Here is a 55,630-nt window from a genome sequence, read left to right as displayed (position 1 = left end):
AGCCCGCGCATTGCCAAGATTGCATTTACCGGTTCCACTTCCGTTGGTCGCCTGATCATGCAATATGCCAGCCAGAACCTGATTCCGGTGACGCTGGAGCTGGGTGGCAAGTCGCCCAATATCTTCTTCGAGGATGTGATAGACAAGGATGATGCTTATTTCGACAAGGCGCTGGAAGGCTTTGCGCTGTTTGCCTTGAACCAGGGGGAAGTCTGTACCTGCCCGAGCCGTGCCTTGATCCAGGAATCCATTTACGAACGCTTCATCGAGCGTGCTATCAAGCGTGTGAAGGCGATCAAGCAGGGCAGCCCGCTGGACAAGTCGACCATGATCGGTGCGCAGGCTTCCAGCGAGCAGGTCGAGATCATCATGTCCTACATCAAGCTCGGCCAGGAAGAAGGCGCGGAACTGCTCACAGGCGGCAAGGCGACTAAGCTGGGTGGCGACTTGAGCGATGGCTATTACATCGAGCCTACGGTGTTCAAGGGCCACAACAAGATGCGTATCTTCCAGGAGGAAATCTTCGGGCCGGTCTTGTCCGTGACGACGTTCAAGGACGAGAAGGAGGCGCTGGAAATCGCCAATGACACTATGTACGGCCTGGGCGCAGGCCTCTGGACCCGTGACGGCAGCCGTGCCTACCGTGTCGGCCGCGGTATCCAGGCGGGGCGTGTCTGGACCAATTGCTACCACCTCTATCCAGCGCATGCCGCATTCGGCGGCTACAAGCAGTCCGGTATCGGCCGTGAGAACCATCGCATGATGCTGGATCATTACCAGCAGACCAAGAACCTGCTGGTGAGCTACAGCCCTGATGCGCTAGGCTTCTTCTAAACTTTAATGTCGAATGACTAGTCCAACGCCCAGGTATGCGAGTTCAAGCCTGGGCGTTATTATTTGTGGCAAAGCAAATGCCAAGAAAAGCAAATGCCAAGTTATGAGGAGGACTTATGAGTGCCAGCCGGATTACTGCCACGCCATCGGCCGCAGCTTTGATTGATGAGCTGCGCGCCAGGCATGGTAATCTCATGTTTCACCAGTCAGGCGGGTGTTGTGAGGGCAGTGCGCCCATGTGCCTGCAGGAGGGCGAGTTTCTGCTCGGCACCTCGGATGTCAAAGTGGGCGAGGTGCACGGCGTGCCGTTCTACATGAACAAGACCCAGTTCGAATATTGGGAGCATACCCACCTGACGCTGGATGCGATTCGCGGGCATGGCGGCATGTTCTCGCTGGAGCAGGCGACCGGCAAGCATTTCCTCATCCGTTCGCGTTTGTTCACGGACGAGGAGCTGGCGGATCTGGAACCTGTGGAGCAGTGCGGGTGATCGAAGTGTGGCCATGAGCGTTGGCAACCTTCAATGCCAGCAGCAAGCCAAGAAAAACGCCGCTAAGAGTAATCTCGTAGCGGCGTTTTCACCCTAGCTCAAATAAATGACGCTCCCATGCGATGACTTCAAAAGTTGGGTGGCTTTTCTTTGATTTAAGGAATCGGTCAGAAGTCGATTTGCGCCGACACGCGGAATACGCGCGGCGCGCCCGGGATCAGGTAGCCCCCGAAAGCGCTGGATGCATCGCCCCAATAGAACTTGTTGAACACGTTGTCCACGCCAGCGCGGAAGGTGGTTGCGGTATTGCCGAGCTTGGCCGTGTAGCGTGCGCCCAGGTTCAGCACGTGGTAGCCCTCCACTTTCCTGTTCAATGCCGCTATCTCGTTGTTCGGCGCGAAGTTTTTGCTGGATGAGTAGAGCCATGTCGCGTTCAGTTTAAGGGCTGGCAAACCTGGCCAAGTATATTCGCTATACACCGCTGACTTGAACCTTGGCACGTTCCCGACCTGCTTGCCCTCGATGCGCGCATCGTCCGTGCCTTCGGCCTTGGCCTGCAGCGCGGTAAAGCTGGCGCCCAGCATCCAGTCGCGCGTGACACGCCCCTGTGCGGCGAATTCCAAGCCACGGTTGACCTGCGTGCCGTTGATGACATAGGTCGGCGTGGCATCGACGTATTCGTGGTTGCGCTTGATCTGGAATACGGCGGCAGACAGGCTGACATTGCTTGTCACGTCAGCTTTCACGCCGAGTTCAAGCTGCCTGGACCTGCTGGGGTCCATGATGATTTCGGCGTTGGTGGTGCCGGTCGGCGCCGTGCCGCCCGGTTCCAGGCCTTGCGAATACGAGCCGTAAACCGCCAGTGACGGCTGAAGGTTGTAGAGCAGGGCGAAGCTCGGCAAGACAAAATCGTCATCCGTACGCCGCGTCGTCTCGCCCGAGGCATTGAACTGGTCGCGCTTGAGCTGCACGTAGCGCACGCCAGCGTGCAACCTGAGTTGGTCAGTGAGCGCCATGACATCCTGCACGAATATTGCACGCTCCTCATCCTTGCGGCGCAAATGCACCGGATTGACGTCGGCGAGCGCGAAATTATCGTAGTAGACCGGATTATAGATATTGCTTTCGCCGACATAGTTGAATACGTAATCGGCAAAGTGGTCGCGACGGTTCAGCGTGGATACGCCTGTGGTCAGCTCGTGGCGCACGCCGCCTGTCGTGAAGCTCCCCTGCAGCAGGGCCTGGGTCGTCGTGATCGAGCGCTTGTCGTTCTTGCGGCGCAAGTCGTACATCGAATAGCCGCCGTCGCTGCAATAGCCGACGATCAGCCCTTGCGCCTGGCAGCCGGAAGGCAAGGTCACCGCATCATCACGATGCAAGGTCGATTGGTTGGCTTGCAGGATGGTGCGCCAATCGTCATTCAACGCATAGTCGAATTTCACGCCGAGGTTGTAGCTGTCATCGACGACGGGACGGCTCCAGGACTGGTCATTGAGCATCTGCTTGGCGCGGATGCCGGTCGGAATGCGTTGCTCCGGCCCGAGCAACTGGAACCCGGGCACGGTCAGTTGCGACTTGTGCTGGTAGTCGAGATCAAGCTGCAACAGCGCGCGTTCGCTCAGCCGGAAGTCAAACGCGCCCGAAATGAAGTTGCGGTTGCCTGTCGAGCCGTCGACATACGACTTGATGTCTTCCGCCGCGGCATTGATGCGGTAACCGAAGACGCCGTCCTCGGAGCGCCCGCCCAGGTCTACCGCGCCGTACACCGTGCCGCGTTCACGCACCTCGAACGTTGCCGAACGCAGCGGAGCGTCGGTAGGGCGCTTGGTCACGTAGTTGAGCATGCCGCCCGACGCGGCGATCCCTGCCTGCAGGCCGGCGAGGCCTTTCAGTATCTCGATGCGCTCCTTGTTTTCCATCGGCACCCTGGCCTGCGCAAGAATCACCATGCCGTCCTTGCGATAGTTGGCGCCCTGGTCGAGCACGAAGCCGCGGATCGCGAACCAGTCGGCCAGGCCGACCGCGTTGTAGGAGTTTTGCACGCTGGCATCCCACTTCACCGCGTCGGTCGCGGAGCGTACGCTGCGGTCCTGCATCTGCTCCTGCGTGATCACGTTGACCGATGCTGGCGTTTGCAGCAACGATGTTTCAGGGAAGCTGCCGATGCTGGCGCGGCGCGCCACGCCATCAGTCGATGCGGAGGTGACGACGACCTCCGGCAGTGCGTTATCGCTGTTATCGGCGGTCTGTGCCAGCGCGGCAGGCGCATAAGCGCAGGCAACGGCCAGCATGCTGAGTTTTTGACGGAAAGTAAAAGCAGGCATTGTGTGTTCACTCGCGTTGAGGAAAAGCACGCGCAGGAACGGACAAAGGGCCTACCTCGGGGGAAATGAATCGACTTTGAGTGGCTTTGCGCTTTCCTACGCTGGCATTATCCAGGTCAGGTTCAAGGGTATGTCTCACCCGAAGATCGGCTCTTCAGGACCCCTAGCGTGGGTCGTATACTAACAAAGAATGCGCGGAAAATGCCAATTTTCGTTGCAAACAGGGTTGCATGCTACGCATGTAGCCAATTAACGCGTGCTCAATCGGGTCGTACGGAAAAGTGTGCAACGCCATTCAATGGAGAGAGGCGGGGGAAGGAGCTTCCGGCCACAGCAAGTGCAGGTGCGGCAGCACATTATGCTCGCCGATCTGGCTGGTGAGCCCCGCGCGGCGCAGCTTTTCCAGGATGTTGGGCCTGGCCTCGGCGATCACCAGCCGGATCTGGTGCTGTCTGCAAGTGTCCAGCAGGTTCCACAATGCCTGCATGCCGGTGGCGTCCATGATCGGCACGCGCGACATTCTCAGCACAATGGTGTCGGTATCCTCGCGCAGGGTTTGCAGGCGGTGCTGCAAGTGCTCGGCAGCACCGAAGAAGAACGGCCCTTCCAGGCGATAGACCAGCGTGCTCGATGGCAGGCGCCATTCGCGCTGGCCGTATTCCTGCTGCAAGTCATCGTCACTCAGTTGCGTCACGTTCACCGTGTCCGCCATGCGCTTCATGAACAACAATGCGGCAAGCACGACGCCGATATTGACGGCAATCACCAGGTCGCTGAACACGGTGAGCAGGAAGGTGATCAGCAGCACCGCCACATCCGCGCGCGGCGCTGTCCTCGCCATGTGCAGGAAGCGATGCGCCTCGCTCATGTTGTAGGCCACCACGAACAGGATGGCCGCGAGCGCCGCCAGCGGGATATTCACGGCCAATGGCGCCAGCAAGACCACGATCAAGACCAAGGTGACCGCATGCACGATGCCGGATAACGGGCTGTTGGCCCCGTTGCGGATATTGGTCGCGGTGCGGGCCAGCGCGCCGGTGGCGGCGAACCCGCCGAACAATGGCGAGGCGATGTTGGCAATGCCCTGCCCGATCAGTTCCTGGTTGGATTGGTGGCGCGTGCCTGCCATATTGTCGGCAACGACGGCCGAGAGCAACGACTCGATGGCGCCAAGCAGCGCAATGGTGAAGGCTGGGCCGATCAGCTCTATCATGACGGCAGGGCTGATGCCCTCGGGCAGGGCAAAATGCGGCAAAGCCTGCGGGATGCCGCCGAACGCGCTGCCTATGGTGGCAACCTGTTCAGGTTGAAAGACAGACTGCACGATAGTGGCCGCCACGATCGCGACCAAGGGGCCGGGAATTTTTTTCAGATAGCGGTTGGACAGGAGCAGCACTGCCAGCGTGAACACGCCAAGCAATGCGGTCTGCCATTGCAGCTGCGGCAGGGCTTCCAACAGGTGCCAGAGTTTCTCGTGGAAGTGATGCGAGGCTTGGGGCGTGAGGCCGAAAAAATCCTGCCATTGCCCGACGAAGATGATGACGGCGATCCCGCTGGTGAAACCGATGATCACCGGTTCCGGGATATAGCGGATCACGCTGCCCATGCGCGTCAGCCCCATGACGAGCAGCATGATGCCCGCCATCAGAGTGGCGATCTGCAGGCCTGCAATGCCGTATTTTGCCGTAATGCCGGACAGGATGACGATGAACGCCCCTGTCGGCCCGGTAATCTGCAGGCGGCTGCCGCCGAACAGGGAGGCCAGCGTGCCGGCGACAATCGCCGTGTACAAGCCTTGCTCGGGCTTGGCGCCGGAGGCGATCGCGAACGCCATGGCGAGAGGAAGGGCGACGACCCCGACGATCAGCCCCGACATGATGTTGCGGGACCAATACCGGCGCGAGAGCAGGCCGGCACGCTTGGCTTCAAGAATGGCGATCATGGTGTAAAGGCATGGCAAGGGATGTAATCGACAGGCATATCATAGCCTTTTCGCCGCAAGATTACCGAGGCTTAGAGCCGCTAACAAAACCCTTCTGGCGTTGTTGCTCTGCCTTGCCGTACTAGTTGTACTGTCTGCAGCAGAGCGTCTAGCCAGAATCGCTTCGCTGGGTTTTGTTCGCGGCTCTTAAAGTGATTCGACAAAATCCAGCAGCAATTGCCGGTCCAGCGGAGACATCTGCTGCACCATGTTGCGGGACTCCTGCGCCTCGCCGCCGTGCCACAGGATGGCTTCCAGGATAGTCCTGGCGCGGCCATCGTGCAGGAAGCCTGCGTTCGGCTCCACCTGCTTCGCGAGGCCGATCCCCCAGAGCGGCGGGGTGCGCCACTCGCTGCCAGTGGCGGAAAAGTCCGGGCGGTGGTCCGCCAGTTCCGGCCCCATGTCGTGCAACAGCAGGTCCGTGTAGGGGGCGATGCTTTGGTTGCCCAGTGCGGCCAGCCTGGGGAATTCGTTTGTCCTGACTTCAGGCAGGTGGCAGGCCGCGCATTGCGCCTGGCGGAACAGTGCGGCGCCCCGTTGCACCCGCGAATCTTCCTGATGGCGCGGCGAGGGCACGGCAAGCGCCAACTGGTAGAGCTCCATTTGCGCGAGCTGGGTCGCCGTGATTTCTGGCGTGCCCGATACGGGGGCGTGCTGGCAGGCTGTTTGACCTTCGGCGCAATTGCCATGGGGAAACAAGTAGGAGGACAAGCCCATATCGCCGGCCAGAGCGCTTGCCGTCTGCTCGCGCAGCGTCGCCACATTGGCCTTCCAGCCAAAGCGCCCGATCACGTGTCGTTGCTGCTCCATGCTCCAGACGCGGTTGAGCCTTCCATTGATCTTGCCGGGCTTGGGCTGCGATTCCAGTGCCATCAGGGTGCTGTCCGCAATGGCTTCGAGCAGGCCCATGCCATAGATGGCGGGCGCGATGCGGGCCGAGGTTTGCAGGTCGTCCGGTAGCGGGCCATAGGCCAGGTTGCTGAATGTGATGGTCGGTTTGCGCAGGCGCACGCGCTCTCCGCCGTTCAATGATATTTCGCTTTCCTCGTAACGCACATGGGCGCGGCCTTCGGCCTCGACGCCAGGCGCGCCGAATTCCTGTAACTGGTCGCCATATAATGGATGGGGCTGCGGGCCGCCTTTAGGTGCCTTGCCAGGGACGCTCAGGCGGACCAGCATGGCGCGCATGGATTCTTCCGGGCCGTCAGGCGCGAAGCCGCGCCCGTTCTTGGCATGACAGGCAATGCAGGAGTTACGGTTATACAAAGGCCCCAGCCCGGCAATATCGCGGTCTTGCGCCGGGGAAATGATCCAGCTTTGCCGGACCAGCCCGCGGCCTAGCTGGAACTGCAGGTTTTCTTGCGAGGAAAGCGGATGTATGGGCTGGTTATAGGCTTCGCGGCTCGAGAGGCGGGTCAGTACCTGCACCGGTTCATCGCCGTGGGTAGCGGCTGGAGCCAGGGTGAGAATGCAAACAGCGAGGGACAGGATGCTGCGCATAGCCCCAGGATTACGGCTGTGACGCGATGCGGGCGGCTTCCTGGTAGCGCTTGTGCATGACTTGCTGCCACCGGCTGATGTCCGCTTGCTGGGGAGGCTGCAGGGATTCTGCCGCGGTTTCGTCGATCGGTAACTTTTGCAGCAGCTCCCTGGCCTTGGTCACTTGCGGCGCATCGGCGCCCAGCTTGGCGCTTGCATTCTCGATGGCGCTGATTGCCTGTTGCAGGGGCGCCAAGTTGAGGGTGATGATGGCATCGAACAGCGCATTGGTGGCCTCTTGGCGCGCTAGCCCGCGACGGTTGTCGTACACAAAGGCCGGATTGTTCTCGAATGGATTGAAGTAACCGGCAGGTTTGTCTGCGTACACCGAAGGCCTGACCGGCAACTTGCGGATATCGGGGTGGAACAATAGCCGCTGGCCTTGTTCGGAGAGCACGAATGCGCTGAACGCCTTCGCGCCTTCGGGGTTGACCGCATGCTTCATGATGGCGACGTGAGCAGGGGAATAGCCAGTCAATTTAGGGTAGGCAAACTGCAATGGCGCACCGTTGGCAATGGCGGATGCCGTGAAGAAATCGATGGTCAGCCCTGCGAACAGGCGGCCGCTGGCAACATCGTCAGTGACGAAAGTCGCGCCCGCAGTCACCAGCTCCGCATTGGCGGAGATGGCCTGCAACAGGTTCCAGCCCGCCTGCCAGCCGTAACCTTGCAACAGGATATCAATGAGCGGCGGCGCATAGCCGACCTTGGAAGGGATGGGCAGCGCTACCTTGCCTTTGAACCCCGGCTGGCTGAGGTCTGTCCAGTCATGGGGAACAGGCAGTCCGGCGGCGGCCAGGGCCTGCGGGTTGCTCACGATGCCGTATCCGGCAATCTCCGTGGCAATATGGTGGCCTTCGCGCAAGGGAAAGCCGTTGACGGTTTCAGGCAGTCCATCCAGGTTGATATCCAACGGCTGGAACGCCTGCATTTTCTCCAGCTGGGCGAAATTGCGCTGGGCAGGCGTCCAATAAACATCGACAGCTTGACCGGATTCCTTGAAATAAGCCATCGCATCGCGCGATTGGCGCCAGAGTACTTCTAATTTGTATTGTGGATACTGCTTTTCAAAAGCCGCTTCGACCTGCGAAACGACTTCTTGCGGATAGCTGGTCATGACGACCACTTTGGCCGTCTCGGCCAATGATATCTGGCTAATAAGCAGCAGCCAGACAACGAGAATTCGGGTCGGCCAGCGCAATGCTGCCTTGATAGTGAGAGCGCTGACCATTGGGTTTCCTATCTATTAGTTAACTATTTAAAACTTGCGTGTTACGTTGACAAACATATTGCGGCCTTCCATGTAGAAGCCTTCAGTATATGCATAGTTTTTGTCTAGTATGTTGTTGATACCAGCCTCGGCAAACCAATCGGCATTGACTGCATACATGGCCTTAATGTTACCAGTCGCATAGCCTTTGGCTGACAGCCAATCAGTGACTGTGGAGTCCTGGCGGGAGTAACGCGATGATGCCGCTTCGACACTTGCCAGCACTTGCAAGGCGCTATTCACTTTCCATTTACCGTATGCAAACAGCTTCTGACGAGGCACATTGGTCAAGCGTTGGTCATTGCTGAGGTTGTCACGGTTGATAAAGGTGTAGTTACCGCCCAATTCAACATCATCACTCGCAAACCAGGTTGCGCTCAACTCGATCCCCTGGCTTTCTACTTTGCCGATATTGCGGAACTGGAAGCATTGGCCTCCGCCTGCGGAACAAGCGGAATTTGGCAAGCTGACAGACTGGATCATGTCTTTGGTATCAATAAAAAATACCGCTCCTTGCAGTTTTAATTCTGGCAGTACAAAAGCACCAGCACCCAGTTCATAATGGGTTGCTCTTTCTGTATCTAGGCCAGGATTGGGCACCGCACGACCGAAACGGCCAGAGAAACGATCTTTCATGGTTGCAAAGCGGCTTTTCCTGGCCACTGTGAAGTGAATGTCGCTATCCTCTGTTGGTTTATAGAACAAACCAGCCTGGGGATTCCACGCATGAGCATCGCCATTCGGGAAATCGTAAATCTGATTTGAATTGTTTAAACCTTCAGCCTTAATAGTGTCACGCTTGTCATAGCTGACACCCGTCACCAAGCTTAGTTTTTCGGTGAAGTGATGGGTATCTTCAATACCCAATGAAATAGTGCGGTCTTCAAAAGTTTGAACCGGGTTACCCTTGTTGTGTTCTTCGTGCTTGTCATGCTTGTAGTGGGCAGCGAGCTTCAGAGTATTGGTCTTGGCAATATCGAAACCTAGTTCGGCGCTGGCACCATAGGTGTCATCATTATAGATACTCGTGAATGAACTGTTTCTGGTCATCGTGGCATACCGGGCATCGTCATAGCTTTCCAATACATTCTTGAACTTGTCATAGAAAGCCCGGACTTTCAGGTAGGCGCTATCACCAAAAGTAGTGCGTGAAATGAAATACAGGCTCTCCTTATCCCATTTGGGCCAGTCCCAGTAATTTGCAGTGCGGCCACTGTCGCTGCCAGCGTATACAGGACTGCCTTTCGTGCCTTGCTGGTTGATGTAGTTCAAACTGTATTCATTGCCTTCGCTCGGGGTCAGGCCGATTTTCAGGTTGATTTTTCCGTCCCTGTTATAAGCGCGCTCCCTGTCTCCGCCGTTCTCATACGCATTGGGCTTGTAATCGCTGGACATACGGGAGCGCTCATTGTCTACGTATGAGGTATTGGCTTGCCAGTACCATGTTTCGTAATTACCACCCATGTTGACATCGGTAGCATATCCATTGAATTTAAGGTTGCGGTCAGTCTTGATACCTGCAGTGATGCTGCCTTCAAACTCTTTTGTTGGCTTGCGGCTGACTAGGTTGATCGCACCGCCTAATGTGTTGGGGCCGTACAGAACGGAACTGAACCCCTTGGACAATTGGATCTTGGATAGATCGAAAGTATTGAAACGGCCCAGATCGACGTAGCCATCGTAGGTGACGTAAACCGGAATGCCGTCTACGAACACAGGCACCTGGCGTAAATCAAACCCACGCAATTGCACCAGTTGTTCATTGCGTTGGCCGCCTTGGGTCATGCTGACGCCAGGCAAAGTGTTGAGCGCCGTGCCCACTGTTTCGCGGTTGAACAGGCGCATATCCTCTTGCGTAATGGTGTCGTCAGAGAGCCTGATATCTTCTGGCTGCTTGGTAGTGGTGACATTGATTTCACCCAAGGTAAAAGGCGCAACTTCCGCCAAAGCGACTTGAGTATTGGCTGCCAGCGCGGCAATCACTGCCAGCTTGAGCGGTTTTAGGTAATTGGACATTGATCTCCCCGATGCTAAGTAGTTGAAACAAAGGCGGGATTAAATATTAATTCAATATATTTGTAAATATATAACGAATATTATTTTGATGAATCTGGAAGATGCATATGCATAGATGACAGGGTTCGGGGAGAAGCCCTGGCGGGAAACCTTGCGCAGCTTGAATTAATCAATTGTTCTGGTAGGCTTGCCTGAAACTTTTAATAGGTATTGCCGTGTCACCGCTATCAGAAATCCGCAAGTATCTTGAGTCCGCTGCGCAGAGTTCCCTGGACGATATCTATGCGATCGATGCGCATAGCCTGCAGTTGGTGGGGGTGCTGGTGGATGGCGCGGAAGCGCAGATTGCCGATCACCCCTTGGACGATTTGCTGCAGGCATTGGGTGAGGCGGAGGTCAGGGAGCTTCTGGATGCGGTGCCGATGGAGCTGGCGATGGTGGATATCAGCCATGAGTTGCATACCATCAACCGATATTTTGGCGAGTTCCGCTTGCTCATGGTGGGACGTGGCAGCGGGCGGGTGCTGTTGGTGATGCGCGACAGCCAGGCTTTCAGCCGGCATATCCTGCACGTGCTGAACGAGGGCGCCAATTTGAGTTCCCTGATTTCGAACGCTCCCGGGGTGGTATACCAGGCGCATATGAGCAAGGATGGCGTCACAGGGTTTCTTTATCTCAGTGATGCTTGCAAGCCATTGCTGGGTGAAGATGCCGAGGTGTTGATTGCCGATCCCGGTATTTTTCTCTCGCTGATCGACGAGGAAGACCGGGGGGTATATGAGAAGAATGTCAGCCAATCCGCCCATAATCTGAGCGTGTTGAACTGGACCGGACGCTTCTGGATGAAGGCATGGCAAGATACCAAGTGGATCAATTTGCGGGCCAGCCCGCGCAAGATGCCTGACGGTACCGTCATGTGGGAGGGCATCATGACGAATATCACGCAGAGCCGGCGCGAGCAGCAGGCGATACGGCAATCGCATGAAAAACTTGCCAGGCTTTCGGCGCAGCTGGCCCAGATCAAGGAGAAGGAGCGTTTGAGAATCGCCCAGGAGGTGCATGACGACCTGGGCGGCAATTTGACGGCCATCCGGCTTGGCCTCTCTTCCATTATCAAGCGGCTGGGGCCCGAGCAGGAAGCCTTGCTTGCCAAGGCCAAGCAACTTGAGGCTATCGTCGACGATACATTTGAAGCCGCGCACCGGATTGCGAGCGACTTGCGGCCTAATGTCCTTGAATTGGGCATCGTGGCTGCCCTGGAGTGGCAGGCTGCCCAGTTCGTGGACAAAATCGGCATACCATGCGAGTTTGTTTGCAATCATGCGGAAGTCGATGTTTCCACCGACCATGCGATCACCTTGTTCCGGATTTGCCAGGAGGCCATGTCCAACATCGCCAAATATGCGAAAGCCAATCATGTCGAGGTGACGCTGGAAGCTTCTCCTGAGGAAATCGTGATGCAGGTCATCGATGACGGCGTGGGCATTGCCCCGGTGGACAGGCTGAAAGCCAATGCATTCGGCATTAGCGGCATGGCGGAACGGGCCGTGGCTCTAGCTGGACAATGCAAGGTGCAAGCCGGCAAGCAAGGGGGTACAATAGTCACTGTTACTTTGCCGTTGCAACCCGTGAATATCGAGGCTGCCGGTTGAATAATAAAAATTAATTTTAATCATTGCGTCGCCGATGCCATCCACTTCTACCATCAAAGTCATTATTGCTGATGATCACGCGATCCTGCGTGAGGGCTTGAAGCAGATTCTTGCTGAAACCGAGGATATAGAAGTGGTCGCCGATGCGAAGAACGCGGCTGAAGCCATCAAGCTTGCAGGTACCAAGGGCGTGGACGTGCTGGTGCTGGATATCTCGCTGCCCGATCGAAGCGGTATCGAGGCATGCAACATCATCAAGAAGGAATATTCCCGCGTGGCCGTCCTGATGCTGTCCATGCACCGGGAGGATGCCTATGCGATCCGGGCCCTGCGCGCAGGCGCTGCCGGGTACTTGAGCAAGCAAAGCGCATCCGACCAGCTGGTGACGGCAATACGCACCGTTGCCAAGGGCAAGAAATACATCAGCGCGGAAGTGGCATTGGCCTTGGCCGACCAAGTGGATGGCGGCCTGGATAAACCTATCCACGATACGCTCTCCAACCGTGAGTTCCAGACGCTGACCATGATCGCGTCGGGTTTGTCCGTGAGCGAAATTGCCGACAATCTTTCGCTTTCCGTCAAAACCGTCAGCATGTACCGGGCACGGCTGCTGGAAAAGCTGAACCTGCGCCATAACGCAGAGCTCACGCACTACGCGATCAAAAATAACCTGATCGATTGATTGAGTAGCTGAAAAACTTTCCCGGCGTCGTTGTCCTGTCTTGTCGTACTTACTGTACTGTCTGCGGCAGAGCGCCTAGCCAGGATCGCTTCGCTGAGTTTTGCTGGCTGCTCCTAGTTTCAAGCGCAGATCTGGCGCTTTTTACCCCGCCTGTTATCCCAATTGCCTTGTCTTGCCGCCCGGTAAGATGTCGTCATGGCTCAAGTATCAGTTTTTTTATTCAGGCAAGTGTTCGTTATTAAGTGCCTGAAAACTTTAGGGTTGAAAATAAAATTTTTTTATATTTTTATTTAACTAGCTGAATTTAATATATTTTTTATTTGATGGACATTGCAGGAAAGAGAGGGCTCTAAAGATTTTTTTAATCAATCCGACATCAGGGGCATGGCATTGCAATCAGATGCTGCTCGAGAGAAAAACAAGTGCAGTAAAGCTCCTAAATTTTCTCCTGAAGCGACCGATAACAGTCTTAACAGTGATGTGATTCAAGGCTGTAAAGCGATACCAAACGCAACAAAGTGTTTGATGGAAATTAACTAAATCGAAGGAGAACCAACATGGCTGCAGTTATCAACACCAACCTGGCTTCGCTGAATGCGCAACGTAACTTGACGACTTCGCAATCCAGTCTGAATTCATCCCTGCAACGCTTGTCTTCCGGCCTGCGCGTCAACAGCGCCAAGGACGACGCTGCCGGCCTTTCCATTGCAACTCGTATGGATGCGCAAGTACGCGGCCAGACAGTGGCAATTCGTAACGCCAACGATGCGATTTCGCTGGCGCAAACTGCTGAAGGCGCACTCGGCAAGATTACCGATGCCTTGCAGCGTATGCGTGAACTGGCTGTGCAGTCCGCCAATGCGACCAACGAGTCCGGCGACCGCGACAACCTGCAAGCTGAATTTAAGCAATTGCAAGATGAAATCACCCGCCTGACTGACGGTACCAAGTTCAATAACAAGGCGTTATTTGCTGGTACTGCTGGTTCATTGACATTCCAGGTAGGTGCCGGTACAGATAGTCAAGATACCATCACTGTAGACGAGATTAATTTGACTTCCGGTAGTTCTAATGCTGCTGGTGTGGCTACTGCGGCTGCAACCGGTATTGCAATCAGTGGTTCGGCCGCTGACAACGCTACTGCGGCAATTACTGCAATTGATACGGCTCTGGATCAGGTCAATACCAGCCGCGCCACCTTGGGTGCCGTGCAAAACCGCTTCGAGTCCGTGATCAGCAGCTTGCAAGTGTCGGTCGAGAACCAATCTGCTGCCAAGTCCCGTATCCTCGATGCTGACTTCGCTGCGGAAACGGCCAACCTGACCCGGGCGCAAATTCTGCAACAGGCGGGTACTGCGATGCTGGCACAAGCCAACTCTGTCCCTAACAATGTGCTGACCCTGTTACGTGGCTAAGCAGGTGGCAGGTTAGTATGAAAGTCCCGCAGTCTTCTTGAATAAGGAAGCTGCGGGTTTTGCTTGAGGAACTCAACATGGCGATCACGAATATAGAAGCATACAGTCAGGCAGGTAGCCTGGCTTCTACAGTACGCAATGCGGGGCCTGCCGTATCCTTGCCGGGTGCTGGATCAAAAGAAGCGGAGCAACAGGCGTCTGTGGCAAGTGATGCCGATGTCCAGTCCGCGGTGGAACAGATCAACGAGTTTATCTCGCCTATCATGCAGTCGATCCAGTTTTCCACAGATGCCGATTCTGGCCGGGTAGTGGTCAAGGTGGTGGATTCCGAGACGCAAAAAGTATTGCGGCAAATCCCGAATGAAGAAGTATTGGCGATTTCAAAAACTCTGGACAAGCTCCAAGGGTTGATCATCAGGCAGACGGCCTGACTTTTAATTTCAAGTATTCAGGGAAGCGAGGTATTGTCATGGCAAGCACTAGCGGGATTTCTGCCAGTACCAATTTTGATATCGATTCGATCGTCAGCAGCTTGATGGCGGTCGAGCAAAAGCCTTTGACATTGCTGAGCCAGCAGAAGACTTCCTACCAATCAAAGATATCTGCCTATGCGACCTTGCAAAGCTCGCTTTCCAGTTTCCAGACGGCGTTAGCCAACCTTTCCACCAGCAGCAAGTTCAATGTGCAGTCTGCCACTTCGGGCGACAGCGCGGTGTTTACCGCAACCTCCAGCGGCAGTGCAACCGTCAGCAATTATGCGATCAAGGTCGGCCAGCTAGCGCAATCCCATAAAGTTGCCACTTCGAATTTTTCCAACACCAGTGCCGCCGTCGGCACGGGCACGATCACGATCGCCCTGGGCACATACGACGAGGCAACCAACACCTTTACCGCCAATCCGGACAAGGCGGCAAAGAGTGTGACCATCTCCGCTTCCAACAACAGCCTGGCGGGCATCCGGGATGCCATCAATGCGGGCGACATGGGAGTGACGGCGACCATTGTCAACGACGGCCAGAGCGGCGGTGGCCGCCTGGTATTGACTTCAAAGGAGTCCGGCGAGGTCAACAGCATCAAGGTGAGTATTGCCGATGCCGATGGCGACAATACGGACGGCGACGGGCTGTCCCGCCTTGCTTACGATCCCGCGGCCGCTTCCGGTACCGGCAAGAACCTGGTTGAATTGCAGGAGGCACGCAACGCCAAGCTCAATATCGACGGCATCGATGTCGAAAGCGCCAGCAATGTCGTGACCGGCGTCTTGAGCGGCATTACGCTGAATTTATTCAAGGCCAGCCCCGATACGGCCGTTTCCTTGAGCGTGACCAAGAACGTGACCGCGATCAAGGACTCGGTCACCGCCTTTGTCAATGCGTTCAATGCAGTGAATACCACGCTGCGCAATCTGACCAAGTTCGACGACAGCACGACGACGGCCGCCGATAGAAAAAACGGCGCATTGCTCGGGGACGCGACAGCGCGCTCGATTTCCTCCCAGATCAAGATGGCGCTCACCAAGTCCGTGGGCGGTACGGATAACTTCAGTTCGCTCAGCCAGATCGGCGTCGCGATACAGCGCGATGGCTCCTTGGCCCTGGATTCCAGCAAGCTGGAAAAAGCCATCGAAACCAACCTGGACGACGTCGCCAAGCTGTTCGCCGCCGTGGGGAGCGCGTCGGATGTCGAGACACGGTTCGTGACCCAGGGAAGCAAGACCCAGCCTGGCAATTACGCTATCAACATCACCCAGGCCGCCACACGCGGCGCATTGACCGGAAGTGCCGCGCCTGACCTGAATATCGTCGCCGGCGTGAACGACACGCTGGCGGTCAAAATCAACGGTTCAAGCTACAACCTCACGCTTGCCGCCGGCAGCTATGCATCGGTGGACGAGCTTGCTCAGCAGCTGCGGACGCAGCTTGCCAATGCCAAGTCCTCTGCTGAGGTGGCTGTCGAAGGCGGGATGCTGAAAATTATTTCACCGGAATACGGCACCGGCTCAACTGTGGAAATCACCGGCGGCACGGCGGCAAGCAGCCTGTTTGGCAGCGATCCGGTCTCCGTCGAGGGGTTGGATGTCGCCGGCACCATCAATGGGGCTGAGGCAACGGGCAAGGGGCAAGTATTGACGAGCACTGCCGTCGGCAATCCGGCAGAGGGCCTGGTGGTCTCGGTACGCGGCACGGCAACAGGTGACAGGGGCAGTATTTCCTTGAGCCTGGGCTATGCCGCGCAACTGAACGAGCTGGTAAAAGGATTCGTCAGCGATACCGGCCTGCTGGCCAGCAGGACCGACGGCCTGCAGGACTCCATCAAGCGCGTGACCAAGCAGGAAGAGGCGATACAGGTCAGGCTGACGGCAGTGGAGGCGCGCTACCGCGCCCAGTTTGTCGCGCTGGACGTGCTGATGACCCAGATGCAGACCACCCAGTCCTATCTCACCCAGCAACTAGCAGCGATTAGTGCTAACAGTTAATTAAGGAGCTTTCATGTTCGGGTTCAACGCAGGTGTCAATGCCTATGCAAAAGTCGGGATAGAAACTGGCGTGGTGGCTGCCAGCCCTACCCGCTTGATCGTCATGTTGTATGAAGGCGCCATTGCCGCGTGCAACCTTGCCATCAAACATATCCGCGAGCAGGATTATGCGAGCAAGAGCGCCGACCTGACCAAGGCTATTTCGATCATAGAAAACGGCTTGCGTGCCAGCCTGGACAGCAAGGCGGGCGGAGAGATCGCCAACAGTCTGGATTCCTTGTACGCCTACATGAGCAAGCGCCTGTATCTCGCCAATAGCCAAAGCGATATTGCGGCAGTGGAAGAGGTGGTAAGATTGCTCAACGAGCTGAACGAGGCTTGGTCTGCCCTGGCGGGCCAATCGCCGGATGCGGCGCCGCGTCAGGACATTCAACAACAAAACCAGCACCAGTTGGAAAAGGCATATTCATGAGCACTCAGCAAACCTTGTCTTTATATGCGGCCGTGGCGGACATTACCGACCAAATGCTGGCGGCCGCCAAGCAGCATGACTGGGAGAAGCTGGCTGTGCTCGAGGCCGAGTGCGCCGCACGTATCAAGCGTGCCGACGAGGATACATGCGACGAGCCACTGCGCGAGCCTGAGCAGAAAATCAAGTTTTCCCATCTCAAGCGCATCCTGGATTCCGACCGTGAAATCCGCAACATCATCGACCCGTGGATGGTGCGTCTTTCCGATATCCTCACCAACAACGCCGCCAACCGGCAGATGTTCGATACCTACAAGCAGTTGATACGGCCCGGCAGATGATTATCAAGCAATCGCCCGACCCTGCCGCCGCTGTCGCCCCGCTTGCCAGGGTCGCGCCGGCGCAGGCAGTCGAGGAGATTGCCAGCAATGTCCAGGACCTTAATTTCCGCATTGCCCAGCTGACCAAGGGTCAGAATTACTTCGGCCAAGTGATGAGCCGCCTGCAACCAGGCGTCTTCCAGGTCAACGTGCAAGGCAACACCTTCAAGATGGAGCTTGGCCAGCAGGCTGCCGTGGGCCAGCAGATGCTGCTGCGCTTCGTTGGCGACAGTCCCGTTCCCACTTTCCGCTTGCTGGGCCAGCAGGCAGGGCAGCTCGAAACCGCAAAACTGTCAGGCACCTTGCTCTCCGCAATGCCGTTGGCGACGCCAGCCGCCGATCACGGCGTGTCGGCCGCGCTCAGCAATGGGGCGCGTATCCTGAGCCAGCAGTTGGCGCAGGCGGCCAGCGGCGAAACTTCCAAGACCTTGACCAGCCAGCAAGTCCTGACCCATGCGCCGCAAAACCCGCGCGTGATGGCGCAGGACATGCAAAGGGCATTGGCCACCTCCGGCCTGTTCTACGAATCACACCTTGAAAAATTCACCGCGGGCAAGCTGCCCTTGGCTCAACTGTTGCAAGAACCGCAGAACCAGCCGCATGCGGCCGCCGAATCGATGATCAACAAGCAGATCGCCGTGCTGGAGAACCAACGCATTCATTGGCAGGGAGAAGTCTGGTCCGGACAAAAAATGGATTGGCAGGTGCAGCTGCATGAAGCGACGGTCAACCCCGACGAGCATGGCGAGAACGCTGATCCCGAGGATAGGCCGGTATCAAGCAATGTACGGCTGGAGCTGCCGAGCCTGGGGGCCATCGCTGCGAACATCACCTTGCATGCAGGGCGCTTGCGCGTGCGTATCGCCGCGGCGGACCAGGCCTCCATCAAGCGCCTGCAGGCCGAGCTGCCGGCACTGGCCACAGCATTGACCAGTCGCGGGCAAGCATTGGATGCCTTGACGGTGGTGCGCGATGAATGATCCCGTATTGCAACAGCAGGCGATCGCGCTTGCTTACGAGTCCGGCGACTTCGCGCCGCGCGTGGTCGCCAAGGGCAAGGGCATCATTGCCGAGCAGATCATTGCCAAGGCCAAGGAACATGACGTATTCGTCCATGAATCCAGGGAGCTGCTGGCGTTGCTGATGCAGGTCGACCTGGATGACCATATCCCGCCAGCCTTGTATCAGGCGATTGCTGAGATACTGGCCTGGCTGTATCGCCTGGAGCATGGCGAGGATGCACCGCCGCCCAAGCCCTTGATTCCATCTGAAATCAGCTAATTGGCTGCATTAGCTGGTATGAAGTGAGGCATTGAACAGGCGCTTACACCTGCATGTTCATGATGTCCTGATAAGCGGATACCAGCCGGTTGCGTACCTGAATGGTGGCTTGCAGCGAGATATTGGCTTTTTGCCCGGCAATCATGACGTCAGACAAGCTGACCCTGTCATCGCCCATCGCAAAGCTTTTGCCTAAATCCTCCGCCTTTACTTGTGCCTGGTTGACCTGGTTGATCGAGGATTTCAGCACCTCCGCAAAGTCAACGCGGTTGGTCGCTTGCGGCTTCTGGGCAATGCCGCTACCGGTAACGCCCTGTACCGACGCCTCAGTACTCGGTTTTTGAGCAGCCGCCTTGAGCTGCGCCAGCATGGCTTCTATCCTGCCCGAGTCTATCGCTGAAGTTTTCATGGAGTTCTCCTGGTCGCTACGGTCCTTGCGGACTTATTTCAACATGGCAGCAGCTTATCACTCGCCAACATGCTTCTTTGATGGGAATAGGGTGGTAAAACCTGGCTTATTTTCCTGATTAAATTTGCAAGCCACTCGTGATAATGGCAACGCAGTGATAAGAGCCGCTCACAAACTCAGCGAAGCGATTTCTGGCTAGGCGCTCTGCCGCAGACAGTACAAACAAACTGGTACGGCAAGGCAGAGTAACAACGCCAGAAGAGGTTTGTGAGCGGCTCTAAGAACCAGTTATCTTGCCATCTCATGGGAGAAGTAATATGGCAGCAGCCAATGAAGCGGCCCTGGCCGCGGACACCACGACCGAAGCACCAGCACCTGGCTCGTTCAACTTCAAGTCGCTCTTGGAGAACAAGCTGCTGCTGGCCTTGGGCGCTGCTGCCGTGATCGCATTGATGGTGGTGTTCTGGCTCTGGAGCCAGAAGCCGGAATACCGCGTGTTGTTCTCCAGCTATTCCGACAAGGACGGCGGCGCGATTGTCGCGGCGCTGGAGCAGATGAACGTGCCGTACAAGATCGCCGAAGGCGGCAGCGCTATTCTGGTGCCTGCGAACAATGTGCATGACATCAGGCTCAAATTGGCTTCGCAAGGCCTGCCCAAGGGCGGCAATATCGGCTTTGAATTGCTGGAGAACCAGAAGTTCGGCGTTTCCCAGTTTGTCGAGCAAGTGAATTTCCAGCGCGGCCTAGAAGGCGAGCTTGAGCGCACCATCCAGTCGATCGGCGCGGTACAGGCGGCACGCATTCACCTGGCCATGCCGAAACCTACCGTATTCACGCGCGACCAGCAGAAGCCCACGGCTTCCGTCATGCTGAACCTGCATCCCGGCCGCGCCCTGGACCAGCGCCAGGTAAGCGCTATCGTGCACCTGGTGGCCAGCAGCGTTCCCGAGCTGCCGACCTCCAACGTGACCGTGGTCGACCAGAATGGCAACCTGCTCTCGGACAACGGCAAGGATGCCGGCGCAAATAACCAGCTTGACCCTACCCAGTTGAAGTACGTGGATGAGCTGCAGCAAAACATTGTGCGCCGCGTCGAGTCCATTATTGCTCCGTTGGTCGGCGCCAAGAACGTGCATGCGGAAGCCAGCGCCGAAGTGGATTTTTCCGTGGTGGAGCAGGCTGCCGAAATCTACAAGCCTAACCAGACCCCAGACAGTGCAGCCATCCGCAGCAGCCAGAGCAATGAGGCGCAAACATTACCAGGCCAAGGGGTCGGCGGCGTGCCCGGCGCGTTGACCAACCAGCCGCCCGCACCCGCCACCGCGCCGATTGTCGCTCCCGGCAACGAGCCCACCACCACGACCAATGCCAATGTGGTGACGACCACGACGACCACGCCGCCTGGTACGACGGTGACCACCCCGATCATGAACTCGGAGCGCAACACCACGACCAATTATGAAGTAGACAAGACCGTCCGCTACCAGCAGCAGCCCATGGGCGGCATCAAGCGCCTGACCGTGGCGGTGGTGGTGAACCATAAGTCGGTCGTGGATGCGCAAGGCAAAGTGACCACGCGGCCGCTGACCGACGACGAGAAGACCCAGATCAGCGACCTTGCCAAGCAGGCCATGGGCTTCAATCAAGAGCGCGGCGACTCGCTGAGCGTGGTCAACAGCTCCTTCATGCCGGATATTGCCGAGGTGTTCCCTGAAGTACCATTGTGGAAGGATCCGGAAAATATCGACATGGCCAAGGAGTGGCTGAAGAACGGCCTGGTGCTGCTGGTGCTATACATGCTGTACCGCCGCTTCCTGCGTCCTTTGCTGCGCAAGCTTTCGCCCGAAGAGGAAAAGAAGGATGAGCTTGCCAAACTGGATGAAGAGGATCAGGATGCAATCGTCAGCCTATCCGACGGCGAAGGCGGCATAACGGGCGCGGGCTTCGAAGAAGGGGAAGCTAGAAGCCCGGCGGAACGGACCTATAAGAAGAACCTGGAAACTGCGCGGAAGCTCGCAAAGGAAAACCCCAAGGTAGTAGCCAGCATTGTGACGAACTGGGTGAACGGCAATGAGTGATAATGGCGTAGTCAAGAGCGCGGTATTGATGCTCGCCCTGGGTGAGGACGAGGCCGCCGAGGTGATGAAGTACCTCGGGCCGCGCGAAGTGCAGAAGCTGGGCACCGCCATGGCGTCGATGAAGTCTATCGGGCACGACCAGGTGGAGGCGGTGTTGACCTCTTTCATGGACGAGGCGGAAAAGAATACGGCGATCGGCCTGGATTCCGACGAATACATTCGCTCGGTGCTCACCAAGGCGTTGGGGGATGACAAAGCTTCGGGCCTGTTGAACCGCATCCTGCAGACGCGCGACTCCAGCGGCATCGAAAGCCTGAAATGGATGGATGCGCAGACGGTGGCCGAGTTCATCAAGAACGAGCACCCGCAGATCATTGCCACTATCCTGGTGCATCTGGAACCGGACCAGGCTGCGGAAATCCTCGGCTATTTCACCGAGCGCCTGCGTCAGGACGCCATGCTGCGGATCGCGACCCTTGACGGCATCAAGCCGACGGCGCTGCGCGAGCTGAACGATGTGCTGACCAAGCTGCTGAGCGGCAACGAAAGCATCAAGAAGCAGCAGATCGGCGGCGTGAAGGCAGCAGCCGAAATCATGAACTACATGAATAGTGAAAATGAAACCAGCCTGATGGACGGGTTCAAGAGTTACGATGGCGAAATGGCGCAGCGCATCATGGACGAAATGTTCGTGTTCGACAACATCATCGATATTGACGACAAGGGCATCCAGATCATGCTGCGCGAGGTGCAGTCCGAAACATTGATCGTGGCGTTGAAGGGCACGACCGACGAGTTGCGGGACAAGATATTCCGCAATATGTCCAGCCGTGCCGCTGAAATGATGAAGGAAGACCTGGAAAGCAAGGGCCCGGTCAGGCTGTCCGAGGTGGAAACCCAACAGAAACAGATCCTGCAGATAGTCCGCAGGCTGGCCGACGAAGGCCAGATCGTCCTGGGCGGCAAGGGTGAGGATGCTTATGTCTAACGTGGTGATTCCCAAAGAGAAGCAGACGGCGTATCAGCGCTGGGAGATGGCTTCTTTTGCCGAAGAGCCAGCGGAGAAAACAATCGCTGCAGCGCCTGTGGCGGCACAAGTTGTCCAGGAAAACGAGGAAGAGAAGAACGCGCGCCTGGAGGCCGAGCTGGAGCAGGCAAGGCGCGAAGGCTACAAGATCGGCTTGCAGCAGGGCTTCGATACCGGTATTGCCGATGCCGCAGCGCAGGTGCAGCAGGACCGCGAGCGTCTGCTGACCGTGCTCGGCAGCATGGAGGAAGCGCTCAAGACGGCGGATGAGGCGATTTCGGAACAACTGCTTGCCTTGGCGCTGGATATCGCCAAGGCGATGGTCAAGGACAGGTTGAGGGTGGACCCTACCGTGATTTTGCCTATTGTGCAGGAATCTATCCATTACTTGCCTACAGTGCAGAAGCCGGCAAGGCTGATTGTGCACCCGGACGATGCGCTGGTCGTGAAAAAATACCTGCAAGAGGATATGGCCGACAGCAACTGGCATATCCATGAAGACAGCAGCCTGGAGCGCGGCGGCTGCATGGTGGAAACGGGCGACAACCAGATCGATGCCAGCAACGGCACGCGTTGGAAGCGCATCTGCGACGCTCTTGCGCAACATAACAACTGGGTAGAGCCGAATGAGTAGCGCGCTGGCCCATCAGCAAGGCTGGAAGGAGTATCTCAATGATTGCAGCGAGATACTGGAGATCGTCGAGTCGTTGGAAGTCTCCGGCCGCATCACCAAGTTGACGGGCCTTGTGATGGAGGCGGTCGGCATCAAGCTGCCGATCGGCAGCGCATGCTACGTGCCCCTTGCGGAAGGCCGCCGTGTCGAGGCCGAGGTTGTCGGCTTCGATGGCGGACGCATGTTGCTGATGCCGCAGAGCGGCGTCGAGGGCGTGACCCCGGGCGCCAAGGTCTTTGCACTGGAAGTGGCGGAGGCATTGCCCAAGCCCAACCAGGCCAAGCACCCGCGCCGCCGCGCGATTGACCGAGCACGGCATCTGCCGGTAGGCGAGGCCTTGCTCGGCCGCGTTGTCGACGCTGCGGGACGCCCCTTGGACGAATTGGGGCCGCTCAACAGTGAAAACAGCGTACCGCTCAACACACGCCCCCTCAATCCCTTGTCGCGTGCGCCGATCGAGGACGTGCTGGATGTCGGCGTGCGCGCGATCAACAGCATGCTGACCGTGGGCCGGGGCCAACGCATGGGTTTGTTCGCCGGTTCAGGTGTGGGCAAGAGCGTACTGCTCGGCATGATGGCGCGCTATACCACGGCGGAAGTCATTGTCGTCGGCTTGATCGGCGAACGTGGCCGCGAGGTGAAGGAGTTCATTGAGCAGATTCTTGGCGCTGAAGGGTTGGCACGTTCCGTCGTGGTGGCCGCACCCGCGGATGTACCGGCGCTCATGAGATTGCAGGGCGCGAGTTACGCCACGGCGATTGCCGAATATTTCCGCAACCAGGGCAAAGACGTATTGCTGATCATGGATTCCCTGACGCGCTATGCGATGGCGCAACGCGAGATCGCCCTGGCGATCGGCGAGCCGCCTGCAACCAAGGGTTATCCGCCTTCGGTATTTGCCAAGCTGCCTGCGTTGGTGGAGCGTGCGGGCAACGGCAGGCCGGGAGAGGGCTCGATCACGGCGTTTTATACCGTGCTGACCGAGGGCGACGACCAGCAGGACCCGATTGCCGATTCCGCGCGCGCGATCCTCGATGGACATATTGTATTGAGCCGCAGCCTGGCCGAGAGCGGACATTATCCTGCCATCGATATAGAGCAGTCGATCAGCCGCGCGATGCATAACATCACCTCGCCTGAACACCAGAAAAACGCACGCAAGCTCAAGCAGCTCAATTCCCGCTACACCCGCAACCAGGACCTGATCAATGTCGGCGCCTATGAAAGCGGGAGCGACCCGGTACTGGACGAGGCCATCATGCGGCATGAGGCGATCGAGGCGTTTCTGCAGCAGGACATCAAGGAGTCCGCAAGCTGGACCGATAGCGTCGATGCGTTGGCCGGCCTGGTCGGAACAGCGGGAGTGCATTAATGAACAAGCCAGAGGGGAAACGGCATGTCTAGCCAGAAAAAGGTGGTATTGAATACGTTGCAGGGGTTGGCGGAGAAGGATGTGGATGTTGCCACAGACCGCCTGGGCGAAGCCAACCGGCAATTGGCCGAGGCGGAAAAAAGCTTGAACCTGCTGATGCAATACCGTGCCGATTATGTCAGCCAGCGCGACCATGCCATGGCGAACGGCATGACGGCGGAAATCTACCAGAACTACCAGAGCTTTCTCGGCAAGCTGTCGCAAGCCATTGTCAGCCAGACCGAGAATGTCGAGCGCTTGCGCCAGGTGCATCACCTGCGCAAGCAGGAGTGGCAGGAGTGCCAGAAGAAGAAAATGTCCTACGACGTGCTGATCGACCGTGCCGACAAGCGTGCAAACGCGATTGAGCTCAAGCGGGACCAGAAAATGATGGATGAACACGCAACGCGTGTGAGCCGCAACCAGACAAGGCAATAAGCAGGAGCTTGACCATGCAGAATATTCCCGTGCCCAACCAGGCGGCGATTCTCAACAATAGCGCGGCCAGCGCTGCCGCCGCCAAGTCGGCAAAGCAGGCGAATGCCGCCAATGACGGCCCGGCGTTCAAGGAGGTGCTTGCCAAGCAGGTGCAAAACGAAACCAGGCAGGCAGCAAGCACGGAGCAAGCATTGCTGCGCCAGCGCCTGCAGTTGCAGCTCAGACTGGGGAACGAAGGGCAGCAAGCCGTGAACCTTGAAAATCCCGAACTGCTTGCGCCCGAACTCATTGCTGGACAAAACCTTGCACCCGAAGAGGTGGTATCCGCCGTCACTGAGGAAGAAGCATTGCAGGGTAAAGATGCGACGGTATTAGTTAACGCGGAAGAAGCGCCTATGCCCACTGACGCTCAGCCGGTGCTGGCCGCGGTCACCCCCGACGTGCAACGCCGGCCTGCCATGGAAGTTGCCGAAGAACCCAATGCACTGGATCTGAAGCGTGAACCCGTGGAGTGGCTTGGCAAGGGCAAGATGGATGATATCGAGCCCGAATGGGACAAGGCTGCCATGCAGGCAACGACAGCATCGACAGCCAAGGCGGCGGCCGGTAACGAACAATCCGCACCGTTTGCTGATGCCTTGGAACAGGTGCAGCAGGCACAGCCCGGCGTGACGGCACCCTTGCCCCAGGCGCAGCAAGCACAGCAGGCGGCTGCGACGATGGATGTGCGCAGCAACCAGGTGCCTACGCCTTTTGGACAGCCTGGCTGGAACCAGGCCATCGGGCAAAAAGTGGTATGGATGGCGGCCGGCGGCGAGCAGACAGCTTCCCTGACGTTGAATCCGCCGGATCTCGGGCCGTTGCAGGTGGTGATCCACGTGCACAACAACCAGGCAGATACCACCTTTCTCTCGGACCAGGCGGATGTGCGCCGGGCACTGGAGGACGGCATGGACAACCTGCGCCAGATGATGAGCGAATCCGGGTTGCAGCTGGGGCAGGCCAATGTGAGGTCCGGGCAACAGGAAGCCCAGCAACAGGCAGCCAGCATGGCCCGCGGCAATGCCGCTAGCCAGGGCGATGAAACCAGCCAGGTATTGACCAAGGCCGCGACGGTGATGGGCTTGGTGGATACTTTTGCATAAGAATATCTAACAAAACTCTCCTGGCGTCGTTGCGCTGCCTTGCCTGCTTGTACCGTCTGTGGCAGAGCGCCTAGCCAGGATCGCTGAGTTTTATGAGCCGCGTTCTAAGCGAGCACCGCCGACAATACGCTTCCGGCCTCGCTGTGCTGCCTATGGCAACGCCCGGAAGCGGTTTTAGCTTTACCAACTGTCCTAGAAGACAACCCCTTAGCCGTCATCCTGGCGTCTATCCATGGATTTGGCGCGATTTCCTCCTTCTATTTCCCGCATGCTATTCTGGCAATTCTTTCATAATATTTCCTAACGGATAGTAAACGGCGAAGGATTGCAGATGGCGCAACAGGCGGCAAAACAAGAGGCGGCGAAAGAGGCTCCGCCAAAAAAATCAAAAAAAGGCCTGATCCTGGCATTGGTCGGGGGCTTTCTGATCCTGGCGCTCGGCGCAGGCGGCGCCTACTGGTATTTCAGCCAGCAACAGTCCGGCAACCACCAGGATAAGCCCAAGGAGGAAAAGGTGGTGACGAAGGAGCCGGTGTTCGTAACGCTGGATACATTCACCGTCAACCTGCAGCCTGACCCCGACGACCAATACCTGCAAGTCGACTTGACGGTGCAGGTGGGCGACCAGGCGCAGGCGGACATCATCAAGATGCACATGCCCAGCGTGCGCAACCGTATCCTGATCCTGTTGAGCAGCAAGAAATCTTCTGAGCTGCTGAACATTGAGGGCAAGAAGGCCCTGACCAACGAAATCATCACCCAGCTTTCGCAGCCGTTTTCACCGGGGGGCAAGCCGCAGGTGGTGAATGATGTGTTCTTTACTTCATTCGTGATCCAGTAATCATCATCAGCACAGACGACCATGGCGGATAATTTTCTCTCCCAGGAAGAAGTCGACGCCCTGCTCAGGGGGGTAACCAACGAGCAGGAAGATGACACGCCTGCCGTTGACCCGGCCGGCGTGCGCAACTACAACCTGGCGACCCAGGAGCGCATTGTCCGCGGGCGCATGCCGACATTGGAAATCATCAATGAACGGTTTGCGCGTCTGCTGCGTATCGGCCTGTTCAATTTCCTGCGCCGCACCACGGAGGTGTCGGTAGGCCCGGTCAAGATTTCCAAGTACAGCGAGTTCATCCGCAACCTGGTGGTGCCGACCAACCTCAACCTGGTGCAGATGAAGCCGTTGCGCGGCACGGCGCTGATGGTGTTCGACCCGACGCTGGTGTTCCTGATCGTGGATAACCTGTTCGGCGGCGACGGGCGCTTCCATACGCGCGTCGAGGGCCGGGACTTCACGCAGACCGAACAGCGCATCATCCAGCGCGTGCTGGCGATCGTGTTCGAGACCTATGCCAAGTCCTGGGAGCCGGTATACAAGCTGGAATTCGAGTATATCCGTTCCGAAATGAACACCCAGTTCGCCAATATTGCCACGCCTAACGAAGTCGTGGTCTCCACCACTTTCAATATCGAGCTGGGTTCTGTCAGCGGCGAGATCCATTTCTGCTTCCCCTATTCGATGATCGAGCCGATCCGCGACGTGCTGACTTCGCCCCTGCAGGGCGAGGCGCTGGGCGTGGACAAGCGCTGGGTGCGCCTCATGACGCAGCAGATACAGAGTGCGGAGGTGATGCTCATCGCCGACTTGGCGAAAGCGGAAATGACGCTGGGGGACATCCTCAACATGAAAGTGGGCGACGTGATCCCGCTGTCGATTTCCGAAGCGGTCGAGGCCAAGGTGGACAACGTGCCGGTCATGCAATGCAAGTATGGTGTCTTCAATGGTCAATATGCATTACGCGTAGAGAAATTGCTGCGATCAAATTCCAGTGAATATGTAAAAGGAGAGGTATCCGATGGCGATTGATCCCAATGACGAGCAGTTGATGGACGACTGGGGCGCCGCCATGGCGGAGCAAAGCCAGGCGGAAGAGGCCGAGGCCTCGGTGCTGCAGGGCGGCAAGGCCGAGCAGGCGCCCGTGTTCACCGAGTTCTCCGCCAAGAACAAACTGCACGAAACCCAGAATGATATCGACTTCATCCTGGATATCCCGGTACAGCTCACCGTGGAGCTCGGCCGCACCAAGATCGCGATCAAGAACCTGCTGCAGCTTGCCCAGGGCTCGGTGGTCGAGTTGGACGGGCTGGCAGGCGAGCCGATGGACGTGCTGGTGAACGGCTGCCTGATCGCCCAGGGCGAGGTCGTCGTGGTGAATGACAAGTTTGGTATCCGGCTGACCGACATCATCACGCCCGCTGAGCGCATTCGTAAAATCAACAAGTAACAGAACCGGTTTCCATGAAGAATACAAAACGCCTGCTGGCATACAGGCTGGCCTTTTCAGCCTTGCTGCTCAGCCCGACAGTGACATGGGCGGCCGCCGAAGAGGTTTCCACCACCGGCAGCCTGTTGCGCATGGTATTGGGCCTGGCATTGGTGCTGGGCGTGATGGTCGGCATTGCCTGGCTGATGAAGCGCATGACGCCAGGGCTCAAGCAGCAATCCGTGGTGCGCATCGTCGGCGGCGTGAGCGTCGGCAGCCGCGAGCGCGTGGTGGTGGTCGAGGTTGCTGGGCGCTGGCTGGTGCTGGGAGTCGCGCCCGGGCAAGTCACCAGCCTCGCTGATCTCGAGCCGGGAGAGGAACTTCCGCTGGCGGGCCCTGCAACCAGCCAGGCGGCAACGCCGTTTTCAGCCTGGCTGAACAAATCCCTGCAAAGAAAGCCCTGAACCGCCATGCCATCACGCTATCTCCACGTTTTACTGTCGTTGGCGCTGCTTGGCCTGCCGTTGCTGGGTCACGCCGCGGAGCCCGGCGGCCTGGGCCTGATCAATAGCCAGCCGGCGGCAGGCGGGGGACAGAATTACTCGTTGAGCATCCAGACCCTGATCCTGCTCACCTCGCTGTCGTTCCTGCCCGCCGCCTTGCTTATGATGACCGGGTTCACCCGCATCATCATCGTGCTGTCATTGTTGCGCCAGGCATTGGGCACGCAGTCATCCCCGCCCAACCAGGTGCTGGTGGGACTGGCATTGTTCCTCACCTTTTTCGTCATGGGGCCGGTATTTGAGCGCATCTATACCGAGGCCTACCAGCCGTTCGACGAAGAGCGCATCAGCATGCAGGAAGCGATGGTCCGCGGTTCCATTCCGCTCAAGGAGTTCATGCTCAAGCAAACGCGCGAATCCGACCTGGCCTTGTTTTTCAAGATGTCGCGTACCGACGCCGTGGCCACCCCTGAGGAAGTGCCCCTGCGCGTGCTGGTGCCGGCCTTTGTGACCAGTGAGTTGAAAACCGCCTTCCAGATCGGCTTTGCGATCTTCATCCCGTTCCTCATCATCGATATGGTGGTGGCCAGCATCCTGATGTCGATGGGGATGATGATGGTATCGCCGGCCATTGTGGCCTTGCCGTTCAAGCTAATGCTATTCGTGCTGGTGGACGGCTGGCAGTTGCTGCTGGGTTCCCTGGCGCAGAGTTTCTATTGAGAGGGCAGAGAAATGAGCATGAGTCCCGAACAAGTCATGACCATGGGGCGCCAGGCGGCGGAAATATTGCTGATGATGGCCGGCCCGATATTGCTGGTGGTATTGGCCATCGGCTTGCTGGTGAGCATTTTCCAGGCCGCGACCCAGATCAATGAAACCACGCTGACCTTTATCCCGAAGCTGCTGGGCGTCTTTGCCACCTTGCTGATTGCCGGGCCCTGGATGCTGTCGGTGTTTACGGATTACCTGAGGACGGTATTCACGAGCATTCCCACCCTGGCGGGGTGAGTGATTCCTCATGGTGACGATCCCCAGCGAGTTCCTGCAGGTGTGGGTGGCGACCCTGATGTGGCCGCTTACGCGCATACTCGCCTTTATCGCAATCGCTCCGCTGTTCAACCACCGCGCGCTGCCGAACAATATCAAGCTGGGATTCGGCTTGGTACTGACAGTGGCGGTGATCCCCGCGATTCCCGATATCCCGCCGGTATCGGTGTTTTCCATGAACGGTTTGCTGATCCTGTTCCAGCAAGTCCTCATTGGCGCGGCAATGGGCTTCAGCCTGCGCATTATTTTCTCGGCGGTGGAGCTGGCAGGGCATGCCGCGGGGATGACCATGGGGCTCGGGTTCGCCATGTTCTACGATCCGCAGACCCAGGGGCAGAGCACCGCGATCGGGCAGTTCCTAGTGGTGCTGTCCATGCTGATCTTCCTGAGCATCAACGGCCACCTGGTCGTGATTTCCACGCTGGCCGAGAGTTTTTCCAGCTTTCCCATCACCGCGGAGCCGAATTTCGGCCTCAATCCCTATAAAATCGCCCTGTGGGGAGGCAAGATATTCAATGCCGGCCTGTTGATCTCGTTGCCCATCATCACGGCACTGCTGCTGGCGAACCTGGCGCTCGGCGTATTGACGCGGGCCGCGCCGCAACTCAACCTCTTCGGTATCGGTTTCCCGATTACAATATCGTTGGGATTCCTGTTGCTGATGCTGGCATTGCCCTACATGATGCAGCCTGTGCAGAAGCTGATGCACGAGAGCATGAGCTTCATGCAGGAGATAGCGCGTCCTGTTGCCAAGGCGCCACGGGAATAATCAAAGCGGCTCGCAGAACATTTCATCGCTTCGCGCCATCAAGTTTTGCCTTTATTGGCCGCTTTAAATAGAACGTCATCTGGAAATTTTGATTGTATGGAACAAGATCAGGCATATATCGGCCGTCAACCCATCATGAACCCGTCGCAGGAGATCGTAGCTTACGAGCTGTTCTTCCGCCATAGCGCCGAGGCGACGACCGCGGTATACGAAAACAGCCTGCAGGCCTGCAACCGCGTGCTGATGAACACCATCAACGACATGGGAACCCAATGGCTGCTGGGCGACAAGCTGGCCTTCCTCAACATCAGCGAGGAAATGCTGCACAGTGAGCTCCTGGAGCTATTGCCTCCGGCAAAGGCCGTGCTCGAGCTGGAGTCATTGGTGGCGCCGAGCAATGCAGTGCTGGAGCGCTGCCAGTTCCTGCGCCAGCGCGGCTACCGGATCGCGCTCAAGGACAAGGGCGAGTCGTTGGTGGGCTCGGCGCTGATCGATTATGCCGATTACGTCAAGATCGATATCCTCGCCTATACCATGGACGAAGTGGCGCGGCGCTTCCTGGAATACCAGATTCTCGGCGTCACGGTGGTGGCGGAGAGGGTCGAGCATCACAACCAGTATGAGGCTTGCCACCATATTGGCTTCCACCTGATCCAGGGCTTCTATTTCGCCCATACCGAGACCTTCACCGCCAAGGTGATCAATCCTGCGTTTTCCGCCGTGCTGGACCTGCTGAACATGATCAGCCGCGATGCCGACATGCCCGATATCGAGAACGGCTTCAAGCGTGATGCCGCACTGTCGTTCAAGCTGCTGCGCTATATCAACTCCGTCGGGTTCGGCTTGTCCTGCGAAATACAATCGCTGCGCCATGCGCTCACGATTATCGGCACCAAGCAGTTGTATCGCTGGCTGACCTTGCTGATGGTGACGGCAGGAGAAAACTCCGCCGCGCCGGCGCTGATGAAAACCTCGATCACGCGCGGCCGGCTGACCGAACTCCTCGGGGAGGGCTATTTCGACAAGACCGGGCGCGACAACCTGTTTGTGACCGGCGTGTTCTCCATGCTCGACCTGATGCTGGAAATGCCGATGGAAAAGGTGCTGGAAAAGATAGACCTGCCAGATGCCATCCAGGATGCCTTGCTGCGCCGACAGGGCGTCTACGGGCCGTTCCTGCAACTGGCGGAGGCATGCGAGAACCAGGACAACAGCCGCATCATTGCCCTGGCGGAAAGTCTGCAGCTTGACCCGAACAAGGTCAATGACTCGCATATCGCGGCCCTGGCATGGGTGGAGGCGCTGGGGGTATAGCATCTTCTAGTCTGCGGAGCAAACAAAAATCCGGAGTGTTCCTCCGGCTTTTTGTTTGAAAATGGCTGGTGCCGTTGGTCAGTCCCGGCTCGACTTGGCGCGGCTAACAAAACCCAGCGAAGCGGTTCTGGCTAGGCGCTCTGCCGCAGGCGGTACAAGTAGTAGGACAAGGCACGGCAACAACGCTATGAGAATGTTGTTGGCCGCGCTTGGGATCATCTAGATCAAGTTGAACAGGGAAAGGCTGGTGGTGGCAACGAAAGCCTTCTGCGCGGCCTCGAGCACAGTCTGCTGCTTGGCCAGGTCGGACAATGCCTTGGCATAATCGAGATCCTGCAATTCCGATAGCGACTTGGCATATTGCAGCTCGCGGCTGTCGCCGTCGCTATTGAGCGCCGTGATTTCCTTGAGGGCAGAACCATTGCGGGCCCGCACGGTGAGCACATTGTCCAGCGTGCCTTGCAAGGCGTTGCTGGCCGCCGCCAGCCCGTCCTGCAACGCCTGGGCGTCGGCCGGGCTGCTTACCGGGGTCTGCAGCAAGTCGGTAATGGTCGCCAATGCGGCAAATATGTCGTTGCCGTTCGCCTGGAATACATTGGGGCCGTTGTCGGCAACCGGCAGTTGGCGGGTATTGGATACCTGCAATTGGCGGACCTGGTTGTCGCCGTTGTAGGTGGCGCCTGCCGCATTGAGCGTGTAGGGCACGGTGTCCGTGCTGTAGCCGGCATACAGGTAGTTGCCGCTGCCGTCCTGGGCGTTGGCCAGGCCGACCAGCGCTTCGAGATCGTTTTTCAGGTCAATGGCGATATAGCTGCGCTGGGTGTCGTCATAGGAGGCGTTGCCTGCCTCGGTGAGCCTGGCCTTGGCTGCAATCAGCAGGTCCGTGACACTTTGCAGGTTGCCTTCTATCGCGTTCATGCCGTTTTCGGCGAACATGCGGTTGCGCTCGAATTGCGTGTTGACGCGTTGCGCGTTTTGCAATTCCAGCGCGCGTGCGGCGCCTACAGGGTCATCGGCAGGGGTCAGGATGCGCTTCTTGCTCGAAATCTGCTGCATGAGGCGGTCTTGCTCAACCTGCAGCTGCGAGAGTCTGTTCAGGCCATTCTGGTATAGGGTGTTGGTGCTGATACGCATGACACGTTCCTCGTTTATCTAATCGATAGCACTGTTTCAAACAGCGTGCTGGCAATCTGCATCACCTTGCCTGCCGCCTGGTAGGCTTGCTGGTAGCGGATCAGGTTGACTGCCTCTTCATCCAGGTTGACGCCGGATTCGCTTTGCTGCGCGGTAATCGATTGTGCCAGCAGCGCATCCTCGGCAGCGCCCGTGACTTGCAGCTCGCGAGTGCGATTGCCGATATAGCTGACCAACTGATTGAAGGTGTCCTGGTAAGACGCGGTGCCGCTGAGCATGGTCTTCGCGGTTTGCAAGGCAGCCAGCTGCAGCGCGTTGCGGTTATCGCCCGCGGCATTGCTGGTATTGGCCGCAATCGTGAACTGGTCGCCATCCGCAGGGGCGCCGCTCAGGCTGAAGCTGATGCCTGCCACGCTGATAGTGGCGCCGGCGCTGTACGGGACTGTGCTGCCTGCCGGGTAGGTCGTGGTGACGCCCGCGCTGGTGGTGACCGTGATGGCCTCGCCGGCGGGGAAGCCGCTCAGGTCGCCGCTGTTGTAGCTCAGGGTGAAAGGGCTCGCGAGCGGGGCGCTGGCGTAGCCGTTGCTCACTGTGGCGCCGCTGATCGCGCCGCTGCCGGTGTTGCCGCTCGCAGCCGAAGTCGCGATGACGGGTGCGCCGGCGGCGATGTCTGCGATCTGCTTGACTGCCACGGAGAGATCGGTCGCCGCATTGGCTGTCGGCCTGATGAGGAATTCATCGCCCGTGTTCATGGCGCCGCCTGCCAGGATGAAGCTGACGCCGTCTATCGTCTGCGGCAGGCTGCTGAAGGTTTGCACGGTATTGTCGCTGAGGCGGGTGACGATGTAGTTCGACCCGTCATAGCGCAGGCGGTAGTCGCTTGCCGTCAACAGGTTGGCATCGGTAATGCTGCTGGAAATATCGGCATTGCCGGTATTGCGGCTGCTGGCATTCACCTGCGGCGAGGGGATGTTGAAGAAATTGCCGCCCTGCACGTTGTTGTTGGTCAGGCCTTGCTGGTGCTGGGTATTGAACGATTGCGCCAGTGCGACGGCAATCTGCCCCAATGTATTCTGGGCCTTGTCCAGGGATTCGCGGCGGTATTCGATCAAGCCGCCGATCACGCCGCCCTGCAGGCTCTGCTCGGCGAGGATGGAGACGGTCGAGCCCACCTGGTAGGCGACTTCCAGCTTGCCCGGGTTGGTGGGCGAGTTGACCGTGGTGAGTGAATAGGAGGTCAGTCCGTTGACCAGCGGGATGCCGTTGCCGATGGAGATATTGTATTTGTTGCCGTCCTGCACCACGACGGTACCCTTGATTTCCTTGTTCAGCGCGAGCACCAATTGGTCGCGCTGGTCCAGCAGGTCGTTCGGCGGCTGGCCCGTGCTGGTCGCCGCCAGATCGATGGCTTCGTTGAGCCGCGCGATTTCCTTGGCGTAATGGTTGACCGTATTGACGCTGGCGGTAAGCTGCGAATTCACCGAACTCTGCATTTCCTGCAAGCGGGTTCCCAGGCTGTTGAAGCGGCTCACCAAGGCTTCCGCGTTGGATAGCATGGCCTGGCGCGACGCCGCGTCGTTGGGCGCTGACGACAGGTCGTTGATCGAGTCGAAGAAATCCTGGATCGCGGGGGAAATGCCTGCTTCCGAGTCGGCCAGCATGTTGTTGATCTGGTTGATATTGGAAAGCTGGGTATTGATCGAGCTGGCGATGGACTGGCTGTTGTTGATCTGGCGCGACAGCAAGTCGTTGTAGATGCGCTTGACCGTGTCGACCTGCGTTCCGTTGCCCAGATAGCCGAAACCCCAGTTCTGCGCCTGGCCGGTGGACTGCACGATCACCTGGCGCGAATAGCCATCGGTATTGGCATTGGCGATGTTGTGCCCTGTGACGCTGATGCCTACCTGGGCGGCATTGAGTGCAGTTTTGCCGATGTTGAATATATTGGACATGGGGCGTATCGATCAAGGTTACGTAAGTGGGTGAACGGCATAAAATTTGTAAACTTTAAGCGGCCGTGACGTTTTCGATCACCCGCCGCAACTTGCTGGCATATTGGGGATCGGTGGCATAGCCCGCGTCCTGCATCGCCTGGGCGTAGCCAGCGGGGCTGTCGGTATTGCCCAGTACATTCTCATAGCGCGGATTGTTGCGCATCATGTTGGCAAAGTCGCGGAACGAATCGGCATAGGAGTCATAGGCGCGGAATTTCTCGATGCGCTTTTGCGGCACGCCGTTGATATATTCGGTGGTGAGCGCGTCTACCGTCTTGCCTTTCCAGTTCGGCCCGGCCTTGATGCCGAACAGGTTGTTGCTGGCAGTGCCGTCGGCGCCTGTAATCTGGCGCTTGCCCCAGCCGGTTTCCAGGGCCGCCTGGCCCAGCATCAGGTGGGCGGGGATGCCGCTGTCCTGGCTGGCCGCCTCCGCATGCTGGCTCATCTGCTGCACGAATTCACGCGCATTCTGCGGCAGGGCTTGATTGGTGCTAGTGACGCTGGCCGCCGGCTGGCTCGCATTGAGCGGCATGCTTCTCGGAGTGGGGGCCAGGGAATCCAGCGCTTCCGGTGGCACGCTGGTCAGCTTCCCTTGCAACTGGCGGGCCAGCATGTCCGCAAGGCCGGTGCCGCGGTTGGCTATCTGCTGGCTGAGCTGCTGATCTAGCATTGAAGTAAAGGTGCGGCTTTGCTCGCTGTCGAACATGCTTTCCTTGGGCGTGGCGTCGCGCATGCTTTTCAGCATCATGTTGATCATCAAGGCTTCGAACTGCACTGCCGCGGCCTTGATCGATTCCGGGCTGTTGTCGCGCGCAGCGTATTTCAGGTTGTTCAGGCTGTTGGCATCGGCCGCCATCCTGCCGTTGATATCCGAATTGAGATTGTAGGCAGCCATGTCGCCGTGCTCCTAGATGATTTCCAGGTCGGCACGCAGCGAGCCCGCCGCCTTCATGGCCTGCAGGATGGCCAGCAGATCCTGCGGCGTGGCGCCGATGGCATTCAGCGCCTTCACCACGTCGGCAAGCGAGGTGCCCTTGTCCAGCTTGATGACCTTGCCCGGTTCCTTGTTGATTTCCACCTGGGAAACCTGGGTAGCCACCGTCTGCCCGCCAGAGAATGGGCCTGGCTGGCTGATGGCGGGCGCGGTGTTGATGACCACGGAGAGGTTGCCATGGGAAATGGCGCAATCGTCCAGTGTCACGGCCTGGTTCATTACCACGGAGCCGGTGCGCGCGTTGAGGATCACCTTGGCCGGGCCCTGGGATGGCTTGACGTCGAGGTTCTCCAGATTGCCGATGAAGGCAATCCTGTTGGTGTCCATGGGAGGCTGTACCTGGATCACGCGCCCATCGAGCGGCGTGGCGGTGCCATTGCCGAAGCGCTTGTTGATGGCGTCGACCACCATGCTGGCGGTGGAGAAATCTGCTTCCTTGAGCTCGAGCCTGATGGTACTGGTTTCGGTCAGCTGGCTAGGCACGGCGCGTTCCACGATGGCGCCGGCTGAAATGCGTCCTGCACCAAGGTGGTTGATCTGCGTGCTGGTGCCGCTGGCGCCGGCCCCAGCGCCGCCGATGACGAGGTTGCCCTGGGCCATGGCATACACTTGGTTGTCGGCGCCCTTGAGCGGGGTCATGAGCAGGGTGCCGCCGCGCAGGCTGCGCGCGTTGCCCATTGAGGATACCGTGACGTCCATGTTCTGGCCGGGCTGGGCGAAGGGCGGCAAGTTGCCGGTGACCATCACGGCGGCCACGTTGCGCAATTGCAGGTTGGTGCCGCTGGGCAGGTTGATGCCCATCTGCTGCATCATGCTGACGATGCTTTGCACCGTGAACGGGGTTTGCGTGGTTTGGTCACCCGTGCCGTCCAGGCCGACGACCAGGCCATAGCCGATGAGCTGGTTGGAGCGCACGCCCTGGATGGTGGTGAGGTCCTTGATGCGCTCCGCATCGGCCGGCAGGGCCAGCAATAAGGCAGCGAGTGCGGAGATCAGGGCGAGAGGGCGTGTAAGTGTCATGGTGTCAACCTTACAAAGGCACAAAGCTCAGGAAGAAGCGGGTGAGGATGGACATCACCTGGGCAGCGTCCATATTGCTGTTGGTGCGGTATTCAATGCGTGCGTCGGCAACGCGGCTCGAGGCGACTGTATTGCCGGCTGCGACATACATCGGGTCCACCACGCCTGAAAACCGCACGAATTCGGTGCCGCGGTCGAACGCCACCTGTTTCTCGCCGCTGACGACCAAGTGGCCGTTGGGCAGGACTTCCGTCACGGTGGCGCTGATGGTGCCGGTAAACACGTTGCGAGAATTGGATGCGGCGGCGTCGTCGTAGGAGTTGTCCGAGGCGGCATTGAAGCTTGCCTTGGGCACGTTGTGGCCGAACAAGCCGGTGATGCCGGCATTGACCGCGCCCGACTTGCTGGCGGAATTGGTACCTGACTTGGTGGCGGAAGTGTTCTCGGTGATGTTGATGACGATGGTGTCTCCGACCAGGCGTGCGCGCTTGTCTTCAAGTAAAGGGCGGTAGGTCGCCGGGCTGTAGATGCCGCCACTATTGTAGGCTGTTTGAACTGGCGCCACCGGGCGCGCAGTATTGGGGGCCTGCGTAATGGTCTTGGGGGTGACGGCGCAGCCGCTGCCGAGCAGCAACAGGCCCAATGCCAGCCAGGTCCTTGAAGAGATAAGCGATTGCATATATTGTCCTTTGCCGCCCATGTTCATGCCGGGATTACAGTTGCGACAGGCGTTGCAGCATCTGGTCCGAAGTGGAGATCGCCTTGCTGTTGATCTCGTAGGCGCGCTGGGTCTGGATCATGCTGACCAGCTCTTCCGCCACGTTGACGTTGGACGTTTCCAGGTATTGGTGTATCAGCAAGCCGGTGCCGTTCATGCCGGGCTGGTTGATGTTGGCGGCCCCGGAAGCGGCGGTTTCGATATACAGGTTCTCGCCGCGCGACTGCAGGCCGGCCGGATTGATGAAGGTCGCCAGCTGGAAGGTGCCGATCTGCACGGCATTGTTCGGATTGTCCGGCAACACCACGGACACCGTGCCGTCGCGCGCTACCGTGAGGCTCAACGCATTGGGGGGGACGATAATGGCAGGCTGCACGGTGAAACCGCTGGCCGTGACCAGCTGGCCTTGGTTATCTAGCTGGAAAGCGCCATCGCGGGTATAAGCTGTGGAGCCGTCAGGGAGCAATACCTGGAAGAAACCTTCGCCGCTGATGGCGACGTCCTTGTTGTTGCCGGTCTGCTGCAGGTTGCCCTGGATATGGATGCGCTCGGTCGCCACAGGACGTACGCCGGTACCCAGTTGCAGGCCCGAAGGCAGCTGGGTCTGCTGGGAGGATTGCGCGCCGGGCTGGCGGATGTTCTGGTAGAGCAGGTCCTCGAATACGGCGCGGGTTTTCTTGAAGCCGTTGGTGCTGACGTTGGCCAGGTTGTTGGCAATCACGTCCATCTGCGTTTGCTGGGCATCAAGGCCGGTCTTGGCGATCCATAGCGAACGTATCATGGTCTGCTCCTTTGCAATGGCAGCATCGGGCTGCCGGGATTCTGGAATTTAAGACTATGCTACTCCAGCACCGCTCAACTTAAACTGAAGATCTGACCCGCTTTTGTGGCGTTATTCTCCGCGTTCTGGATCAACTTGGTTTGCAGGTCGAACTGGCGCGCCTGGGAGATCATGTTGACCATTTCCTCCACGACGTTCACATTGCTGCCTTCCAGCGCGCCGCTTGCCACCGTCACCGTGGCGTCGGCGTTGAGGGGCTGGCGGTTCTTGGTTTCGAACAGGCCGTCCGTTCCGCGCACCAGGTCCGCGTCATTCGGGTTGACCAGCTTCAGCCGGCCTATGAGGTTGGTGAACAGCGGCACCACATTGGTGGCAACGGCGGAGACGGTGCCGTCATTGGCAATCGCAATCTTGGCCTCGGGCGGGATCGTGATCGGGCCGCCGTCGCCTACGACCGTGAGGCCGTCCTGGGTTTGCAGGACGCCGTTCTCGTTCAGCTTGAAATTGCCGTTGCGGGTGTAAGCCTCGGTGCCATCCGGCCTTTGCACCGCGAACCAGCCGCGGTCGCGGATGGCGACGTCGAGCTCGCGGCCGGTGGTGTTGATGACGCCACTGTTGAAATTCGTGCCTACCGTGGCATCGACAACGAATGCGCGGGTAGGCAGGCCGTCGCTCAATACCGGAACCGCACGGAAACTGTCTATCTGGGCACGGAAGCCGGTCGTCGTGGAGTTCGCCAGGTTGTTGGCCGTGGTCGATTGCTGCTCCATGATGTGTTTCAGGCCGGTCATGGCGGTATAGATCAGACGGTCCATGGTGGTTCCTTTCTTTTTAAATAGCGGCTATAAAACTCTGTTGGCGTTGTTGTCTTGCTGTACCGCTTGTACTGTCTGCGCCAGATTACTTCGCTGAGTTTGTCAGCCGCTTTTAATGGCTAATGGTTCGAATGGCTTTGCATTCTTACGTAGAAGATGGGCTGCCGCAGATAGTGCTTTTCGCACGGCAAGGCAGCCCAAGGCGGTTATACGCTTGAAGGCGAAACCATGTTCAATCAATCAACGCAGGTTGACCAAGGTCTGCATGATCTGGTCCTCGGTCTTGATGGTTTGCGCATTGGCCTGGTAGACGCGCTGCGCCGTGATCATATTGACCAGTTCAGCCGTCAGGTCGACGTTGGAATCCTCCAAACGGTAGGATTGCAGCACGCCCAGCCCGCCGGAGTTGGCGACGCCGACGATGGGAGGGCCGGACTCGGAAGTTTCAGCCCACTGGTTGTCGCCCAATGGCTGGAGGCCGTTGAGGTTGCGAAAATTGGCGAGGGCGACTTGGCCCAGTACCGTGCTTTGACCGTTGGAGTAGCGGCCGAGAATGGAGCCGTCGGATCCTATGCTGAAGCTCGACAGGCGGCCTGCGCTGTAACCATCCTGCCCGAGGTCGCTTTCGCTGAAGGAGTTTGCGAACTGGGTGCTGCCAGCCAGGTTCAGCGTGACCGACATGGGGGTGAGACCGCCGGTTCCGACCGGGATGCTGATGTTCGGGGTCGCTGGCGTTATCGTGGGATTGATACCCGAGCCGGTGAACACCATGGTGCCGACAGCGACGGGAGGCGTACCTACGGGCGTCTGGACGCCGTCTGCGCTTGCCATGATGCTCCATGTGGTCGTGGCAGGGGTGGCAGCAGTATCAACACCCGTCTTGAGGTAATACAGCTGCACCGCATGCGAATTGCCCAGCGAATCGAATACCTCGATCGGGGTCGAGTGGCTGTAAGTGCTGGGGTCGTTGATGTCGAACAGGTCTGGGTCCAGGATGTCCGCGCGTGAATCCAGGTTCAGAGGGCCGGTAATGGATGTGGTGGTGCGCGGGGCTAGGTCGGAAGCATCAATGCGCAGTTCAGTCAGGGCGCCGGTCTGGATTTGGCCGTTGACCAGGGCATATCCTGTCAGGCGCTGTCCGGACGCATTTTGGATATAGCCGTCCTTATCCAGCTGGAACTGGCCGTTGCGGCTGTAAGTGATGGTGCCGTTGTCGCTCATGCGGAAGAAACCGTTGCCGTTGATGGCCACGTCCAGCGGGTTTTGCGAGTTGGAAATGTTGCCTTGCGTGAACTGCTGGGTGATTGCGGCGATCTTGGTGCCGATGCCGATCTTGGACGCGTTGCCGCCGCCCAGGGAGTTGGCATAGACGTCAGCGAACTCCGTGCGTGATTGCTTGAAGCCCACGGTGCTCGCATTGGCAACGTTGTTGCCGATGACTTCAATGTTCTTGGAAGCGGCGTTGAGCCCGCTCAAACCCTGTTGGAAAGCCATGTTGTTCTCCTGGTGGTAGATACCTGGGTTGTGGTTAGAAAATCTGCTTGATCTGGTCTGTGGTAATTGCTGCCAAATTGCTCAGGTTGAGCTTGACGCCGTCGCTGCCGGTGGACACGCTCATCACCTGTTCGTAACTTAATGTGGTCGACGCAACGGTGCTGTTGCCCGTGGTGGCGGTCGCTTCGATGGTATAGCGGCCGTCTGTCAGTTTCGAGCCGTCGTCGCCATAGCCATTCCAGCCCAGGGGCGTGATGCCGGCTTGCTGGTTGGTCACGGTGATGGTTTTCACCACCGCGCCCGAGCTGTCCTTGATATTGACGGTGAGCTTGTCCGCACCGACGGGCAGCTCGACGCCGAAATAGGCAGCGGACTCGCCCTCGGTTTCGGTAGGGGCGAGATAGGTGCTGTTGCCTTCCACCAGTACAGTGTTGCCGATCAGGCTGGAAGCCTGCAGGGCCTGTGTCGCCTGCATGCTGCTGATGAAGGTGGACAGCGTGGCGTTCATCTTCTCGATCCCGGTTACGGTGGACAGTTGCGCCATCTGGCTCGTCACCTCGGCGTTGTCCATCGGGTTGAGCGGGTCCTGGTTCTTCATCTGCGCGATCAGCAGCTTCATGAACCGGTCCTGGGTTTCGGAAATGCTGCTGGCACTGCTGGTGGAGCTAGTGCCGTTCATGCTGGTGAGCAGTGAGTCGGAAATACCTGAGGTGCTTGCCATGATCGTTACTCGCTTTCAGGGTTCTTGAGGTTTATTGGCCGATGGTCAGGGTCTTGAGCAGCATGGATTTGGCCGCGTTCATGGTTTCAACATTGTTCTGGTACGACCTGGATGCCGAGATCATGTTGACCATCTCTTCGGTGACGTTGACGTTGGGCATGGCGACATAGCCGTTGGCGTCAGCCAGGGGGTGCTTGGGATCGTACTTGAGCTGCGGCGGCGCCTGGTCTTCCACGACCTGCTGCACCTTGACGCCTTGCGCATCGCCGTTGGGGTTCACCGGCACGGCGGAAAACACAATATGCTTGGCGCGGTAGGGCTGGCCGTTGGAGCTGGTCACGCTATCGGCGTTGGCCAGGTTGCTTGCCACGACGTTCAGGCGCTGGCCCTGCGCACTCATGGCCGACCCGGAAATATTGAATACATTAAAAAGTGACATTCACGTCTCCTTCAAGATTTAGGCAGCCGCCATTACTGGCCTTGTATCGCGGACAGCAGCTTCTTGATCTGTCCGCTGATCATGGTGGCGCTGGCTTCGTAGCGTAATGCGTTGTCGGCGAACTGGTTGCGTTCCACGTCCATGTCGACCGTATTGCCGTCGACGCTGCCCTGGATAATGGAGCGGTACAGCACGCCGTTCTGATGGCTGGCGGTGGCGGGAATATGGCCGGGATTGGTGGTGTCGGCTTTCAGTCCGCCGGAGGCGCCGGCAAGGGCCTGCTTGAAAGTGTCAGCAAAATTGATGTCGCGCGCCTTGTAGCCCGGGGTGTCGGCATTGGCGATATTGGCCGCCAGCAGTTCCTGGCGTTGCCCGCGCACGCGTAGCGCGGTTTCATGGAAATTGAGTGCGGCATCCAGCTTGTTCATCGTACAACCTCCCTTGCTAACGGCGGCGGTCAAGAAATGCGTGCGACTGCCGTTATTTCAGATGATTGCGAGTCTAGAACCTGTCGTGCAAATTCCATTGCATGAACAACGGGGAAATTCCCCTCTTGTTTCCTGCTTATGTACTTGCATGCCTCAGTAAAATGCACCTTGATCTGAATTCCAACCACTATCCTGAATGAATAGTGCCAACCCGGAGCCGAGGAGGGGTGCAATGAAGCGAGTATATATCACTGGGCGTATCGCTGCCTTGCTGATTGCTTGCCTGTGCGGGATGCCGGTGCATGCAGCGGCCAATCACCAGGATTTGACGCAGCTGCGGGTCCAGGTGGAGCAGTTCTTGTTGAGCCAGAGCGCGGGTTTGCCCGGCAAGGTGTCGGTATCGGCAGTCGCCGTGGACTCGCGCCTCAAGCTGGCAAGTTGCGACAACCTGCAGATGTCATTGCCCCCCGGCAGCAAGATCTGGGGACGGACCAGCGTGGGCGTGCGCTGCAATGCGCCGCAAGTCTGGACCATCTATGTACAGGCCAATGTGCAGGTCATGGCGGAATACCTGATTGCCGCAGGCCCGCTCGCGCAAGGGCATATTATTACCGAGCAGGACCTGGCCAAGAGCCAGGGGGATCTCGCCAAGCTGCCGCCCGGCGTGTTCACGGATGCGAGCCAGGCAGTCGGGCGGGCGGTATACGTGCCGCTGAGCGCAGGCACGGTGCTGCGGCAGGAGATGCTGCGCATATTGCCGGTCGTGCAGCAGGGGCAGAAAGTAGTGCTCAACACCATAGGCGAAGGCTTCAGGGTGTCGGCGGAAGGCACGGCGCTGAGCAACGCGGGCGAAGGCCAGCGTGTGAAGGTGAAGGTGGGCAACGGCCAGGTAGTCAGCGGACTGGCGCGCCAGGGCGGCTTGATTGAGGTCATTTTCTAGCGCAGTTTGCATAGCATACTCAAGGCGTTTTCGATACGGGCTTTGTGACTTTGGCAAAAGGCTTTAAACTTTTTTACTAAAGTTAACAAAAATGCCGCCGATAAGAGCAATATATCGGTATGCGGTTTTGCCGTAGATGAAACTAGCTTAAGGAATTGCCATGAAAATTGATGACGCACTTCAGAAAGCGGTTGCGCTTAGCAATGACAAGACTGAGAACAGGCATGCTCCTCGCACCAGCGAGACCAAGACGCCTGTTGCTGGCGAAAGTGTCACCTTGTCCCCCTTGGCTGCGCAATTGCAATCCATAGAAGCCGCCGGAGCCAATGAGCAAGTATATGACGCGGACAAAGTCAGCGCGATCAAATCTGCCATTTCCAGCGGCCAGTTCAGGGTTGACTCTGAAAAGGTCGCAGATGGCCTTATCAACACAGTAAAAGACCTGTTGACAGCCCAACGTTAAGGCTGCGCAGGAAGAAAGGGTATCCTGACATGTCCACAGCCAGCTTCGAGCATGAAATTGCATTGACCGATAACCTGCTGGAGCTTTTGAAGCGCGAGCAGGCTTGCCTGGTCAAGGTGGATGTGGATGCCATGGAAGGCTTGCTCAATGAAAAGTCCCGCGTCTTGCAGGACATCAACGCCACTACCCAGGCCCGTTACCAAGCGGTGGCTGCCTTGGGTTTCGGTACGGACGAGCGCGGCCTTGCCGCCTGGATCGCAGTCCAGGATGCAGCCATCCAGGAATCCTGGGGCAGGTTCCAGGGCCTGATAGACCAGGCCAAAGAGCTCAACCGCGTGAATGGCGTCCTGATCAACAAACAGTTCCATCGCAACCAGCAGGTGCTCGACACCTTGGGCAGGCCGCCTTCCGCAGGACAGTTCTACGGCCCGAACGGCCAGGCCAGTTCGGGGTCAGGTCTCTACAATGCTCATGCCTGAAACGCTAGCGCAAGGATAACGAAAAGCCGGGAGATTTCCCGGCTTTTTTATTGCTGGATATCCGCCGCTGCCTGGAGTTTCTCGGGTTTGCGGTAGAGCACCATGATAGAGACGCGGCGGTTCTGCGCGCGTCCCTCGGAGGTCTCGTTGTCAGCGACGGGTTGCGTGTCGCTATAACCGATCGCGCTGAGCCGTTCTGCGTCGATGCCGTTTTCTATCATCTTGCGTACTACGCTGGTGGCACGCATCGAAGACAGCTCCCAGTTTGAGGGAAACTGGGCATTGCTGATCGGGGCGTTGTCGGTGTGGCCTTCCACCTGGATGGCATACTGCTGGTCCGCCAGCACCTGGGTGATTTCATTGATGGGAGCATTTGCTTCCGTCTTGATGGCGGCCGAGCCTGCCTGGAACAGCACGCCGTCGGCAATGTCGATGCGCACGCCCCGGCTGGTCTTGCTGATGTTGATCTTGCCGTTCGTGGCCAGGCTGCCAAGTGTGCGGTTCAGGCTGGCAATCATGGCGCTGATGTTTTCCTGTTCCTGGCGCTGTTTTTCCTTTTGCAGACGTGCCAGCGGCAGGGCGTTGATCAATGAGCTGGTAGGCGGGGTCTTGAGGATATTTTTGCTGGCCGGGGACTGGGTGTCGGGCGGAGGGCTCGGCTCCTTGTCTGTCGGGGCGCCGCTGAATGCGCTGCCCAACGCGGAGGTGAGCTCCTTGTATTTTTGGTCGTTGACCGACGAGATGCCATACATGACCACGAAGAAGGCGAACAGCAGGGTAATGAAGTCGGCATACGAGACTAGCCAACGGTCATGGTTGTCCGGTTCGTCCTCAAATTTTCTTCTTCTTCCCATATCGCCCTGAGATCAGCGTAAGTACGCATTCAAGCGCTCTTCCACAATCTTGTGGTTCTCGCCATTCGCGATTCCCACCATGCCTTCGACCACCATTTCGCGGCGCGTGGTCTCCAATTGCACAAGCGCCTTGAGCTTGTTGGCGACGGGCAGGAAGAGCAGGTTGGCAAAGCCGACGCCGTAGATGGTCGCAACGAAGGCAATCGCGATGCCGCTGCCCAGCTTGCTTGGGTCGGAAAGGTTCTCCATGACGTGGATCAGGCCGAGTACTGCGCCCAGGATGCCGATGGTCGGGGCGTAGCCGCCGGCCGCTTCCCATATTCTGACCGCATTGCGTTGCGCTGCCTCATAGCGGTTGATATCCACGTTGCAGATATCGCGGATCTTCTCGGGGGGAGTGCCGTCTATCACCAGGCGCAATGCCGTTTTCACGAAGGGGTCCGGTTCCGAGTACATATGGTTTTCCAGCAGCAGGATGCCGTCCTTGCGCGCAATCTGACTCCAGGTACTGATGCGGCGCGCCAGCTTTTCCCTGTCGTCCGCCGGGGGCAACACCACCCATTTCAATAGACGTATCCCCTGGATGAAGAACACGGGGCGGGTTTGCAACAGCACCGCGCCTATGGTGCCGAACAGCACGATCATGAATGCGGCCGGCTGAATGAGCGAACTGAACCTGCCGCCTTCGAGCGCTTGTCCAAGCAGGATGCCGGCGAGGGCGAGGAGTATGCCGCCTAGGCTGCTCCAGTCCACAACTTCTCTTTCAGGTTGGCGCGCAGGCGTGCAACCGCCTGGGTGTGCAATTGGCAAACCCGGGATTCGGATACGCTCATGATGGCGCCGATTTCCTTGAGGTTCATTTCTTGTTCGTAGTAGAGGCCCATGAGGATTTTCTCGCGTTCCGGCAGCGAGTCAATGGCGTCGATCAATGCTTCGCGGAAGTCGGTGGAAAGCAAGGCCCTCAGCGGGTCTCCCGAGTCATCGGATTGATAGCGGTCCAGGAAGTGGTCGCCGCTGTCCTGCTCGCTGAAGTCTTCGTAATAGATGAGCTGGTGGCCGCTGCAGTCGTCCAGCATTTCATGGAAATCATCCATGGAAAGGTTGAGTTCGCGCGCAACTTCGCCCTCGGTGGGCGGTCGGCCGAGTTTCTGCTCCAGCTGGTGCACGGCCGTCTCGACATCGCGCATGTTCTTGCGCACGCTGCGCGGCAGCCAGTCGGCACGGCGCAACTCGTCGATCATGGAGCCGCGGATGCGCTGCGCGGCATAGGTCTCGAACTGCGCGCCATGGTTGTCTTCATAGCGGTTGGTGGCATCGAGCAGCCCCATCATGCCGGCCTGTATCAGGTCGTCGATGTCGACGCTGGCGGGCAGCTTGGCCTTGAGCTGGTAAGCAATTTTCTTGACCAGGCTTGCATGCTGCTTCAGCAGATCTTCCTTCGGGCTGGTTTTTCCATGCAAGGTGTACATCACTTGGGTCCTCTTAGCTGAGCGACGTTTCCAATAAACCATGATTATGGTCTATTTTGCCCGCTAGTGCCTTAAATGCTGCCGCAGCCTTGGTCATGGGGAAGGCTTCGATGACGCTGCGGCCGAGTTTCGCGGCGATGCCCAAATGTTCGTCGGACGGAATCAGTCCGGCAAAGTTGAGCTCGATATAAAGGTGCCGGCGCGCCACTTCTGCAATGTTGTTGAAGACGACACGCGCCTGCGCCTCGCTGGCATGCGACACCACGATGTCGAAGGAGCGCCGGCCTATCTGGCCGCATAGTTGCTTGATCAGGGTGTAAGCCTGGGTAATGGAACCGACATCCCGTGTCATGTGTATCAGTATCTCCCCATGATGTAGTACGTCCAGCGGCATGGCGTCTTCAACGTTGAGCGCCGCATCTACCAGAACGATGTCGTGCTGGCTCGCCATGGCAAGGAATACCCGCTCGAGCTGCTGTTTGATGTTGTCGTTTTGCAGAAAACGGCCAGCGGAATTTCCTGACAGCAATTTTGCAACAGAATAGCCCTGGCTGTCATTGTTTATTAACGGCTGGTGCAGCTCCGGCCGCATGATGGCCTCCAGCAATGTTCCCTGCTCTGCATTGATGCCGTAATGGCCGACCTCGTGCATCAGTGCGCTGGTCGCCTCCACGATCAGCACCTTGTTGCCTTGCCGGTAAAGCGGGGCGGCAAGGTTGGTCATGAACCTGGCATGCTCGGGCTTGCTAGCCGCGGAAAGCAGGGAGATGATCCTGGGCTTGGGGCCTGCCATGAGGCGGCGCAGGCCGGCCGCCTGGTCTTTATGCTGCTGGTTCATGCCAGGCCTCCTGCGATTTTGCCGCTGCTGGCGATGTTGGCCATCAGGAACGGCATTTCCGCATCACGGAACTGGAATTGCTCCGCCTTTTTGCGCGTCATCTTGAATGCATGATGCGCAAGAAAATTATTGTTGGCGAGATGGATGTCTTCCGGCACGCGCTGGCCGTTGGCGACGTAATACAGCTTGAGGCGTTCGCGGATGATGATGTCGAGCACGCTGCCGATCGAGGCAGCCTCGTCCAGCTTGGTGATGATGCCGCCGTCCAGGCCGTAGCGTTTGTAGACGTCCATGACGTCGGCCAGGGTTTCGCCGGAGCTGGTGGCGTTCATGCACAGGATCTTCTTGATCGGCAGGCCGGTCTTGGACAGCATGGCAATTTGTTCCGCCACCATGCGGTCACGTTGGCTGACGCCGACCGTGTCGATCAGGATGGTGTGCTTGCCCTTGAGCTCGTTCAGGGCAATGCGCAGGTCGGCTTCGTCCTTGACGGCATGCACCATGACGCCGAGGATTTTGCCGTAGATGCGCAATTGCTCGTGCCCGCCTATGCGGTAGGAATCTGTCGTGATCAGGGCCAGCTTGCCGGGGCCGTGCTTCATCACGAAGCGAGCGGCAAGTTTGGCGGTGGTGGTGGTCTTGCCGACGCCGGTCGGGCCGACCAGCGCATAAATGCCGCCCTGGTCGAGGATCTGCTGTTCGTCGGTGATGGTGTTGATGTTGTTGCTGATCACGTTGTGCAGCCATTTCATGGCTTCGGCCTCGCTGTGGCCCGCAGGGACTTTTTCGGCAATCTGGCGCGAGAGGCCGGCGCTGAACCCCGCCGAGATCATCTTGCCGAGCACATTGGATTTGACCGGGTCGCGTTGCTGGATATTGGTCCAGGTGATTTCGGTCAGCTGCGACTCGATGGCGCCGCGCATCGAGCGCAGCTCCTGCATCATATTGGCCATTTCACGCTGGGCCATGCGGTCTTGAGCGGTCTGTTCGGTTACCGGCTGGGCGTTGTTCTTCACCAGGGGCTTGGCGACTTGGGGCGCGGCTGCCTGGATATCTGGGCGTACGGACTGCTTGCTTGCGGCTTGCGCGCGCTGTTGCTGCAGCGCCTGGTGGTTCAGCGGTTCCGCCGTTTTCAGGATGCGCTGGTTGCGGCTCAGCATGGATACCAGGGTTTCTTCCACCTCTGGCGCAGGAGCCTGCGCCTTGGCGGCGGCCGGCTTCGGCTTGTCGCGCGCCACCAGCGTCGCCATATCCTCCTCGCGGAACGCCAGGATTTCGTTACCGCCTTCGACGGCACGGTTGGAGAGGATGACGGCATTGGCTCCCAGTTCTTGCTTCACCATGTTCAGGGCTTCGCGGGAGTTTTTTCCGAAGTAACGTTTGATGTTCATGCTTGGCCTCCAATTAGGCTGGTAACGCGTATGGTTTTGGTGTCAGGAAGTTCTTCATGCGAAAGCACGCGCAGGCGCGGAGCCGCGCGGCGCAGGAATCTGGATAGTGCGGTACGCAGTGAGCCGGGAACCAGCAATACCGGGGCCAGGCCCATTTGTTCCTGCTGCTTGGCCGCATTGGCGGTCTGGGTCGAGAGGGTCTCCGCCAGCCCTGGCTCGATGGCCGCGCCGCCATTGGCGCTGGCTTGCAATGCCTGCATCAGCAAGCGTTCCAGGTTGTGGTCCAGCGTCATGACCGGCACCTCGTTGCCGGTGGGGAACAGCTGCTGCACGATGGCGCGCCCGAGCTGGATGCGTACCAGCGAGGTGAGCTCGTCGGTGTCCTGGGTGCGCGGGCCATGCTCGGACAGGGTCTCGATGATGGTGCGCATGTCGCGGATATGCACGCCTTCCATTAGCAGGTTCTGCAGCACTTTCTGCACGCTGGACAGGCTGAGCGCCTTGGGCACCAGGTCTTCCACCAGCTTGGGCGATTCCTTGCCCACGTGGTCGAGCAATTGCTGCACTTCCTGGCGGCCCAGCAATTCCGCCGCGTGCGAAGTGATCATATGGTTGAGGTGGGTGGCGATCACCGTGCTGGTGTCGACCACGGTATAACCCATGGCTTGCGCCTGGTCGCGGATGTTGGCCTCGATCCATACCGCTGGCAGCCCGAATGCGGGGTCGGTCGTGGCCGTGCCGCTGAGCGGGCCGGTGACGTTGCCAGGGTCGATCGCCAGGTATTGTCCGGGAAAGGATTCGCCATTGCCGATCTCGACGCCTTTCAATGTAATGCGGTAGCCCGCAGGGCGCAGCTCCAGGTTGTCGCGGATATGGATGGGCGGGGGCAGGAAGCCGACTTCCTGGGCGAATTTCTTGCGCAATCCCTTGATGCGTTTCAACAAGTCGCCGCCCTGGGCGACATCGACGAGGGGAATCAGCCGGTAGCCGACTTCCAGTCCGATGACATCCACAGGCATCACGTCGTCCCAGCTGGCTTCCGGGGAATCGGTGACCGGCGCAGGCGCCTTTTCAGGTTCGGCTTCCTTGACTTGCTGTTTCTTTTCGGCCGTATAGGCGATGCCGGCGAGCAAGCCTGCAAGCAGCAGGAAGGCGAAATGGGGCATGCCTGGGATCAGGCCCAGGCCGGCAATGATGGCAGCGGTGATATAGATGGCGCGGGGATTGGCAAACAGCTGTTCCGTCAACTGGTTGCCGATGTCGCGATCGTCGGCAACCCGGGACACGACGACGCCAGCGGCCACCGAAATGATCAGGGCTGGAATCTGCGCCACAAGGCCATCGCCGATCGCCAGCAGGGTATAGTTCTTGACCGCGTCGGCGAAGCTGAGGTCGTGCTGAACCATGCCGACGATCAAGCCCCCGAGGATATTGATCACGATCACCAGGATGCCCGCCACCGCATCGCCGCGCACATACTTGCTGGCACCATCCATGGCGCCGTAGAACTCGGCTTCCTGGCCAATTTCCTTGCGGCGACTGCGTGCCTCTTCTTCGCCGATCAGGCCGGCATTCAGGTCCGCATCGATCGCCATTTGCTTGCCGGGCATCGCATCCAGCGTGAACCGCGCGCCGACTTCCGCAATCCGGCCCGCACCCTTGGTGACGACGACGAAGTTGATGATGGTCAGGATAATGAATACCACAATCCCCACGGTATAGTTGCCGCCGATCAGGAAGTGGCCGAACGCTTCGATCACCTTGCCGGCCGCATCCGGGCCGGTGTGTCCTTCCGTCAATACGACACGGGTGGAGGCCACGTTGAGCGAAAGGCGCAGCATGGTGGTGACCAGCAACACGGTCGGGAAGGCGATGAAATCCAGAGGCTTGGAGGTTTGCAGGCCGACCAGCAGCACCAGGATGGAGAGCGCGATATTGAAACTGAACAAGGCATCCAGCGCGATCGCCGGCAATGGCAGGATCATCATGGCGAGCAGCATGATGATAATGATGGGAGCCGCCATCGAGGCTCCGCCGTTCAGCCACGAAGGGAGTTTGAAAGCGTTCATGACTTAGTTGGCTCCTTTCATATGGGGGTCCATCGCGTCCGGCACGTCCAATGCGGTCGGCATGTCGGGGTAATAGCCGCCATGCGTCTTGTAGCTGCGTAGCTGGAAAATATAAGCCAGAATTTCGGCGACGGCGGCATAGAGCGCCTGCGGGATTTCATCGCCCAGTTCGGTATGGGCGAAAAGCGCCCGCGCCAGCTTGGGGGATTCAAGGATCGCGACTTTATGCTCGCCGGCGATTTCCCTGATCTTGAGTGCGATATCGTCCGCGCCCTTGGCGATCACGCGCGGCGCCGCCATGGATTGGTCGTCATACTTGATGGCGACGGCATAGTGGGTCGGGTTGGTGATCACCACGTCTGCCTTGGGAATCTCGGCCATCATGCGGCGGCGCGCCATTTCACGTTGCTGCTGACGGATACGTCCCTTGATCTGCGGGTTGCCGTCGCTCTCCTTGGCTTCCTGCTTGACCTCTTCCTTGGTCATCTTGAGCTTGTTGTTGTAGCTCCAGCGCTGGTAGGGCACGTCGATCAGCGCAATCAGCACCAGTGCCGACACGATGGAGAGGAATCCCTTGATCAGGATGCCGTCCACCTGGGCGATACCGGTTTCCAGGGATTGTGTAGACAGCGAGAGCAGAGTGTCGAAGTCGTGCGCCATCACCATGTAGGAAACAGTGCCTACCAGCGTTGCCTTCAATATGGCTTTGACCAGCTCCACCAGCGAATTCTTCGAAAACAGGTTCTTGATGCCGTTGAGCGGGTTGAGCTTGCCGAACTTGGGAGTGAAGGCCTTGTTGCTGAAGTTCCAGCCGCCTACCAGTACCGGGGCGCCTACAATCACGACCAACAGCAACAGGACCAGGGGCGCAAACGCAATCAGCAACTCCAGGATGCCGCTCGCAATCTTGCTGAGCAACAGGCTGAAGTCGAAGGCAGCCTCGCGGCTGATGCGCAGGTTGCTGTTCATATTGCTCAGCATGGCTTGGTTGAGCCGGCCGCCCAGCATCATGAGGCCAAGGCCGCCCGCCATCAGCACGACGCAAGTGGAAAACTCGCGCGAACGCGGCACGTCGCCATCTTCGCGGGCTTTTTCTATGCGCCGCGGCGTGGGCTGTTCCGTTTTTTCCAAATCACTATCTTGCGCCATGCTCGTCCGTCCTCTGATGCAGGCAATATGTATTTCCTGTACACGTTGCCTTTCACGATGGCTGCATTATTCGTCACGAAGAAAGCAATGAAATCGAAGAATAGAAGGGGGAAAACCAGTTATTCCTGATAAAAAAGTTAAAAATTATTTAAAGAAATTCCTAAAGTTTGGGTAAACCATGCCGATAGATGTACTGTATGGAAAATTTTTTCAAATAAATTTCCATATTAATTAATGGCTTATAAAATTTTCGCAAATTTTTTTAAATTTGCCCTAAAGATTGACCAAGCGCTGCCGTTAAGCAGATATGGTTGCAAAAAATATTTTGAGGGATGCAAATCGTTAGATTGAGTTAGTACCTGAAAATTAGCAGTACTCCTCCTCTGGAAGCCTTATCTCCCAAGGCCGATACAGCGTTTGTAAGACAAACGCTGTATCGGCTGTGTTCGTTCGTCTTACGTAAAAAACCGACAGACACCAGTTTTTCCCCTATCTCAAAAAGTTCAAAGTACGCCTCACCTGCACTGCACATAGCAGCGCTGACTTCTAAGCAAGGGAGCTAGAAAATGAACGAGCAAGAAATCATGGCGGAAATCAAGGATGCTAACCTCAGTTATCTGATGCTGGCGCAGCAAATGATTCGTGCGGACAAGGCGAGTGCGATTTTCCGCCTTGGGCTGAGCCAGGAAATTGCGGATTTGTTGGAAGGTCTGAGCAATGCGCAGCTGCTGAAGCTGAGCAGCTTCAATATGATGCTCACGCGTTTCCGCTTCGATGACACTGCGATCCTGGGCATGCTGACCAGCTACACCAAGGATCGCATGCAGGCACAAGCCCATGCCGCCATCTTGATGGCAGGCCAGGGCGTTGAGGAAATCGCCTGATATAAAAAGCATGCAGTCGTAGACATCGGCAGTTCATTGGGTATCAAGGGGGTAACATGAGTAAGAGCGTCATCAACGAAGCGGAACAGATCCAGCTGGCCATCCAGATGATCCATCTTGGCGCGAGGCTGCAATTGCTCGAATCCCAAACCACCTTGTCTCGCGAGCGCCTGATCAAGCTATATAAGGAAATCAAAGGCATGTCGCCGCCAAAGGGAATGCTGCCCTTCTCGACCGACTGGTTCCTGACTTGGCAACCGAATATCCATTCCTCGATTTTCGTGAATATTTATCACTTCCTGATCCAGCACGCCGGCGTGTCGGGAATCACGGCGGTCATGAAGGCTTATAGGCTGTACCTGCAGCAGGTGGGAAGCGAGCCGGACGATGAAGAGGTGGTGTTGTCTCTGACGCGCGCCTGGACCCTGATCCGTTTTCTCGACAGCAATATGCTGAAAATGCAACGCTGCAGCTGCTGTGGCGGCGAGTTTGTCGTGAACGCCTACGATCTCCATGAACGCTATCAGTGCAACCTTTGCCATGTGCCTTCACGCGCCGGCAAGACCAAGAAAGCCAAGGAGCAGGCCGCAGCATTGATTGCGTAATCGTGAATATGTCGCTTCAACAGTTTTTAATGGAGCCTGCCCATGCCGATTGAGCAGGAGCCAAACCCGGAGTTGAGTGGTGCCAGGAAGCGGTTTCCCCCCGCTATCCTGGCTTTTTTTATCCAATTGGCGGCGCTTGCGGCAGTCTGGTGCATTAGCCAGTTGTTGTGGCGTTTCGGCTGGGATTTGCCGGTTTGGGCTCTGTTCCTGCTGCAAGGGGTGGCGGCCTGCCTGTTGTCCATCATGCTGGCTATGGCCGCTTGGTGGCGGTGGATACACCTGTTGTTCCCGTTGGCGATCCTGGTCATGCTGCAATGGCAATTGCCCGCATGGCTGTACCTGCTGGCGTTTTGTTTCACCCTCGCTTTGTTCTGGAGCACGTATCGCACCCAGGTGCCTTTCTATCCGTCCCTGCCCGCGACTTGGCGCCGGGTCAAGGAACTGGTCCCGGCGGACAGGTCGGTCAGCGTACTCGATATCGGCAGCGGCATGGGCGGGCTTGTTATCTACCTGGCCCGCGAATGCCCGAATGCCAGGTGCGCTGGAATTGAGCTAGCGCCTTTACCATGGCTGATTAGCGTCTTATCGGCCTTCTTAAAAAAATCTCCCGCATCATTCAAGTATGGCGACTACCAGGCCGTTAATCTTTCTGAGTACGACGTAGTGTTTGCGTACCTCTCCCCGGCGGCGATGCCTGATGTTTGGCGCAAGGCTAAGAAGGAAATGCAGGCAGGTAGTTTGCTTATCAGTTATGAGTTTGAGATTCCGGGAGTGGCTCCCAAGTTGCAGATTCAGGATAGGCTAGATGCCCCGAGTATTTTCGTATGGGAATTGTAAGCGCGGGACATTGCGCTCTAGGAGGCATTCAAGCCAAGATGATTCAGATATAAAGGGTTATTGCACTTCAATTACCGCGATCAGAACATCAGCTTGATTGCTATGCTGAAAAAGAACTTAAGAAATCGGGTCTGTGAAGCCTGAGCGGAGCTTGCTGATATGCTGGTGATAGCGGGGTATCTGGTAGTACTGGGAAGTGTGTTTGGCGGTTTCGCCATGGCGGGCGGGCATCTGGCCGCCCTGTTCCAGCCAATAGAGTTGCTCATGATCGGCGGGGCCGCCATTGGCGCCTTCCTGGTTGGTAATGATGCCAAAGCGATCAAGGCGACGCTGAAGGCCCTGCCCAGCGTATTCAAAGGTTCGAAATACACCAAGTCGCGCTATATGGATCTATTGGCGCTACTGTTTGAAATCCTCACCAAGATCCGCCGCGAAGGGATGATGGCGATCGAGAGCGACATCGACAATCCCGAATCCAGCCAGATTTTCTCCAAGTATCCGGACATCCTTTCCGACCACCACCTGATGGACTTCATCTGCGATTACCTGCGCCTGATGACCTCGGGCAACATGGATGCGTTCCAGATCGAAAACCTCATGGATAACGAAATCGACACTCATCACCATGAAAGCATGGTGCCTTCCCATTGTATTGCCCGCCTGGGCGACGGCATGCCGGCATTCGGCATCGTGGCGGCGGTGATGGGGGTGGTGCACACCATGGAGTCCGTTGGGCTGCCGCCGAACGAGCTCGGCATGCTGATTGCCCATGCACTGGTGGGAACCTTCCTCGGCATTTTGCTCGCCTATGGCTTTGTCGGCCCGCTGGCGAGCCTGCTGGAGCGCAAGGCCGACGAGTCATCCAAGATGTTCCAGTGCGCCAAGGTGACCTTCCTCGCCAGCCTGAACAGCTACGCCCCGGCGATTGCGGTGGAGTTCGGCCGCAAGGTGCTGTACTCGACCGAGCGCCCCGAGTTCGCCGAACTGGAAGCTCACGTCAAGCAGGCCAAGGCCCGCTAGGGAACGGAAACGGCGGAGAACGAGATGGCCCAGGAAAACGTCCGGATTGTCGTCAAGCGCGTCAACAGGCATGGTGGCGGACGCCATGGCGGCGCTTGGAAAATTGCCTATGCCGATTTCGTGACGGCGATGATGGCGTTCTTCCTCCTCATGTGGTTGCTGGGTTCTACCACCAAGGCCGACTTGGAGGGGATTTCGGAATA

Annotated in this window: 57 protein-coding genes and 1 riboswitch (2 of these 58 running past the window's edge); of the genes, 33 read left to right on the top strand and 24 right to left on the bottom strand. The window is 58.0% G+C overall.

The window, feature by feature from the left end:
- On the top strand, nt 1-834 hold the 3' portion of the coding sequence (gene adh, locus ACW4YW_RS10295) for an aldehyde dehydrogenase (protein ID WP_457137448.1). It extends 687 nt beyond the left edge of the window; only the last 834 of its 1,521 coding nucleotides appear in the window; its start codon lies off the left edge, out of view; its stop codon occupies nt 832-834.
- A 116-nt stretch (nt 835-950) separates the two neighbouring features.
- On the top strand, nt 951-1,325 hold the full coding sequence (locus tag ACW4YW_RS10290) for a DUF779 domain-containing protein (RefSeq protein ID WP_457137447.1): 375 nt from the start codon (nt 951-953) through the stop codon (nt 1,323-1,325).
- Nucleotides 1,326-1,492: 167 nt separating this feature from the next.
- Here the strand turns inward: ACW4YW_RS10290 and ACW4YW_RS10285 are convergent, their stop codons facing one another.
- From ACW4YW_RS10285 to ACW4YW_RS10265, 5 genes are all read right to left on the bottom strand, one after another.
- Nucleotides 1,493-3,649: a TonB-dependent siderophore receptor gene (locus tag ACW4YW_RS10285; protein ID WP_457137446.1), complete on the bottom strand. Its 2,157-nt coding sequence runs from the start codon at nt 3,647-3,649 to the stop codon at nt 1,493-1,495.
- Between the two features lie 76 nt (nt 3,650-3,725).
- A riboswitch (TPP riboswitch) is annotated at nt 3,726-3,824 on the bottom strand.
- Nucleotides 3,825-3,944: 120 nt separating this feature from the next.
- Nucleotides 3,945-5,591, bottom strand: coding sequence for a SulP family inorganic anion transporter (locus ACW4YW_RS10280; protein WP_457137445.1), 1,647 nt, complete (start codon nt 5,589-5,591; stop codon nt 3,945-3,947).
- Nucleotides 5,592-5,777: 186 nt separating this feature from the next.
- A complete protein-coding gene (locus tag ACW4YW_RS10275) occupies nt 5,778-7,130 on the bottom strand; it encodes a di-heme oxidoreductase family protein (RefSeq protein ID WP_457137444.1) in 1,353 nt (450 codons plus the stop codon).
- A gap of 10 nt (nt 7,131-7,140) precedes the next feature.
- Nucleotides 7,141-8,400 (bottom strand): ABC transporter substrate-binding protein, encoded by a 1,260-nt coding sequence (locus ACW4YW_RS10270; protein ID WP_457137443.1) that lies wholly within the window; start codon nt 8,398-8,400, stop codon nt 7,141-7,143.
- A gap of 27 nt (nt 8,401-8,427) precedes the next feature.
- The gene (locus ACW4YW_RS10265; protein WP_457137442.1) at nt 8,428-10,455 is read right to left on the bottom strand and encodes a TonB-dependent receptor plug domain-containing protein; all 2,028 of its coding nucleotides are present in this window, start codon (nt 10,453-10,455) and stop codon (nt 8,428-8,430) included.
- A 215-nt stretch (nt 10,456-10,670) separates the two neighbouring features.
- Here ACW4YW_RS10265 and ACW4YW_RS10260 point away from each other — a divergent pair, with 215 nt between their 5' ends.
- From ACW4YW_RS10260 to ACW4YW_RS10220, 9 genes are all read left to right on the top strand, one after another.
- The gene (locus ACW4YW_RS10260) at nt 10,671-12,107 is read left to right on the top strand and encodes an ATP-binding protein (RefSeq protein WP_457137441.1); all 1,437 of its coding nucleotides are present in this window, start codon (nt 10,671-10,673) and stop codon (nt 12,105-12,107) included.
- A 34-nt stretch (nt 12,108-12,141) separates the two neighbouring features.
- Nucleotides 12,142-12,789 (top strand): response regulator, encoded by a 648-nt coding sequence (locus ACW4YW_RS10255; RefSeq protein ID WP_457137440.1) that lies wholly within the window; start codon nt 12,142-12,144, stop codon nt 12,787-12,789.
- Nucleotides 12,790-13,346: 557 nt separating this feature from the next.
- Nucleotides 13,347-14,204 carry a flagellin domain-containing protein gene (locus ACW4YW_RS10250; protein ID WP_457137439.1) on the top strand — a complete coding sequence of 286 codons (858 nt, stop codon included), beginning with the start codon at nt 13,347-13,349 and terminating at the stop codon, nt 14,202-14,204.
- A gap of 77 nt (nt 14,205-14,281) precedes the next feature.
- Entirely contained in the window at nt 14,282-14,635 is a 354-nt protein-coding gene (locus ACW4YW_RS10245; RefSeq protein WP_407993887.1) for a flagellar protein FlaG, read from the top strand.
- A gap of 38 nt (nt 14,636-14,673) precedes the next feature.
- Complete coding sequence (gene fliD / locus ACW4YW_RS10240; RefSeq protein ID WP_457137438.1) at nt 14,674-16,680, top strand: flagellar filament capping protein FliD; 2,007 nt, start codon at nt 14,674-14,676, stop codon at nt 16,678-16,680.
- A gap of 13 nt (nt 16,681-16,693) precedes the next feature.
- The gene (gene fliS / locus ACW4YW_RS10235) at nt 16,694-17,152 is read left to right on the top strand and encodes a flagellar export chaperone FliS (RefSeq protein ID WP_457137437.1); all 459 of its coding nucleotides are present in this window, start codon (nt 16,694-16,696) and stop codon (nt 17,150-17,152) included.
- Nucleotides 17,149-17,490: a flagellar protein FliT gene (locus tag ACW4YW_RS10230; RefSeq protein ID WP_407993884.1), complete on the top strand. Its 342-nt coding sequence runs from the start codon at nt 17,149-17,151 to the stop codon at nt 17,488-17,490. Before fliS ends, ACW4YW_RS10230 begins: the two co-directional genes overlap by 4 nt.
- Nucleotides 17,487-18,509, top strand: coding sequence for a flagellar hook-length control protein FliK (fliK, locus tag ACW4YW_RS10225; protein ID WP_457137436.1), 1,023 nt, complete (start codon nt 17,487-17,489; stop codon nt 18,507-18,509). Before ACW4YW_RS10230 ends, fliK begins: the two co-directional genes overlap by 4 nt.
- Nucleotides 18,502-18,810 (top strand): EscU/YscU/HrcU family type III secretion system export apparatus switch protein, encoded by a 309-nt coding sequence (locus tag ACW4YW_RS10220; RefSeq protein ID WP_309566567.1) that lies wholly within the window; start codon nt 18,502-18,504, stop codon nt 18,808-18,810. Before fliK ends, ACW4YW_RS10220 begins: the two co-directional genes overlap by 8 nt.
- A gap of 43 nt (nt 18,811-18,853) precedes the next feature.
- Here the strand turns inward: ACW4YW_RS10220 and fliE are convergent, their stop codons facing one another.
- The gene (fliE, locus tag ACW4YW_RS10215; protein ID WP_457137435.1) at nt 18,854-19,219 is read right to left on the bottom strand and encodes a flagellar hook-basal body complex protein FliE; all 366 of its coding nucleotides are present in this window, start codon (nt 19,217-19,219) and stop codon (nt 18,854-18,856) included.
- A 317-nt stretch (nt 19,220-19,536) separates the two neighbouring features.
- Here fliE and fliF point away from each other — a divergent pair, with 317 nt between their 5' ends.
- The 14 genes from fliF to ACW4YW_RS10145 all read left to right on the top strand — a co-directional run bounded on the left by fliF (nt 19,537) and on the right by ACW4YW_RS10145 (nt 31,891).
- The gene (gene fliF, locus ACW4YW_RS10210) at nt 19,537-21,297 is read left to right on the top strand and encodes a flagellar basal-body MS-ring/collar protein FliF (RefSeq protein ID WP_457137434.1); all 1,761 of its coding nucleotides are present in this window, start codon (nt 19,537-19,539) and stop codon (nt 21,295-21,297) included.
- Nucleotides 21,290-22,285, top strand: coding sequence for a flagellar motor switch protein FliG (fliG, locus tag ACW4YW_RS10205; RefSeq protein ID WP_457137433.1), 996 nt, complete (start codon nt 21,290-21,292; stop codon nt 22,283-22,285). Before fliF ends, fliG begins: the two co-directional genes overlap by 8 nt.
- Nucleotides 22,278-22,958 carry a flagellar assembly protein FliH gene (locus ACW4YW_RS10200; protein ID WP_457137432.1) on the top strand — a complete coding sequence of 227 codons (681 nt, stop codon included), beginning with the start codon at nt 22,278-22,280 and terminating at the stop codon, nt 22,956-22,958. Before fliG ends, ACW4YW_RS10200 begins: the two co-directional genes overlap by 8 nt.
- Nucleotides 22,951-24,369: a flagellar protein export ATPase FliI gene (gene fliI / locus ACW4YW_RS10195; protein ID WP_457137431.1), complete on the top strand. Its 1,419-nt coding sequence runs from the start codon at nt 22,951-22,953 to the stop codon at nt 24,367-24,369. The genes ACW4YW_RS10200 and fliI overlap by 8 nt, the downstream gene beginning before the upstream one ends.
- 24 nt (nt 24,370-24,393) lie before the next feature.
- Entirely contained in the window at nt 24,394-24,846 is a 453-nt protein-coding gene (gene fliJ / locus ACW4YW_RS10190; protein WP_457137430.1) for a flagellar export protein FliJ, read from the top strand.
- A gap of 14 nt (nt 24,847-24,860) precedes the next feature.
- A complete protein-coding gene (locus tag ACW4YW_RS10185) occupies nt 24,861-25,991 on the top strand; it encodes a flagellar hook-length control protein FliK (protein ID WP_457137429.1) in 1,131 nt (376 codons plus the stop codon).
- Nucleotides 25,992-26,322: 331 nt separating this feature from the next.
- Entirely contained in the window at nt 26,323-26,832 is a 510-nt protein-coding gene (gene fliL / locus ACW4YW_RS10180; protein ID WP_457137428.1) for a flagellar basal body-associated protein FliL, read from the top strand.
- 21 nt (nt 26,833-26,853) lie between these two features.
- Nucleotides 26,854-27,861 (top strand): flagellar motor switch protein FliM, encoded by a 1,008-nt coding sequence (fliM, locus tag ACW4YW_RS10175; RefSeq protein ID WP_457137427.1) that lies wholly within the window; start codon nt 26,854-26,856, stop codon nt 27,859-27,861.
- Nucleotides 27,851-28,279, top strand: coding sequence for a flagellar motor switch protein FliN (gene fliN, locus ACW4YW_RS10170; RefSeq protein ID WP_457137426.1), 429 nt, complete (start codon nt 27,851-27,853; stop codon nt 28,277-28,279). The genes fliM and fliN overlap by 11 nt, the downstream gene beginning before the upstream one ends.
- Nucleotides 28,280-28,293: 14 nt before the next feature.
- The gene (fliO, locus tag ACW4YW_RS10165; RefSeq protein ID WP_457137425.1) at nt 28,294-28,722 is read left to right on the top strand and encodes a flagellar biosynthetic protein FliO; all 429 of its coding nucleotides are present in this window, start codon (nt 28,294-28,296) and stop codon (nt 28,720-28,722) included.
- A gap of 6 nt (nt 28,723-28,728) precedes the next feature.
- The gene (gene fliP, locus ACW4YW_RS10160; RefSeq protein WP_457137424.1) at nt 28,729-29,481 is read left to right on the top strand and encodes a flagellar type III secretion system pore protein FliP; all 753 of its coding nucleotides are present in this window, start codon (nt 28,729-28,731) and stop codon (nt 29,479-29,481) included.
- An 18-nt stretch (nt 29,482-29,499) separates the two neighbouring features.
- Nucleotides 29,500-29,769: a flagellar biosynthesis protein FliQ gene (fliQ, locus tag ACW4YW_RS10155; RefSeq protein ID WP_457137423.1), complete on the top strand. Its 270-nt coding sequence runs from the start codon at nt 29,500-29,502 to the stop codon at nt 29,767-29,769.
- A 10-nt stretch (nt 29,770-29,779) separates the two neighbouring features.
- A complete protein-coding gene (gene fliR / locus ACW4YW_RS10150; protein ID WP_457137422.1) occupies nt 29,780-30,577 on the top strand; it encodes a flagellar biosynthetic protein FliR in 798 nt (265 codons plus the stop codon).
- 96 nt (nt 30,578-30,673) lie between these two features.
- Entirely contained in the window at nt 30,674-31,891 is a 1,218-nt protein-coding gene (locus ACW4YW_RS10145; protein WP_457137421.1) for an EAL and HDOD domain-containing protein, read from the top strand.
- 219 nt (nt 31,892-32,110) lie between these two features.
- Here ACW4YW_RS10145 and flgL read toward each other — a convergent pair whose 3' ends face one another.
- The 11 genes from flgL to flgB form a co-directional block, all read right to left on the bottom strand.
- Nucleotides 32,111-33,025 carry a flagellar hook-associated protein FlgL gene (flgL, locus tag ACW4YW_RS10140; protein ID WP_457137420.1) on the bottom strand — a complete coding sequence of 305 codons (915 nt, stop codon included), beginning with the start codon at nt 33,023-33,025 and terminating at the stop codon, nt 32,111-32,113.
- A gap of 14 nt (nt 33,026-33,039) precedes the next feature.
- A complete protein-coding gene (gene flgK / locus ACW4YW_RS10135; RefSeq protein ID WP_457137419.1) occupies nt 33,040-34,977 on the bottom strand; it encodes a flagellar hook-associated protein FlgK in 1,938 nt (645 codons plus the stop codon).
- A gap of 55 nt (nt 34,978-35,032) precedes the next feature.
- Nucleotides 35,033-35,914 (bottom strand): flagellar assembly peptidoglycan hydrolase FlgJ, encoded by an 882-nt coding sequence (flgJ, locus tag ACW4YW_RS10130; RefSeq protein WP_457137418.1) that lies wholly within the window; start codon nt 35,912-35,914, stop codon nt 35,033-35,035.
- A gap of 12 nt (nt 35,915-35,926) precedes the next feature.
- Nucleotides 35,927-37,033, bottom strand: coding sequence for a flagellar basal body P-ring protein FlgI (locus tag ACW4YW_RS10125; protein WP_457137417.1), 1,107 nt, complete (start codon nt 37,031-37,033; stop codon nt 35,927-35,929).
- 10 nt (nt 37,034-37,043) lie between these two features.
- The gene (locus ACW4YW_RS10120; protein ID WP_457137416.1) at nt 37,044-37,712 is read right to left on the bottom strand and encodes a flagellar basal body L-ring protein FlgH; all 669 of its coding nucleotides are present in this window, start codon (nt 37,710-37,712) and stop codon (nt 37,044-37,046) included.
- A 34-nt stretch (nt 37,713-37,746) separates the two neighbouring features.
- The gene (flgG, locus tag ACW4YW_RS10115) at nt 37,747-38,532 is read right to left on the bottom strand and encodes a flagellar basal-body rod protein FlgG (protein WP_309566543.1); all 786 of its coding nucleotides are present in this window, start codon (nt 38,530-38,532) and stop codon (nt 37,747-37,749) included.
- Nucleotides 38,533-38,606: 74 nt separating this feature from the next.
- Nucleotides 38,607-39,347 carry a flagellar basal-body rod protein FlgF gene (gene flgF, locus ACW4YW_RS10110; RefSeq protein WP_407993866.1) on the bottom strand — a complete coding sequence of 247 codons (741 nt, stop codon included), beginning with the start codon at nt 39,345-39,347 and terminating at the stop codon, nt 38,607-38,609.
- A 240-nt stretch (nt 39,348-39,587) separates the two neighbouring features.
- Nucleotides 39,588-40,841, bottom strand: a complete 1,254-nt coding sequence (gene flgE / locus ACW4YW_RS10105; RefSeq protein ID WP_457137415.1) for a flagellar hook protein FlgE — start codon at nt 40,839-40,841, stop codon at nt 39,588-39,590.
- 34 nt (nt 40,842-40,875) lie between these two features.
- Nucleotides 40,876-41,562 (bottom strand): flagellar hook assembly protein FlgD, encoded by a 687-nt coding sequence (locus tag ACW4YW_RS10100; RefSeq protein WP_457137414.1) that lies wholly within the window; start codon nt 41,560-41,562, stop codon nt 40,876-40,878.
- A 31-nt stretch (nt 41,563-41,593) separates the two neighbouring features.
- Nucleotides 41,594-42,001, bottom strand: a complete 408-nt coding sequence (gene flgC / locus ACW4YW_RS10095; protein WP_309566538.1) for a flagellar basal body rod protein FlgC — start codon at nt 41,999-42,001, stop codon at nt 41,594-41,596.
- A gap of 32 nt (nt 42,002-42,033) precedes the next feature.
- Nucleotides 42,034-42,429 carry a flagellar basal body rod protein FlgB gene (gene flgB, locus ACW4YW_RS10090; RefSeq protein ID WP_309566537.1) on the bottom strand — a complete coding sequence of 132 codons (396 nt, stop codon included), beginning with the start codon at nt 42,427-42,429 and terminating at the stop codon, nt 42,034-42,036.
- Nucleotides 42,430-42,661: 232 nt separating this feature from the next.
- Between flgB and flgA the strand changes: the two genes are divergently transcribed.
- The 3 genes from flgA (at nt 42,662) to ACW4YW_RS10075 (ending at nt 44,311) form a co-directional block, all read left to right on the top strand.
- On the top strand, nt 42,662-43,369 hold the full coding sequence (gene flgA / locus ACW4YW_RS10085; protein WP_457137413.1) for a flagellar basal body P-ring formation chaperone FlgA: 708 nt from the start codon (nt 42,662-42,664) through the stop codon (nt 43,367-43,369).
- Between the two features lie 160 nt (nt 43,370-43,529).
- Nucleotides 43,530-43,832, top strand: coding sequence for a flagellar biosynthesis anti-sigma factor FlgM (gene flgM, locus ACW4YW_RS10080; RefSeq protein ID WP_457137412.1), 303 nt, complete (start codon nt 43,530-43,532; stop codon nt 43,830-43,832).
- Between the two features lie 29 nt (nt 43,833-43,861).
- Nucleotides 43,862-44,311 carry a flagella synthesis protein FlgN gene (locus tag ACW4YW_RS10075; RefSeq protein WP_457137411.1) on the top strand — a complete coding sequence of 150 codons (450 nt, stop codon included), beginning with the start codon at nt 43,862-43,864 and terminating at the stop codon, nt 44,309-44,311.
- 47 nt (nt 44,312-44,358) lie between these two features.
- Here the strand turns inward: ACW4YW_RS10075 and motD are convergent, their stop codons facing one another.
- The 7 genes from motD to flhB are packed head-to-tail and all read right to left on the bottom strand — an operon-like array spanning nt 44,359 to nt 52,081.
- Nucleotides 44,359-45,165, bottom strand: a complete 807-nt coding sequence (motD, locus tag ACW4YW_RS10070; protein WP_457137410.1) for a flagellar motor protein MotD — start codon at nt 45,163-45,165, stop codon at nt 44,359-44,361.
- Between the two features lie 12 nt (nt 45,166-45,177).
- Nucleotides 45,178-45,918, bottom strand: a complete 741-nt coding sequence (locus ACW4YW_RS10065; protein ID WP_457137409.1) for a flagellar motor protein — start codon at nt 45,916-45,918, stop codon at nt 45,178-45,180.
- Entirely contained in the window at nt 45,900-46,634 is a 735-nt protein-coding gene (locus ACW4YW_RS10060) for an RNA polymerase sigma factor FliA (protein WP_457137569.1), read from the bottom strand. Before ACW4YW_RS10060 ends, ACW4YW_RS10065 begins: the two co-directional genes overlap by 19 nt.
- A 13-nt stretch (nt 46,635-46,647) precedes the next feature.
- On the bottom strand, nt 46,648-47,472 hold the full coding sequence (locus ACW4YW_RS10055) for a MinD/ParA family ATP-binding protein (RefSeq protein ID WP_457137408.1): 825 nt from the start codon (nt 47,470-47,472) through the stop codon (nt 46,648-46,650).
- Nucleotides 47,469-48,863, bottom strand: coding sequence for a flagellar biosynthesis protein FlhF (flhF, locus tag ACW4YW_RS10050; protein WP_457137407.1), 1,395 nt, complete (start codon nt 48,861-48,863; stop codon nt 47,469-47,471). The genes ACW4YW_RS10055 and flhF overlap by 4 nt, the downstream gene beginning before the upstream one ends.
- Complete coding sequence (flhA, locus tag ACW4YW_RS10045) at nt 48,860-50,932, bottom strand: flagellar biosynthesis protein FlhA (protein ID WP_457137406.1); 2,073 nt, start codon at nt 50,930-50,932, stop codon at nt 48,860-48,862. Before flhA ends, flhF begins: the two co-directional genes overlap by 4 nt.
- Before the next feature lie 3 nt (nt 50,933-50,935).
- Nucleotides 50,936-52,081, bottom strand: coding sequence for a flagellar biosynthesis protein FlhB (flhB, locus tag ACW4YW_RS10040; protein ID WP_457137405.1), 1,146 nt, complete (start codon nt 52,079-52,081; stop codon nt 50,936-50,938).
- Between the two features lie 566 nt (nt 52,082-52,647).
- Between flhB and flhD the strand changes: the two genes are divergently transcribed.
- The 5 genes from flhD to motB form a co-directional block, all read left to right on the top strand.
- Nucleotides 52,648-52,965, top strand: a complete 318-nt coding sequence (flhD, locus tag ACW4YW_RS10035; RefSeq protein WP_011480164.1) for a flagellar transcriptional regulator FlhD — start codon at nt 52,648-52,650, stop codon at nt 52,963-52,965.
- Between the two features lie 56 nt (nt 52,966-53,021).
- Complete coding sequence (gene flhC / locus ACW4YW_RS10030; protein ID WP_457137404.1) at nt 53,022-53,570, top strand: flagellar transcriptional regulator FlhC; 549 nt, start codon at nt 53,022-53,024, stop codon at nt 53,568-53,570.
- Between the two features lie 42 nt (nt 53,571-53,612).
- Nucleotides 53,613-54,407, top strand: coding sequence for a class I SAM-dependent methyltransferase (locus ACW4YW_RS10025; protein ID WP_457137403.1), 795 nt, complete (start codon nt 53,613-53,615; stop codon nt 54,405-54,407).
- 159 nt (nt 54,408-54,566) lie between these two features.
- Complete coding sequence (gene motA, locus ACW4YW_RS10020) at nt 54,567-55,427, top strand: flagellar motor stator protein MotA (protein WP_407996908.1); 861 nt, start codon at nt 54,567-54,569, stop codon at nt 55,425-55,427.
- Nucleotides 55,428-55,451: 24 nt separating this feature from the next.
- A protein-coding gene (motB, locus tag ACW4YW_RS10015) for a flagellar motor protein MotB (protein ID WP_457137402.1) crosses the window boundary here: on the top strand, nt 55,452-55,630 show its start. It continues 748 nt past the right edge of the window; only the first 179 of its 927 coding nucleotides appear in the window; it begins with the start codon at nt 55,452-55,454; the stop codon falls past the right edge of the window.

This window comes from Methylobacillus pratensis (assembly GCF_054072455.1).
The sequence above is the reverse complement of the archived record's forward strand: the minus strand, read 5'-3'. Positions and strand labels throughout refer to the sequence as shown.

Excerpts from the sequence above, each read along its gene's own strand:
- ACW4YW_RS10290 (WP_457137447.1), top strand. The coding sequence starts at position 951 with ATGAGTGCCAGCCGGATTACTGCCACGCCATCGGCCGCAGCTTTGATT.
- ACW4YW_RS10285 (WP_457137446.1), bottom strand. The coding sequence starts at position 3,649 with ATGCCTGCTTTTACTTTCCGTCAAAAACTCAGCATGCTGGCCGTTGCC.
- ACW4YW_RS10280 (WP_457137445.1), bottom strand. The coding sequence starts at position 5,591 with ATGATCGCCATTCTTGAAGCCAAGCGTGCCGGCCTGCTCTCGCGCCGG.
- ACW4YW_RS10275 (WP_457137444.1), bottom strand. The coding sequence starts at position 7,130 with ATGCGCAGCATCCTGTCCCTCGCTGTTTGCATTCTCACCCTGGCTCCA.
- ACW4YW_RS10270 (WP_457137443.1), bottom strand. The coding sequence starts at position 8,400 with ATGGTCAGCGCTCTCACTATCAAGGCAGCATTGCGCTGGCCGACCCGA.
- ACW4YW_RS10265 (WP_457137442.1), bottom strand. The coding sequence starts at position 10,455 with ATGTCCAATTACCTAAAACCGCTCAAGCTGGCAGTGATTGCCGCGCTG.
- ACW4YW_RS10255 (WP_457137440.1), top strand. The coding sequence starts at position 12,142 with ATGCCATCCACTTCTACCATCAAAGTCATTATTGCTGATGATCACGCG.
- ACW4YW_RS10250 (WP_457137439.1), top strand. The coding sequence starts at position 13,347 with ATGGCTGCAGTTATCAACACCAACCTGGCTTCGCTGAATGCGCAACGT.
- ACW4YW_RS10245 (WP_407993887.1), top strand. The coding sequence starts at position 14,282 with ATGGCGATCACGAATATAGAAGCATACAGTCAGGCAGGTAGCCTGGCT.
- fliD (WP_457137438.1), top strand. The coding sequence starts at position 14,674 with ATGGCAAGCACTAGCGGGATTTCTGCCAGTACCAATTTTGATATCGAT.
- fliS (WP_457137437.1), top strand. The coding sequence starts at position 16,694 with ATGTTCGGGTTCAACGCAGGTGTCAATGCCTATGCAAAAGTCGGGATA.
- ACW4YW_RS10230 (WP_407993884.1), top strand. The coding sequence starts at position 17,149 with ATGAGCACTCAGCAAACCTTGTCTTTATATGCGGCCGTGGCGGACATT.
- fliK (WP_457137436.1), top strand. The coding sequence starts at position 17,487 with ATGATTATCAAGCAATCGCCCGACCCTGCCGCCGCTGTCGCCCCGCTT.
- ACW4YW_RS10220 (WP_309566567.1), top strand. The coding sequence starts at position 18,502 with ATGAATGATCCCGTATTGCAACAGCAGGCGATCGCGCTTGCTTACGAG.
- fliE (WP_457137435.1), bottom strand. The coding sequence starts at position 19,219 with ATGAAAACTTCAGCGATAGACTCGGGCAGGATAGAAGCCATGCTGGCG.
- fliF (WP_457137434.1), top strand. The coding sequence starts at position 19,537 with ATGGCAGCAGCCAATGAAGCGGCCCTGGCCGCGGACACCACGACCGAA.
- fliG (WP_457137433.1), top strand. The coding sequence starts at position 21,290 with ATGAGTGATAATGGCGTAGTCAAGAGCGCGGTATTGATGCTCGCCCTG.
- ACW4YW_RS10200 (WP_457137432.1), top strand. The coding sequence starts at position 22,278 with ATGTCTAACGTGGTGATTCCCAAAGAGAAGCAGACGGCGTATCAGCGC.
- fliI (WP_457137431.1), top strand. The coding sequence starts at position 22,951 with ATGAGTAGCGCGCTGGCCCATCAGCAAGGCTGGAAGGAGTATCTCAAT.
- fliJ (WP_457137430.1), top strand. The coding sequence starts at position 24,394 with ATGTCTAGCCAGAAAAAGGTGGTATTGAATACGTTGCAGGGGTTGGCG.
- ACW4YW_RS10185 (WP_457137429.1), top strand. The coding sequence starts at position 24,861 with ATGCAGAATATTCCCGTGCCCAACCAGGCGGCGATTCTCAACAATAGC.
- fliL (WP_457137428.1), top strand. The coding sequence starts at position 26,323 with ATGGCGCAACAGGCGGCAAAACAAGAGGCGGCGAAAGAGGCTCCGCCA.
- fliM (WP_457137427.1), top strand. The coding sequence starts at position 26,854 with ATGGCGGATAATTTTCTCTCCCAGGAAGAAGTCGACGCCCTGCTCAGG.
- fliN (WP_457137426.1), top strand. The coding sequence starts at position 27,851 with ATGGCGATTGATCCCAATGACGAGCAGTTGATGGACGACTGGGGCGCC.
- fliO (WP_457137425.1), top strand. The coding sequence starts at position 28,294 with ATGAAGAATACAAAACGCCTGCTGGCATACAGGCTGGCCTTTTCAGCC.
- fliP (WP_457137424.1), top strand. The coding sequence starts at position 28,729 with ATGCCATCACGCTATCTCCACGTTTTACTGTCGTTGGCGCTGCTTGGC.
- fliQ (WP_457137423.1), top strand. The coding sequence starts at position 29,500 with ATGAGTCCCGAACAAGTCATGACCATGGGGCGCCAGGCGGCGGAAATA.
- fliR (WP_457137422.1), top strand. The coding sequence starts at position 29,780 with ATGGTGACGATCCCCAGCGAGTTCCTGCAGGTGTGGGTGGCGACCCTG.
- ACW4YW_RS10145 (WP_457137421.1), top strand. The coding sequence starts at position 30,674 with ATGGAACAAGATCAGGCATATATCGGCCGTCAACCCATCATGAACCCG.
- flgL (WP_457137420.1), bottom strand. The coding sequence starts at position 33,025 with ATGCGTATCAGCACCAACACCCTATACCAGAATGGCCTGAACAGACTC.
- flgK (WP_457137419.1), bottom strand. The coding sequence starts at position 34,977 with ATGTCCAATATATTCAACATCGGCAAAACTGCACTCAATGCCGCCCAG.
- flgJ (WP_457137418.1), bottom strand. The coding sequence starts at position 35,914 with ATGGCTGCCTACAATCTCAATTCGGATATCAACGGCAGGATGGCGGCC.
- ACW4YW_RS10125 (WP_457137417.1), bottom strand. The coding sequence starts at position 37,033 with ATGACACTTACACGCCCTCTCGCCCTGATCTCCGCACTCGCTGCCTTA.
- ACW4YW_RS10120 (WP_457137416.1), bottom strand. The coding sequence starts at position 37,712 with ATGCAATCGCTTATCTCTTCAAGGACCTGGCTGGCATTGGGCCTGTTG.
- flgG (WP_309566543.1), bottom strand. The coding sequence starts at position 38,532 with ATGATACGTTCGCTATGGATCGCCAAGACCGGCCTTGATGCCCAGCAA.
- flgF (WP_407993866.1), bottom strand. The coding sequence starts at position 39,347 with ATGGACCGTCTGATCTATACCGCCATGACCGGCCTGAAACACATCATG.
- flgE (WP_457137415.1), bottom strand. The coding sequence starts at position 40,841 with ATGGCTTTCCAACAGGGTTTGAGCGGGCTCAACGCCGCTTCCAAGAAC.
- ACW4YW_RS10100 (WP_457137414.1), bottom strand. The coding sequence starts at position 41,562 with ATGGCAAGCACCTCAGGTATTTCCGACTCACTGCTCACCAGCATGAAC.
- flgC (WP_309566538.1), bottom strand. The coding sequence starts at position 42,001 with ATGTCACTTTTTAATGTATTCAATATTTCCGGGTCGGCCATGAGTGCG.
- flgB (WP_309566537.1), bottom strand. The coding sequence starts at position 42,429 with ATGAACAAGCTGGATGCCGCACTCAATTTCCATGAAACCGCGCTACGC.
- flgA (WP_457137413.1), top strand. The coding sequence starts at position 42,662 with ATGAAGCGAGTATATATCACTGGGCGTATCGCTGCCTTGCTGATTGCT.
- flgM (WP_457137412.1), top strand. The coding sequence starts at position 43,530 with ATGAAAATTGATGACGCACTTCAGAAAGCGGTTGCGCTTAGCAATGAC.
- ACW4YW_RS10075 (WP_457137411.1), top strand. The coding sequence starts at position 43,862 with ATGTCCACAGCCAGCTTCGAGCATGAAATTGCATTGACCGATAACCTG.
- motD (WP_457137410.1), bottom strand. The coding sequence starts at position 45,165 with ATGGGAAGAAGAAGAAAATTTGAGGACGAACCGGACAACCATGACCGT.
- ACW4YW_RS10060 (WP_457137569.1), bottom strand. The coding sequence starts at position 46,634 with ATGTACACCTTGCATGGAAAAACCAGCCCGAAGGAAGATCTGCTGAAG.
- ACW4YW_RS10055 (WP_457137408.1), bottom strand. The coding sequence starts at position 47,472 with ATGAACCAGCAGCATAAAGACCAGGCGGCCGGCCTGCGCCGCCTCATG.
- flhF (WP_457137407.1), bottom strand. The coding sequence starts at position 48,863 with ATGAACATCAAACGTTACTTCGGAAAAAACTCCCGCGAAGCCCTGAAC.
- flhA (WP_457137406.1), bottom strand. The coding sequence starts at position 50,932 with ATGAACGCTTTCAAACTCCCTTCGTGGCTGAACGGCGGAGCCTCGATG.
- flhB (WP_457137405.1), bottom strand. The coding sequence starts at position 52,081 with ATGGCGCAAGATAGTGATTTGGAAAAAACGGAACAGCCCACGCCGCGG.
- flhD (WP_011480164.1), top strand. The coding sequence starts at position 52,648 with ATGAACGAGCAAGAAATCATGGCGGAAATCAAGGATGCTAACCTCAGT.
- flhC (WP_457137404.1), top strand. The coding sequence starts at position 53,022 with ATGAGTAAGAGCGTCATCAACGAAGCGGAACAGATCCAGCTGGCCATC.
- ACW4YW_RS10025 (WP_457137403.1), top strand. The coding sequence starts at position 53,613 with ATGCCGATTGAGCAGGAGCCAAACCCGGAGTTGAGTGGTGCCAGGAAG.
- motA (WP_407996908.1), top strand. The coding sequence starts at position 54,567 with ATGCTGGTGATAGCGGGGTATCTGGTAGTACTGGGAAGTGTGTTTGGC.